General features: G+C 61.0%; 35 protein-coding genes (2 of these 35 only partly in view). 23 read left to right on the forward strand and 12 right to left on the reverse strand.

Annotated features, from left to right (window positions below):
• A protein-coding gene (locus SJI03_RS12415) for a TAXI family TRAP transporter solute-binding subunit (RefSeq protein WP_322427390.1) crosses the window boundary here: on the forward strand, window positions 1–613 show its final stretch. 740 nt of this gene lie to the left of the window's left edge; 613 of the gene's 1,353 nt are visible here — the last part of the coding sequence; its start codon lies beyond the left edge, outside the window; its stop codon occupies window positions 611–613.
• A gap of 4 nt (window positions 614–617) precedes the next feature.
• On the opposite strand, the gene SJI03_RS12420 is transcribed toward SJI03_RS12415, so the two are convergent.
• From SJI03_RS12420 to SJI03_RS12430, 3 genes are all read right to left on the reverse strand, one after another.
• Window positions 618–902 (reverse strand): Fis family transcriptional regulator, encoded by a 285-nt coding sequence (locus SJI03_RS12420; RefSeq protein WP_322427391.1) that lies wholly within the window; start codon window positions 900–902, stop codon window positions 618–620.
• Entirely contained in the window at window positions 899–1,009 is a 111-nt protein-coding gene (locus SJI03_RS12425) for a type II toxin-antitoxin system RelE/ParE family toxin (protein WP_322427392.1), read from the reverse strand. Before SJI03_RS12425 ends, SJI03_RS12420 begins: the two co-directional genes overlap by 4 nt.
• Window positions 1,010–1,218: 209 nt before the next feature.
• Entirely contained in the window at window positions 1,219–1,680 is a 462-nt protein-coding gene (locus SJI03_RS12430) for a rhodanese-like domain-containing protein (protein ID WP_099379382.1), read from the reverse strand.
• Between the two features lie 385 nt (window positions 1,681–2,065).
• On the opposite strand from SJI03_RS12430, the gene glnA reads away from it, so the two are divergent.
• The 7 genes from glnA to SJI03_RS12465 all read left to right on the forward strand — a co-directional run bounded on the left by glnA (window position 2,066) and on the right by SJI03_RS12465 (window position 12,624).
• The gene (gene glnA / locus SJI03_RS12435; protein WP_029496182.1) at window positions 2,066–3,481 is read left to right on the forward strand and encodes a type I glutamate--ammonia ligase; all 1,416 of its coding nucleotides are present in this window, start codon (window positions 2,066–2,068) and stop codon (window positions 3,479–3,481) included.
• Window positions 3,482–3,664: 183 nt separating this feature from the next.
• Complete coding sequence (locus tag SJI03_RS12440; protein WP_099379421.1) at window positions 3,665–4,147, forward strand: DUF4124 domain-containing protein; 483 nt, start codon at window positions 3,665–3,667, stop codon at window positions 4,145–4,147.
• Window positions 4,148–4,152: 5 nt separating this feature from the next.
• The gene (glnL, locus tag SJI03_RS12445; protein WP_035825143.1) at window positions 4,153–5,241 is read left to right on the forward strand and encodes a nitrogen regulation protein NR(II); all 1,089 of its coding nucleotides are present in this window, start codon (window positions 4,153–4,155) and stop codon (window positions 5,239–5,241) included.
• A 48-nt stretch (window positions 5,242–5,289) separates the two neighbouring features.
• Complete coding sequence (ntrC, locus tag SJI03_RS12450) at window positions 5,290–6,780, forward strand: nitrogen regulation protein NR(I) (protein ID WP_099379384.1); 1,491 nt, start codon at window positions 5,290–5,292, stop codon at window positions 6,778–6,780.
• A 142-nt stretch (window positions 6,781–6,922) separates the two neighbouring features.
• Entirely contained in the window at window positions 6,923–7,888 is a 966-nt protein-coding gene (gene corA, locus SJI03_RS12455) for a magnesium/cobalt transporter CorA (protein WP_034760218.1), read from the forward strand.
• A gap of 134 nt (window positions 7,889–8,022) precedes the next feature.
• Window positions 8,023–9,396 (forward strand): GAF domain-containing sensor histidine kinase, encoded by a 1,374-nt coding sequence (locus SJI03_RS12460; protein ID WP_322427394.1) that lies wholly within the window; start codon window positions 8,023–8,025, stop codon window positions 9,394–9,396.
• A gap of 375 nt (window positions 9,397–9,771) precedes the next feature.
• Window positions 9,772–12,624, forward strand: a complete 2,853-nt coding sequence (locus SJI03_RS12465; protein WP_322427395.1) for a TonB-dependent receptor — start codon at window positions 9,772–9,774, stop codon at window positions 12,622–12,624.
• A 113-nt stretch (window positions 12,625–12,737) separates the two neighbouring features.
• Here SJI03_RS12465 and SJI03_RS12470 read toward each other — a convergent pair whose 3' ends face one another.
• Window positions 12,738–14,369 carry an NAD(P)/FAD-dependent oxidoreductase gene (locus tag SJI03_RS12470; RefSeq protein ID WP_322427396.1) on the reverse strand — a complete coding sequence of 544 codons (1,632 nt, stop codon included), beginning with the start codon at window positions 14,367–14,369 and terminating at the stop codon, window positions 12,738–12,740.
• A 1,482-nt stretch (window positions 14,370–15,851) separates the two neighbouring features.
• Here SJI03_RS12470 and SJI03_RS12475 point away from each other — a divergent pair.
• The gene (locus SJI03_RS12475) at window positions 15,852–18,884 is read left to right on the forward strand and encodes a TonB-dependent receptor (protein WP_322427397.1); all 3,033 of its coding nucleotides are present in this window, start codon (window positions 15,852–15,854) and stop codon (window positions 18,882–18,884) included.
• 166 nt (window positions 18,885–19,050) lie between these two features.
• On the opposite strand, the gene SJI03_RS12480 is transcribed toward SJI03_RS12475, so the two are convergent.
• On the reverse strand, window positions 19,051–19,776 hold the full coding sequence (locus SJI03_RS12480; RefSeq protein WP_322427398.1) for a 16S rRNA (uracil(1498)-N(3))-methyltransferase: 726 nt from the start codon (window positions 19,774–19,776) through the stop codon (window positions 19,051–19,053).
• 188 nt (window positions 19,777–19,964) lie between these two features.
• Here SJI03_RS12480 and tkt point away from each other — a divergent pair, with 188 nt between their 5' ends.
• Together tkt and gap are read left to right on the forward strand one after the other, a co-directional pair.
• A complete protein-coding gene (gene tkt / locus SJI03_RS12485; RefSeq protein WP_322427399.1) occupies window positions 19,965–21,962 on the forward strand; it encodes a transketolase in 1,998 nt (665 codons plus the stop codon).
• 78 nt (window positions 21,963–22,040) lie between these two features.
• On the forward strand, window positions 22,041–23,051 hold the full coding sequence (gene gap, locus SJI03_RS12490; protein ID WP_010395244.1) for a type I glyceraldehyde-3-phosphate dehydrogenase: 1,011 nt from the start codon (window positions 22,041–22,043) through the stop codon (window positions 23,049–23,051).
• 65 nt (window positions 23,052–23,116) lie between these two features.
• Here the strand turns inward: gap and SJI03_RS12495 are convergent, their stop codons facing one another.
• From SJI03_RS12495 to glnE, 3 genes are all read right to left on the reverse strand, one after another.
• Window positions 23,117–23,311, reverse strand: a complete 195-nt coding sequence (locus tag SJI03_RS12495) for a hypothetical protein (protein WP_099379391.1) — start codon at window positions 23,309–23,311, stop codon at window positions 23,117–23,119.
• Between the two features lie 137 nt (window positions 23,312–23,448).
• On the reverse strand, window positions 23,449–24,225 hold the full coding sequence (locus tag SJI03_RS12500) for a YoaK family protein (protein ID WP_099379392.1): 777 nt from the start codon (window positions 24,223–24,225) through the stop codon (window positions 23,449–23,451).
• A gap of 13 nt (window positions 24,226–24,238) precedes the next feature.
• The gene (glnE, locus tag SJI03_RS12505; protein WP_322427400.1) at window positions 24,239–26,992 is read right to left on the reverse strand and encodes a bifunctional [glutamate--ammonia ligase]-adenylyl-L-tyrosine phosphorylase/[glutamate--ammonia-ligase] adenylyltransferase; all 2,754 of its coding nucleotides are present in this window, start codon (window positions 26,990–26,992) and stop codon (window positions 24,239–24,241) included.
• 259 nt (window positions 26,993–27,251) lie between these two features.
• Here glnE and SJI03_RS12510 point away from each other — a divergent pair, with 259 nt between their 5' ends.
• From SJI03_RS12510 to tldD, 3 genes are read left to right on the forward strand one after another with little or no spacing between them, the layout of a single operon-like run.
• Entirely contained in the window at window positions 27,252–31,412 is a 4,161-nt protein-coding gene (locus SJI03_RS12510; protein WP_322427401.1) for a YhdP family protein, read from the forward strand.
• Window positions 31,413–31,442: 30 nt separating this feature from the next.
• A complete protein-coding gene (locus SJI03_RS12515) occupies window positions 31,443–32,243 on the forward strand; it encodes a carbon-nitrogen hydrolase family protein (protein ID WP_099379394.1) in 801 nt (266 codons plus the stop codon).
• Window positions 32,244–32,264: 21 nt separating this feature from the next.
• Window positions 32,265–33,725 carry a metalloprotease TldD gene (gene tldD, locus SJI03_RS12520; protein WP_322427402.1) on the forward strand — a complete coding sequence of 487 codons (1,461 nt, stop codon included), beginning with the start codon at window positions 32,265–32,267 and terminating at the stop codon, window positions 33,723–33,725.
• A 70-nt stretch (window positions 33,726–33,795) separates the two neighbouring features.
• On the opposite strand, the gene SJI03_RS12525 is transcribed toward tldD, so the two are convergent.
• Complete coding sequence (locus SJI03_RS12525) at window positions 33,796–36,642, reverse strand: TonB-dependent receptor (RefSeq protein WP_322427403.1); 2,847 nt, start codon at window positions 36,640–36,642, stop codon at window positions 33,796–33,798.
• 506 nt (window positions 36,643–37,148) lie between these two features.
• Between SJI03_RS12525 and aroG the strand changes: the two genes are divergently transcribed.
• Window positions 37,149–38,213 carry a 3-deoxy-7-phosphoheptulonate synthase AroG gene (gene aroG, locus SJI03_RS12530; protein WP_086146852.1) on the forward strand — a complete coding sequence of 355 codons (1,065 nt, stop codon included), beginning with the start codon at window positions 37,149–37,151 and terminating at the stop codon, window positions 38,211–38,213.
• 74 nt (window positions 38,214–38,287) lie between these two features.
• Here the strand turns inward: aroG and SJI03_RS12535 are convergent, their stop codons facing one another.
• The 3 genes from SJI03_RS12535 to SJI03_RS12545 all read right to left on the reverse strand — a co-directional run bounded on the left by SJI03_RS12535 (window position 38,288) and on the right by SJI03_RS12545 (window position 47,127).
• Window positions 38,288–41,134, reverse strand: a complete 2,847-nt coding sequence (locus SJI03_RS12535; protein WP_322427404.1) for a TonB-dependent receptor — start codon at window positions 41,132–41,134, stop codon at window positions 38,288–38,290.
• A gap of 357 nt (window positions 41,135–41,491) precedes the next feature.
• A complete protein-coding gene (locus tag SJI03_RS12540) occupies window positions 41,492–44,167 on the reverse strand; it encodes a TonB-dependent receptor (protein WP_322427405.1) in 2,676 nt (891 codons plus the stop codon).
• Window positions 44,168–44,346: 179 nt separating this feature from the next.
• Window positions 44,347–47,127: a TonB-dependent receptor gene (locus SJI03_RS12545; protein WP_322427406.1), complete on the reverse strand. Its 2,781-nt coding sequence runs from the start codon at window positions 47,125–47,127 to the stop codon at window positions 44,347–44,349.
• Window positions 47,128–47,747: 620 nt separating this feature from the next.
• On the opposite strand from SJI03_RS12545, the gene SJI03_RS12550 reads away from it, so the two are divergent.
• From SJI03_RS12550 to rluB, 8 genes are all read left to right on the forward strand, one after another.
• On the forward strand, window positions 47,748–49,586 hold the full coding sequence (locus SJI03_RS12550; RefSeq protein ID WP_233516258.1) for an ABC transporter substrate-binding protein: 1,839 nt from the start codon (window positions 47,748–47,750) through the stop codon (window positions 49,584–49,586).
• A 28-nt stretch (window positions 49,587–49,614) separates the two neighbouring features.
• Entirely contained in the window at window positions 49,615–50,553 is a 939-nt protein-coding gene (locus tag SJI03_RS12555) for an ABC transporter permease (RefSeq protein ID WP_034782513.1), read from the forward strand.
• 9 nt (window positions 50,554–50,562) lie between these two features.
• Window positions 50,563–51,672, forward strand: coding sequence for an ABC transporter permease (locus SJI03_RS12560; protein ID WP_035825181.1), 1,110 nt, complete (start codon window positions 50,563–50,565; stop codon window positions 51,670–51,672).
• A gap of 9 nt (window positions 51,673–51,681) precedes the next feature.
• Window positions 51,682–53,373: an ABC transporter ATP-binding protein gene (locus SJI03_RS12565; RefSeq protein ID WP_099379400.1), complete on the forward strand. Its 1,692-nt coding sequence runs from the start codon at window positions 51,682–51,684 to the stop codon at window positions 53,371–53,373.
• 27 nt (window positions 53,374–53,400) lie between these two features.
• A complete protein-coding gene (locus tag SJI03_RS12570; protein ID WP_322427407.1) occupies window positions 53,401–54,363 on the forward strand; it encodes a VTT domain-containing protein in 963 nt (320 codons plus the stop codon).
• 384 nt (window positions 54,364–54,747) lie between these two features.
• Window positions 54,748–55,767: a glucokinase gene (locus SJI03_RS12575; protein WP_035825187.1), complete on the forward strand. Its 1,020-nt coding sequence runs from the start codon at window positions 54,748–54,750 to the stop codon at window positions 55,765–55,767.
• Between the two features lie 398 nt (window positions 55,768–56,165).
• Window positions 56,166–56,960: an SMC-Scp complex subunit ScpB gene (gene scpB, locus SJI03_RS12580; RefSeq protein WP_322427409.1), complete on the forward strand. Its 795-nt coding sequence runs from the start codon at window positions 56,166–56,168 to the stop codon at window positions 56,958–56,960.
• Window positions 56,953–57,671 carry the start of a 23S rRNA pseudouridine(2605) synthase RluB gene (gene rluB, locus SJI03_RS12585; RefSeq protein ID WP_322427410.1) on the forward strand. The gene runs 1,372 nt beyond the window's last position, so only the first 719 of its 2,091 coding nucleotides appear in the window; its start codon is at window positions 56,953–56,955; the stop codon falls past the right edge of the window. The genes scpB and rluB overlap by 8 nt, the downstream gene beginning before the upstream one ends.

A 57,671-nucleotide genomic window follows, 5' to 3' on the forward strand; every position in this document is an offset into this window, starting at 1 on the left:
GAACATTCCCGCGCAGGATTATCATTTGATCGCACCGACCGCTACCCTGGTGGCGCGCGAAGACTTGCATCCGGCCCTGATCGACCTGTTCGTGCAGGCGGCGGCCGGTATCCATGGCGGCACGGGCTGGTTCCAGCAGCAGGGGCAGTTCCCGTCCGCGCGCTACACGGAAATTCCCGTGGCGCCCGAAGCGCTGAAATTCTACAAGGATGGCGCACCCGTGCTGCAGCGCTACATGAGTTTCTGGCTGGCCAATTTCTTTGACCGCATGTGGGTGCTGGTGGTGGCCCTGGGCGCGCTGATTTTACCGCTGTCGCGCGTGGTGCCGCCCTTGTACGTGTGGCGCATCCGTTCACGCGTGTACCGCTGGTATGGCCAGTTGCGCACGGTGGAGCAGGCGCTGGAAGATGTGCCGCCAGAGCAGCGTGCGCAAGTGTATGCGGCGCAATTGAAACGGCTGGACCAGATCGAGGAGATGGTCAACCAGATCTCGATTCCCCTGTCGTTTGCCGATGGTTTGTATGGCTTGCGCAGCCACATCAATTTCGTGCGCAAGCGCATCCTGACCTTGATGGGCGAGCATCCTGCAGTCGAGGCGGGCGAGCCGGCCTGAGGACTTAAACGAGGGTGATTGACAGCTTGCGTCCGACCAGCGCGGCGGCCCGTTCCAGGGTCGAGAGCGTCACGTCGCTGCTGGGGTCGAGCAGGCGGTCGAGCTGCGAACGGCTCGTCTGCAGCAGGGCCGCCATGCGCGTCTTCGACATCGATTGTTCCTGCATCGCCTGCGTCAATTGCCAGGCGATCACTTCCTTGATGGCGCGGTTTTGCGTTTGCTCGAAGAGGCCTTCTTCCTTGAGGAAGTCGTCGAGACTGCTGCCGAGGTGCGGTGCGGTGGCGTTCATGTCAGTTCCTTGTAGCGTTTCCTTGCCAGCGCCAGGTCGTCATCGGGCGTGGCGCGGGTTTTCTTGATAAAGCCGTGCAGCGCCACCAGGGCCGCGCTGCCCGTCATGGCCGTTCGCATAGAACAGCAGGGTAATTTGCCGCAAGCCGGAAGCATCCATGACGCACCTCTACGTTGCACTATATAAGGTACATGTTCGCAAGGAGAATTTGCGCCGCTCTTGAAAAAATCGGGCGCGCATGGATGGTTGTAGCCGATGGCGGGCCGCAGGGTGGCCCGCCAGATCAAACACTGTTCAGATAGTCATGCGGCCAGCGTCAGGCGCCCAACCACGGCAGTCCGGCCTTGCACCAGCCGCCGATCTGCTTGCGATGGCCATCGGCATCCTTGTCGCCCTCGAAGCCTTCGAGGATGTCGAAGCAGTTGATATAGCCGTGCTCTGTCGCCAGCTTGGCGGCGTGGCGCGAACGCACGCCGGAGCGGCACAGGAACAGCAGTACCTCGTCCTTGCCGGCCTGGGCGGCCAGCTGGGCGAGAAAGTCGGGATTCGGCACGCCACCGGGGTAGATGGCCCACTGCACCGCACCATGCTGGGTATCGGCGATGTCGACCCGGCCCACCCAGTCGCGCTCGGCATTCGTGCGCACGTCGATGAGCTTGGCGGCGGCATCGCCCTGCAGCAGGTCGTACGCTTCCTGCGGCGTGACGGCGCCGGCATACGGCGTACCTTCGTTGGCCCGGCTGCGGGCGGTGGTCAGGATGTCGGCGGCGGTGGTCATGGCGTCCTCGATGAAAGTGGGCAGGTATGGTCGATTATAGTGCGCCGTTCGCGCCCCGCAAACGGGAAACGATGGTGCACAGTTGACGCACCACAACGAGGCATTTTTCAGGAATTCGCACAAAATGCACGATAATGGTGCGTTATTCGTTTTTTGCACTTGCTTAGTGCATTCTTGATTTGACGCAAACGCAGCAGGAAAATCGCGGGCATGAAAACTTTCACTGGGATGGCAGTAATTTTATTGCTGGCACCTGGGGGCTCCTGAAGCTGGCATGGAATCTGCTATGATCCCTATGAGTTTTGGTGGCACGCAATGTTTGCTTCGCTTCATCAGCCCAGACGCACTAAGGTCGGCTCACCCCACATTCATTTAGGAGATACGCATGGCAATGACAGCCGCAGAAGTCTTGAAGATGGTAGAAGAAAACGAAGTCAAATTCGTTGATTTCCGCTTTGCTGATACCCGTGGTAAAGAGCAGCACGTGACGGTTCCCGTGTCGCACTTCGACATGGACAAATTCGAGTCGGGCCACGCCTTTGACGGTTCTTCGATCGCTGGCTGGAAAGGCATTGAAGCGTCCGACATGATCTTGCTGCCGGATCCAAACACGGCCAATATCGACCCGTTCATGGAAGAAACGACCCTGTTCATGCAGTGCGACGTGATCGAACCGTCGGACGGCAAGGGCTACGACCGCGACCCGCGCTCGATCGCGAAACGCGCCGAAGCCTACCTGAAGTCGTCGGGCATGGGCGACACCGCCTACTTCGGCCCTGAGCCAGAATTCTTCATCTTTGACAGCGTGCGCTGGAAGATCGACATGTCGGGCTGCTTCGTCAAGATCGGTTCGGACGAAGGTTCGTGGTCGACCGGCAAGGACATCGAAGGCGGCAACAGCGGCCACCGTCCTACCGTCAAGGGCGGCTACTTCCCCGTGCCACCAGTGGACAGCTTCCAGGACATGCGTTCGGAAATGTGCCTGATTCTGGAATCGCTGGGCATCCCGGTTGAGGTACATCATCACGAAGTCGCCGGCGCCGGTCAGAATGAAATCGGCACCAAGTTCTCGACCCTGGTCGAGCGCGCCGACTGGACGCAAAACCTGAAATATGTGGTGTGGAACGTGGCGCACAGCTACGGCAAGACCGCTACCTTCATGCCGAAACCTATCGTTGGCGACAACGGTTCGGGCATGCACGTGCATCAATCCGTATGGAAAGATGGCAAAAACCTGTTCGCTGGCGACGGCTATGCCGGCCTGTCCGATTTCGCCCTGTACTACATCGGCGGCATCATCAAGCACGCCAAGGCACTGAACGCGATCACCAACCCGGGCACCAACTCGTACAAGCGTCTGGTACCAGGCTACGAAGCCCCAGTGAAACTGGCGTACTCGGCGAAAAACCGTTCCGCCTCGATCCGTATCCCGCACGTGGCCAATCCAAAAGGCCGCCGCGTCGAAGCGCGCTTCCCGGATCCACTGGCGAACCCGTACCTGTGCTTCGCCGCACTGCTGATGGCTGGCCTGGATGGCGTTGCCAACAAGATACATCCGGGCGAAGCCGCCTCGAAAGATCTGTACCATCTGCCGCCGGAAGAAGACGCACTGATCCCGACCGTGTGCGCTTCGCTGGAAGAAGCTCTGGACGCACTGGACAAGGACCGCGAGTTCCTGACCCGTGGCGGCGTGTTCAGCGATTCGATGATCGACGCTTACCTGGAACTGAAAATGCAGGACGTACAGCGCATGCGCATGACCACGCATCCTGCCGAGTTCGACATGTATTACTCGCTGTAATGGCGCCACGCCGGCAATGTGCCGGTAGTGAATAAAAAACGCGGGTGAGGCGATGGTCTTGCCCGCGTTTTTTTATGCTGTACGCCAAGGCGGTGACAGTACGGTGTTGTATAGTCGGCCAAGGATTGATACGGCATGTGCTGACAGGAGTGAAGATTGACCAAGCATTACAGAATGGCGCTGATGGCAGGATTGCTGGGCGCGGCGGCACAGGCGCACGGGCAGTTGTATGTGTGCGCCGATGCGCAAGGACACAAGACGTACACGGACAAGCGGGCTGGCGCACATTGCCAGTTGCTCGATTTGCCGGGCGCCATGACGGAGCCCCCACGCAAGACGGCGCCGCTGGCCGGTGCGCCGGCCCGGCCCGCCACACAGGCGGTGGCCACGGCGGCGCCTGCCGCTGGCGCGTTTCCCAAGGTCGATGGCGCCGAGCAGCGCGCGCGCGACCTGGACCGGCGCCAGATCCTGCAGGACGAATTGCGCAGCGAAGAGCAGAAACTGGCGGCGCAGCGCCTGGAATTCAATGGCGGCCAGCCCGAACGCCAGGGCAATGAGCGTAACTATGCGAAATACCAGGAACGGGTGGCGCAGTTGAAGGACAACATTGGCCGGACACAGCAGAACGTCGAGGCCCTGAAACGCGAGATCGCGAATATTCGGTAAAGCACATGACACTAGACAACCATTCCAGCCGTCCCGCCCACCTGGCCGGCCTTGATTTGCTGGCCTCGGCCGTGATCCTGCTCGATGGCGACGGCCGCATCAGCTATGCCAACGCGGCGGCGGAAAACTTGCTGGAAAGCTCATTGAAGGCCTTGTCGCGGCAAAAGCTGACGGCGCTGTTCCTCAATCCCGAGGAGCTGGCCGGCATTTGCGCGCAGGCGCTCGAACACAAGTTTTCCGACCTGCGCCAGGACCTGAGCCTGGAGCGCCTGGGACGCGAGCCGCTGCGCGTGCACAGCATCGTCAGCGCGCTCGACGCGCCGCGCGACGGCGTGTTGATCGAACTGCGCGAAAACGTGCAGCAATTAAAACTCGACCGCGAGGAGCGCATCCTCGACCAGAGCCAGGTCAACAAGGAGCTGATCCGCAATCTGGCGCATGAAATCAAGAACCCGCTGGGCGGCATCCGCGGCGCGGCCCAGCTGCTGGAGCTGGAATTGCCGGCCCTGCACTTGAGCGAGCTGCGCGAATACACGCAAGTCATCATCAAGGAAGCGGACCGCCTGCAAACCCTGGTCGACCGCCTGCTGGCGCCGCACCGCCGCCCGCATATCGTGGGCGACGTGAATATCCACGAAGTGTGCGAACGGGTCCGCAGCCTGATCCTGGCCGAATTCCCCAGCGGCCTGACCATTTCGCGCGATTACGACGCGTCGATTCCCGAGTTTCGCGGCGACAAGGAGCAATTGATACAAACCGTGCTCAATATCGCGCACAACGCGGCGCAAGCCCTGGCCGAGCGCATCGAGGCGGGCGACGCGGAGCTGATTTTCAAGACGCGCGTGGCGCGCCAGGTGACCCTGGCCAAGGTCCGTTACGGCCTGGCATTAGACTTGCATATCATTGACAATGGACCGGGCATCGCACCCCAGATCCGCGACCGGATTTTCTACCCGCTGGTGTCGGGAAGGGAAGGCGGCAGCGGACTGGGACTGACCTTGGCGCAAACCTTCGTGCAACAGCACCTGGGCGTGATCGAGTGCGAAAGCCGGCCTGGATACACCGATTTCAGGATCGTTCTACCCTTGCCATAAGCGAGGCGGTATCCCACCCATGAAATCCATTGCGGGACGCACACACTAATGAAGCCAATCTGGATAGTTGACGACGACGAATCAATCCGCTGGGTGCTGGAAAAAGCCCTGGCGCGGGAAAATCTCGCCACCAAGAGTTTTGCCAATGCGCGCGACGCCATCGCCGCACTGGAATTTGACACGCCGCAAGTGCTCGTGTCCGATATCCGCATGCCGGGCGCGTCCGGCCTGGAATTGCTGCAGACGGTCAAGTCGCGCTTTCCCGGCTTGCCGGTCATCATCATCACGGCCTTTTCCGACCTCGATTCGGCCGTCGCAGCCTTCCAGGGCGGCGCCTTCGAGTACCTGGCCAAACCGTTCGATATCGACAAGGCTGTCGAGCTGATCCGCCGCGCGCTGGAAGAGAGCCTGCGCGAGACGAGCGTGGAGTCAGGCCCGTCCGAAACGCCGGAAATCCTCGGCCAGGCGCCGGCCATGCAGGAAGTCTTCCGCGCCATCGGCCGGCTGTCGCAATCGAATGTCACCGTGCTCATCACGGGCGAATCCGGTTCCGGCAAGGAACTTGTGGCGCGCGCGCTGCACAAGCACAGCCCGCGCGCGGCGCAGCCTTTCATCGCCCTCAACACGGCGGCGATCCCCAAGGATTTGCTCGAGTCCGAACTGTTTGGCCACGAACGGGGGGCGTTTACGGGCGCCCAGACGACGCGCCGCGGCCGTTTCGAGCAAGCCGAGAACGGCACTTTGTTCCTCGATGAAATCGGCGACATGCCATTCGACTTGCAGACGCGCTTGCTGCGCGTATTGTCCGACGGCCATTTCTATCGTGTCGGCGGCCATCAGCCCATGAAGGCGAACGTGCGCGTCATTACGGCCACACACCAGAACCTCGAGCAACGCGTGCGCGACGGCCTGTTCCGCGAAGACTTGTATCACCGCCTGAACGTGATCCGGCTGCGCCTGCCCAGTTTGCGGGAGCGGCGCGAGGATATCCCCATTCTGGTGCGCCACTTCCTGGTGCAAAGCGCGCGTCAGCTGGGCGTGGAAGCCAAACGCATGAGCGAGCCGACGATGCAGTTCCTCAGCAGCCTCGATTTGCCCGGCAATGTGCGCCAGCTGGAAAACCTGTGCAACTGGATCACCGTCATGGCGCCGGGCCAGACGGTGGAAATCAAGGACTTGCCGCTGGAATTGACGCAGGGGCAGGGCGATGGCGCTGCCACGGTGGCGTCCGCTGACGTGGCGCCAGCAAATGTTGCTCATGCGCATGGTGGCCAGGTCTTCGAAGCGGCCGCGCCTGCCAATGGCGCGCCGCCGGGCTGGATCGGCTTGCTGGAATTGCAGGCAGCGGGCATGCTGGGCGCGGGGCAGCAGGAAGTCATGGCCGTGCTGGGACGGCAATTCGAGTCGGCCCTGATCAAGACGGCGCTCAAGCATACGCACGGACGCAAGAACGACGCCGCCGTGCGTCTGGGTATCGGCCGCAACACCATCACCCGCAAGATCTCCGAACTGGGCATCGACGGCGCCAAGGACGATTGATCTGTCTTCCGGACGGAGCGTCCGCTCCGTCCGCTTTTCCGCACGGCGTCCCTTGCACGCCACAACACACACTGCAGGCGATAAGGTAAGCTGGCGCCTGCCGGACTGTTTCGTCCGGTCTTAACTTTCATTGTGGAACTGTATGCTGATTAACTGCGTGGCCTACCAGGATGGCAAAAAACTGGCCGACTTGCCGATCGACGACATCAGCGATTACGTCGAACGCCCCGATTGTTTCGTCTGGGTCGCCCTGCTCGACGCCACGCCGGACGAACTGAAACAGATGCAGCACGAGTTTTGCCTGCATGAACTGGCGGTGGAAGACGCGCAGCGGGGCCACCAGCGGCCGAAGATCGAGGAATATGGCGATTCCCTGTTTGCCGTCGTGAAAACCGTGGAAATGGTCGAGAACGAACTGGTGCTGGGCGAAGTCGACATTTTTGTCGGCGCCAATTACGTGCTCTCGTCGCGCAGCAACAGCTCGCAAGGTTTCCTCGGTGTCCGCGCGCGTGCCGAGCGCGAACCGCACTTGCTGCGCCAGGGCTCGGCCTTCGTGCTGTACGCGCTGATGGACGCCGTCGTCGACCGGTATTTTCCCGTGCTCGACGCGCTGGAATCGGAGCTGGAACTGATCGAGGACCGCATCTTCGACCGTGGCACCGAGCGCGACAATATCGAACGGCTGTACCAGTTGAAACGCAAGGTCATGGTCTTGCGCCACGTGGTGGCGCCCCTGATGGAAGCAGTGGGCAAGCTGCACGGCGGGAGGGTGCCGCCGCTGTGCCACGATACCCAGGAGTATTTCCGCGACGTGCACGACCATCTGGCGCGCATCAACGGCACGCTCGACACCATCCGCGACACGATCAGCACGGCCATCCAGGTGAATCTGTCGATGGTGGCCATCGACGAGAGCGAAGTGAACAAGCAGTTGGCGGCCTGGGCCGCTATTTTCGCCGTATTTACGGCGTTTGCGGGCATCTGGGGCATGAATTTCAAGTTCATGCCGGAGCTGGACTGGCATTACGGTTATCCGGCCGCCGTGGCAGTGATGAGCTGTGTCTGCGGTTATATGTATTACTTGTTCAAGCGTTCCGGCTGGCTGTAAAAAATTCCTGTGTATCTGTATTATTAAGCAATAGCCAGGGGTACAATCGCGGCAGGTCCGCTGGGGCGGGCCATGGCTGAGAGTCGCCGCGCCGGCAGGTGTGCCTGCGCTTCCGGTGCCGTGCAGGAGCATTCATGAGTATTCCGTTGTTTGATGTGAATTCGCAAGAACCCCTGTTCGATGCCGAGCAGCGGCGCACCCTGGCGGAAGCGGCCCTGCGCTCGATTACCGCCTCGACGGCGCACGCCCGGGGCGACGACTTCCTGCGCATCCTCGTCAAGGACCTGGCCGAAGCGCTCGACGTGCACTATGTGATCGCCGGGCGCCTGGTGCGCCTGGAAGATGGCAGCGAAGGCATCCGCACCCTGGCCCTGTGGGGCGGCGATGGCTACCAGCCGAATATCGAATACAGCCTGCAGCACACGCCTTGCCAGGACGTGACCTGCCAGAGCATGTGTTTTCATGGCAGCGACATCCAGCGTCGCTTTCCATTCGATACCCTCCTCGTCGACATGCGGGCGGAAAGCTATGTCGGCATGCCGCTGATCGATACCGACGGCAAGACCCTGGGCATCCTGTCGGCCATCGACACGCGTCCCATCGATGAAAACAAGCGCTTGCTGGCGCTGTTGCTGCTGTCGATCTTTTCGGCGCGCGGCGCGGCCGAGCTGCAGCATCAGGAACGCACCCAGCAGCTGGAAGAAATCGTGCGCGTGCGCACCGAATCGCTGCTGGCGGCGCAAGCCAACCTGATCGAGCAGGAGCAGATGGCGGCCCTCGGTTCGCTGGTGGCCGGGGTCTCGCATGAGGTCAACACGCCCATCGGCGTGGCGCTGACGGCGGCGTCGAGCATGGGCAGCTATGCCGACCAGCTGGTGCAGCTGCTGGGTGGTGCCAAGGTCAGCCGCGCCGAACTGATCGACATTGCCGAATCCTTGAAAGGTGCGGCCGCCTTGATCGAGCGCAACCTGGCGCGCGCTGCCGACCTGATCGGCAATTTCAAGCAGCTGGCCGTGGACCAGGTCAGCGAATACGTGGCCGACCTGGCGCTGCACGACTATGTGCACGGCCTGGTGTCGGCGCACAGCCCGGAACTGCGCAAGGCGGCGCTGGGTGTGGAACTCGATATCGCGCCCGATTGCCAGGTGCGCCTGGCGGCCGGCAAGCTGTCGCAAATCCTGTCGAACCTGCTGATGAACAGCGCCCGCCATGGCTATCCGCAGGGCGGGCCAGGGCGCATCACGATACGCGCGCGCATCGAGGCGGATGACACGGACGCGGCCTTGCGCTGGCTGCTGCTGGAATTTTCCGACGACGGCATCGGCCTGGCGCCGGCCGTGCGCGAACACATGTTTGAACCGTTTTTCACCACCAAGCGTGGCCAGGGCGGCTCCGGCCTGGGCATGCACATCGTCTACACCATCGTGCAGCAGCTGGGCGGCCAGGTGTGCGCCATCGACAGCACGCCCGGCTGTCATATACAGATCAGGCTGCCGCTGGCCAGCTGACCGCGCCTGCGTCGTCTGGTCCGCCATCCTTCCCTTCTCTTAAATTTATTATCAAAAGGCATTGTTCGTCAAAGATGCGCAGGCATGTTTGTGAAAACGGTCGCGAGTGTTGTTTCTATGTATGAATTGGAAATTCAAATATTGACACTGAATTTACGTCATGTTTTGATGAAATTTCTCAGCTTGTAACAAAGTATTAGTAAATTTGTAGCGGGGTTGGCAGGATGTCGCAGGCCACGCCCGAGCTGTTTTGGTGCCTGTCGCCGGGTATGCAGTTTTGAAGGCTGAGCTAGACGGATAGTTGGATTTGCAATGTATTAACCTCATCCAAACGATGACGGTTTTCTTAAATTTGCTTTATTCAAGGATACAACAATGCTTAACGAAACCGTATTATCTCGCTCTGTGCGCCTGATGTTTTCAGGGATTGCCATTGGCGTGCTGGCTCAGCCAGCACTTGCACAAGAGACCGCACCTGCCTCTCCTACCGTACAACGGGTGGAGATCACCGGGTCGAATATTCGTCGTGCGCAGGCGGAAGGTGTCTCTCCTGTTCAAACCCTGAGCCGGGCAGATATCGAAAAATCGGGCAAATCGACAGTAGCGGAATTGCTCCAGACGCTGGCAGTCGATAACCAAGGGTCGGTTCCTACCAGCTTCGGCAATGGCTTTGCTGCCGGCGCATCGGGTATTTCCCTGCGCGGCCTGGGTACCGCTTCCACGCTGGTTTTGCTCAATGGTCGCCGTATCGCGCCATACGGGCTGGCCGACGATGGCCAAAAGGTCTTTTCTGATCTGAATATCATTCCCGCCGATGCTGTCGAACGCGTCGAGATTCTGAAGGACGGGGCTTCGGCTATTTACGGTTCCGATGCCATCGCTGGCGTGGTGAATATCATTCTGCGCAGTGATTTTCAGGGAACGACCCTGAAAGCCAGCTATGGACAGACTGGTTATAGCGATGGTGCCGATGTGCGCCTGGCCGTGACGCATGGCTTTGGTGATATCGTCACTGACAGGTACAACGTGGTCATGAGTGCTGAGTATGGCAAGAAAAATGCCGTCTGGAACCGTGACCGCTCCGGCCGTGGCTATATTGGCGCTTCGGATTTACGCAATTACGGATTTGATGCGCAACAGGCGCTCGGCGGTACGGGAGCCATTACGGGCAACAATGCTGCGGGCAGTGCCATCAACGGCAACGTGCGCAATCCGACAACGCTTGATTACTACAACCGCGGTGCCTTGAATGGCGTCGGCTTTACGCGGACCTTTCCCGGTGCTGCGTGCTCCAACTTCACCAACCATCCACAAGGCGATCCAGGTGGCGGTTGCCTGATCGATGCGGCGCAACTGTACAGCCAGATGCAGCCGAGCCAGGAAACTGGCAATGTCTTCTTGCGCGGGACCTTCCAGCTCAATCAGGGCGTGCAGGCGTATGCCGAAGCGAACTATTTCACCAGCAAATCGTCTTCGTCCACGACGCCGTCCGGCATCAGCGGCAGCGTCGGCTACCCGGGCGGTCCGGTCAGCAATGCGGCCGTGGCCTTGGGCGCCAGCCATCCTGACAATCCGTATTTTGGGACAGCCGCGCGCTTTCGCTACCTGGCGGCCGATGTCGGTCCTCGCGTCAGCAATATCGATTCGACGTTCACCCGCTTTGTCACGGGCCTGAAAGGCAGCGTCGCCGGATGGGATTTCGATACGGCCTTGCTGTACTCGCAAAACAAGGTGTCCAATGACCGCTCCGGCTATCTGCAGCGTGACGTGATGTTTGCGCTGCTGAACCCGACGGCCGCGAATGTGGCTGCCGCAGGGAGCAACCCGGCCTACGCAGCTTTGCCAGCAGGCAGCTACTGGCGCATCGGCGAAAATGCGGGTTTGAATTCGGCTGCCTTGTACGCTGCGCTGGCACCGACGATCTCCAACGATGCGACGACCAAAATGTCGCAGATCGACTTCAAGGCATCGCGCGAGCTGATGGCGCTGCCAGGCGGCGCTCTCGGTATCGCCGTCGGTGCGGAGTATCGTCACGAATCGACAGAACTGGCGCCAACAGCGGGCACCGACAAGGGCAATATTGTCGGCCTGGGGTATTCGGCTTACGAAGGCAGCCGCAGTGTGACGGCCGCCTACACGGAGCTGGTGGCGCCGGTATGGAAGGGCGTCGAGCTGTCGGGCGCCATTCGCGCCGACCATTTTTCCGATGTCGGCAATGCCTATACGCCGAAGGTAGGGTTGAAATGGAATCCGGTCAAGGAATTCGCCGTGCGCGGTTCGTTCGCCAAGGGCTTCCGTGCACCGAGCGCGGCGGAAAACGGCAAGGGTGGCCTGGCGGCATTTTCGTCGGCCAGCGATCCGTTGCGTTGCGCCCTCGGCGTCACCACCGCTTGCTCGGCCGCTTCCATTGCCATCATTACCTCGCCGAACCCCGCTTTGTCGCCGGAAAAATCGAAAAGCTCGAATATCGGCTTCGTGTGGGATCCATTGCCTAAGACAAATCTGACGGTGGACTTCTGGCAGATCAAGCGTACCAACGAGATCAACCAAGAACAGACGGACGCGGCGATTGCCGCCGGCCATGTGGCGCGCGATCCCTCGACCGCGCAGGCCGGTATTGCTGGCGACCCGGGCGCCATCACAGCAGTGCTGGCAAACTACGTGAACTCGGCCCAGACCAAGGTACGGGGCGTCGACCTGGACTTCCGTCAAGGCTTCGACCTGGGCGCAGGTTATGGCAAGCTGACTTTCGATGCGAAGTGGACACACCTGTTCACTTTCACGCGCACGGAAAAGGACGGCAGCTCGCGTGACTTTGCTGGTACCCACGGCAATTGCGATGTGAGCAACTGCATGGGAACGCCGGACAACCGCGTCAACCTGGGCTTGACCTGGGAGCTCAGCAAGCTGCGTGTCTCGGCCACGGCCAACTACCGCGGCGCCTTGAAAAACACTAACTTCAAGAACGATCCCGATGGTTGCGCTTTCCATTACGCCAATGGCGACGATGCGCCGGCAGGTTGCGAGCTCGCTTCGTTCACCAGCGTCGACCTGAATGCCCGCTACAAGATCAACGAGAAGTTGGAGCTGTTCGGCACGGTGCAGAACTTGTTCGACAAACGTGCTCCGCTCGATCCGCTGACCTATGGTGCGGTTTCCTACAATCCGCTGGACTTTGCTGGCGCCGTGGGTCGTTACTTCTCGGGAGGCTTGAAATACACCTTCTAAGCGCACGATGGCGCCCCTTGGGGCGCCATCGACTACGCTGGAAACCGGCCGGGCCCGTCACGGGGCCCGGCATTTTTTTAGGGCTTGCCCCGCGTGCGCATGGGCGCGACTACCTAGCCGCGCGTCGCCATCGACAGCGCCACCGCTTCGGCCACCTTGATGCCGTCGACGGCTGCCGACAGGATACCGCCCGCATAGCCGGCGCCTTCGCCGGCGGGGAACAGTCCCCGCGTATTCAGGCTTTGCAGGTCGTCGTCGCGGCGCTTGATGCGGATCGGCGAGGACGTGCGTGTTTCCACGCCCGTCAGCACGGCGTCGGCCTTGTAGTAGCCCTTGATCTGCTTGTTGAACGCCGGAAACGCTTCACGCAGGGCCGTGATCGCGTATTCGGGCAAGGACGGCGCCAGGTCCGTCAAGTGCACGGCCGGCTTGTAGGACGGTACCACGCTGCCAAATTCCGTCGAGGCGCGGCCAGCGACGAAGTCGCCGACCAATTGCCCTGGGGCATCGTAGTTGCCGCCGCCCAGGGCAAACGCGCGCTCTTCCAGTTCGCGCTGCAGGGCGATGCCGGCCAGCGGGTCGCCCGGATAGTCGGCTGGCGTGATGCCGACGACGATGGCGCTGTTGGCGTTGCGCTCGTTGCGCGAATACTGGCTCATGCCGTTCGTCACCAGGCGGCCCGGTTCCGAGGCGGCCGCCACCACGGTGCCGCCCGGGCACATGCAGAAGCTGTAGACGGAACGGCCATTGCTGGCGTGGTGCACCAGCTTGTAGTCGGCTGCGCCCAGGATCGGGTGGCCGGCGCTGGGGCCGAAGCGGCAGCTGTCGATCAGCGATTGCGGGTGTTCCACGCGGAAGCCGATCGAGAACGGTTTCGCTTCGATGTACACGCCGCGCTTGTGCAGCATCTCGAAGGTGTCACGCGCGCTGTGGCCGATGGCCAGCACGACGTGGTTGCTGGCGATGGTTTCGCCATTGTCCAGCACCACGCCGCGCACCTGGCCACCGTCGGCACCGGGGACGATGTCGAGGTCGACCACCTTGCTGCTGAAACGGTATTCGCCGCCCAGCTGCTCGATGTTCGCGCGCATTTCTTCCACCATCTTGACCAGGCGGAAGGTGCCGATGTGCGGCTTGCTCACATACATGATTTCCTCGGGCGCGCCGGCCTTGACGAATTCCGTCAGCACCTTGCGGCCGTAATGCTTGGGATCCTTGATCTGGCTGTACAACTTGCCGTCCGAGAAGGTGCCGGCACCGCCTTCGCCGAACTGCACGTTAGATTCGGGATTGAGCTCGCGCTTGCGCCAGAAGCCGAAGGTGTCGACCGTGCGTTCGCGCACTTGCTTGCCCCGTTCCAGGATGAGGGGGCGCAAGCCCATCTGCGCCAGGATCAGCGCCACGAACAGGCCGCAGGGGCCCGTGCCGATGACGATGGGACGCGGTTCAGTGCTGTGGCCGGCCAGCTGTTCGCCGCCGGCGACGAACTTGTAGTCGGTGTCGGGCGCGGGCATCAGGTGTACATCGTGCTGCAGGCGCGCCAGCACGGCCGCTTCATTCCTGACGTCCACATGCAGCGAGTAAATCAACACCACGGCGCTGCGCTTGCGCGCGTCATAGCTGCGTTTGAAGACGGTTAAGCCGAGCAAATCGGCGGCGGCTATGCCCAGGCGCGCCAGGATGGCGGCGGGCAGGGCCGCTTCGTCGTGTTCGAGGGGGAGTTTTACTTCGTTGAGTCGCAACATGGTGTCTATCCGAAAAGTGCAGGGCTCCGTATCTAGCGGAGAGTGGGCAGCCGCATGGCGCGGCGCAAGGCGGCATTTTACTCCTTCTTGCACGCATTGCATCGCGGCCTGGGCGGATGTCGGGCCATTTTTTTGTTCCCTGGATGTTGTCGGCGGCCGGATTCGGCGCACGAAGTGGCGCCTCCCCTGACGCCCCGTTAGCACCGCTACATGACTTGCTGACACGGCATGGCGGTGAGCTCCCGCAGCGCACCATTTGGGTGCGCCAGCCTGTCGTTTCGCCGCCACAGCTGGCATTTTCAATGCGAAAGGTTGACTCTGTCTGAACGATTGATGGCCGGGTTTCTTGCCTGTTTTTAAATATTGCTCATTTTGCGCATGGGGTGATTTTTGAAAGATCAAATTACATACGTCTGTGCTCTAGCTGATCGGAAGATTGTTGAAGCAGCCAGAAGAAACTGAATATAAATGTATAGGCAAATTCTGGCTTTTCTTGCCAAGTTGAATGGACAAGGAGCGCTGCAGCCATGCGGGGAGGGGGGATTTTCCGCAGCTTCGGGAGGGATGCCATCGTGGCGTGGCGGGGCAACGTGTTGCCGGCACTGCCACATTTTACCTTGGTGCACGGGCAGGAGCCTGCGAACTGGCAGCCTTCATCAAAGCCTGATTTTTATTTCAAATTATTGCGTGTAATAACTGTAGATGTTATTTGATGCGATTCTCATCGATTGATGAGGTCATTGCATTTTTGAGTTATTTTTTTGATTGTTCAGATATGGTTTTTTTGATGGTGCTGACTTTTTTATTTCGTGGAAATTGAATGCGGACTGTGTTTCTATTTATTCTTTATTTTGGCATTAAATATAAAAACTTTTCTTCAAGAGTTTAGTAGTAATTGATGTATGTAATAACTTATATTCAAACGTGAAGATACTCTTGAAATGTGAGCATACAATGTAATTGAAAACTTCAAATTTGAATAGTTCAATTCCATGTGGTGTTGTCAATCTGCAACAGGCCTGCGACCATCCCGCATGCTCGAAACAGGCCATTTCAAGGGCTACAGCTGCGCCATCGCAGGGATTTAAGGTGTCGGGCATGCGCGCGAGGGACACACAACAGCTTGTGTTTTTAAACAATGATTTTTCGCATATTAATATGCATTTTTTTGCAGCGCATCAAATTGGTGCATTGCCGCACAATCTTGGACGCCTTTGCCATTTTTCGGCTCTATTCATTTTGTTGTATCTTTGCATCATATTTTTCTACTATGTTGACAGTGAACAATCGCATATGGTTTTATGTATCGCTTAGGCAAGTAGGTTTTTCCTGTTTTGTCTGAAGCCTGTCCTATCAGTGGCGGGGGAGTGTCAAGTCATCAAAAACTAAAACCGGAAATAAAAACGTATTAAACATGATTTAGTGCTTAAATTTACCAAGCAACTCTACCAGAGACGCTTAATCTAATAATTAGGAAACCACATGTTGAGAAAAACTGTTTTAGTACGTGCCCTGGCGCTGGCCTTCAGTGCCGGCGCCATGTCCACGATGGTCGTAGCGCCTGTCATGGCACAGTCGAATGCATCCGGTACGATTTACGGTACGGTTGATGCGCCTGCTGGTGCCAGCGTAGCGCTGCACAACCTGGATACGGGTTTGAAGCGTACGGCTAGTGTTGAAGCCAATGGCCGCTACACGGCTACCGCATTGCCTATCGGTCACTACAAGATCGACCTGGTACGTGACGGTAAGGTTGTCGAATCGAAAGAAGTCGATATCGTGATTGGCCAAGGTGTGGACGCCTCGTTCAATTCCAAAGTTCAGGCCGTGCAAGTGACCGGTCGTCGCAGCCGGATTGACGTCTCGAATACAAATAACGGTGCGGTGTTTACCGCCAAGGAACTGGCCGCCCTGCCGATCGCACAAAACGTCGGCGCCATCATTCAACTGGCTCCGAACACGACCCGTGCCGATTCCCGCTATGCGGGCGGCGCCAGCTTCGGTGGCGGTGGTGCATCTGAAAATGCTTACTACATCAACGGCATGGTGGTAACCAATGCGTTGACGCAGCTCGGTTCATCGGAACTGCCATTTGGCGCGATTGCGCAAGCGCAAGTGCTGACTGGTGGCTATGGCGCTGAATTCGGCCGTTCGGTTGGTGGTGTGGTCAATATCACCACCAAGAGCGGCACGAATAACTGGGAAGTTGGCGGTCAGATGAGCATCACGCCAAATGGCGCACGTGCCAAGGCGCGCAATGGCTACTATCCAATCACGGGCGATTCTGTCAATGCTGGAACCGACGGCAAGATTTTGTTCAACCGTGAATACAACAAAACCGACAGCAAGCAGTTTTCGGGCTATGTCGGCGGTCCGATCATCAAGGACAAGCTGTTCATGTTCATTGCTGCGGAAACAACGCGCACTGACCGTGACTACATCAACCTGGCGTCCTCGAACACCGCTGCGCCTACCACTGGCTGGGGCGAATCGAAGGCCAAGGTTGACCGCTATCTGGGCAAGTTTGACTGGAACATCAGCGACAACCACCGCCTGGAACTGACGTTGATCGGCGATACGCCAAAAACCGATGTGCAATTGTCCGGTTTCGATTACAAGGATAATTCGCGTAACGGCGTCGTCGCGTCCAGAGAGCACTATTCGAACATTGCCGCGATTGACGGCGGTAATGGCGGCGAAGCGCAAGTGCTGAAGTACACGGGTAATATTACCGATGACTTTACCGTTTCCGCATTGTATGGCATCAACACCTCCAAGCACTCGAACACCTACGACGGCTACGACATCAATACGAAGCTGTTCCAGGTTCAAGCTCCGTTGGCTGCCCGCGCTCCTGGCGTGACGTATAACTCGAAGCAGCCACTGATCAACTTCATCGGGCCACCAGGCGCGAAAGACAAGACCAAGTCCTTGCGTCTGGATCTGGAATACAAACTGGGCAGCCACACCTTGCGTGCCGGCCTGGATCAAAACAAGCTTGAGTCGATCAATGCGGGTGAGTTCCGTGCCGGTGGCGGTCTGTATATCTATCGCTTTACCAAGACGCCAAATACGCCGATCAACCTGGGTGACCAGAAAAAAGCGGTGTCCAGCGGTGGCGGCCTCGGTACACAGGGCTACTACGGTAGCGAGCACATTCTGAACACGGTGACGAATGCGTATTCCGATCAGAATGCCCAGTACATCGAAGATCTGTGGCAAGTTAATAAAGATGTATTGGTGACGATCGGCTTGCGTAACGAAGGCTTCACCAACAAGAACGGCGAAAACGTCAAGTTCATGGAGATGAAGAACCAGATCGCTCCGCGTCTGTCCGCTTCGTGGGACGTGAACGGCGATGCCACCTTGAAAATATTTGGTAGCGCAGGCCGTTATCACCTGCAAATTCCGACCCACCTTGCCGTGCGTGGCGCCAGCCGTTCGCTCAATACCACCCAGTACTTCACGTATACGGGTGTTGATGCCAACGGTGCGCCTATTGGCCGTGTCAATCTGACCGATCCGTACTCGTCGAATAATGAGTACTTCCAGCCTAAGGATGCGAAAACGCTGTCGGCAACCAACTTGCGCCCTACGTACCAGGACGAGTTGACCATCGGCTTTGAAAAGGCGTTTTCGCCTTCGCTGAACTTCGGTGCCAAGGCAACCTACCGTACTCTGGGCGCCACCATCGACGATTTCTGCGATGGCCGTCCGGTTGCAGCATGGGCTGCGCGTAACAAGATTGATACCTCGAACTACGGTGGTTTCGGTTGCGCCAACTTCAACCCAGGCGAAGCGAACACCTTCCTGGTGGACTTTGCTGGCAATGGCAAATACACCTCGGTTAACCTGAGCAAGGAAGATCTGGGCTTCGACAAGGCCAAGCGTACCTACGCCGCAGTTGACCTGTTTGCTGAACATCCATTCCGTAATGGCTGGTATGGCAAGGTCAACTACACATGGTCGCGCAGCAAAGGTAATACCGAAGGTCAGACGCTGTCCGATCTGGCACAAACCGACGTGGCAGCGACGCAGACCTGGGACTTCCCTGAGCTGATGGTTGGCGCGTATGGCTTGCTGCCAAATGATCGTACGCACCAGATCAAGGCTTATGGCTTCTACGAGTTGACGCCACAATGGAGCTTGGGTGGTAACTTCCTGGCGGCGACCGGTCGTCCGAAGAACTGCCTGGGTAACAACGAAGAAGTCGATGGCGATTTCGGTTATCAATCGGCTTACCACATGTGCAATGGCGTGCCATCGCCACGCGGTGCCCTGGGTAAATTGCCAGCAGATATCCGTCTGGATGCGAACGTTGCATTCAAGCCTGCACAAGTCAAAGGCCTGGTCTTCAAAGTTGACGTGTTTAACGTGTTCAATCGTCAAGCTGTGCAAACCATTGACGAAACGTATAACAGCGGCACCAACGTGTCGCCTACCTACAACCGTGCCATCAGCTACACGGCACCACGTAGCATGCGTCTGACTGCTGAATACAACCACAAGTTCTGATAGTTCGTGGTTTAAGCCGCACCGTTTTCCGGTGCGGCTGGCAGGAAAGATAAAAAAACCCTGCAAGCGTCATGCTTGCAGGGTTTTTTCACATCTGAACGTTGATATTTGTCGTATTGCACTGGCGAGCACGGAAAAGTGTCGCGCGCCGGGAGGGAGCCCGTTTCTACATCCCGCCCCACAAGGCACTCAGCGTGGCCAGCGCCGTCAGGCCCGCCGTTTCCGTGCGCAGGATGCGCGGGCCCATAGCCAGGCCGATGGCGCCAGCGGCCAGGGCCGCCTTTTCTTCTGCTTCCGAAAACCCGCCTTCCGGGCCCACCATCACGGTGATCGCCTGCGGCGGCTGGTGGCGGGCCCAGTCGGCCAGCGATTGCTCTGCGCGCGGCGTCAAAATGATGCGTTTATGCAAATCTTGCTGGCGGCTCCAGTTATTAAAATCTTGCAATGGCGCCAACTGCGCCAGGCGGTTGCGCCCGCTTTGTTCCGACGCGGAAACGATAATGCCTTGCCAATGCGCGAGTTTTTTCTCGGCCCGTTCGGCGGACAGGCGCACGACGCAGCGCTGCGCCGACAGCGGCACGATGCCCGCCGCGCCCAGTTCGATGGCTTTTTCGATGATCCAGTCCATTTTGGACGCTTCCGGCAAGGCCTGCGCCAGGGTCACGGCGTAGGGCAGCTCCGCTTCGCGCGCCACGTGCGTCTGGATTTCCGCTGTCACGCTGCGCTTGGCAACCGTCACCAGGCTCGCCTGCACTTCGCCCCCTTCGCCATTGAACAGGGTGATGAGGTCGCCCGGCGCCAGGCGCACGACCTGGATATGGTGGGCGACAGCCTCCGGCAGGGCGATGGTGGTGCCGGCAACGAGCGGCTGGGGGCAGAAAAAACGCGGCATGCAAATCCTCAACGGGGGTATAAGTGGGGTGGAAAGACGTCAAAGTATAGCCATTTGGCGGGCCAGTACGCCGCAATTCTAATTTGCAGCCCCCCAGTCTGGTAAAATACTTGACCACAGAAAGCAGCCGGCTTCCCTGTCCGTGCTGTTGCAAACGAATCCCAAACTCGCGACTGACCCACACCACCATGACAACTACGCTCCCGACTACCAAAATGGCCAATGCGATCCGCGCACTGGCAATGGACGCTGTACAAAAGGCCAACTCCGGCCATCCAGGCATGCCGATGGGCATGGCCGAGATCGCAGTTGCCCTGTGGAGCGGTCACTATCGCCACAATCCCGCGAATCCTAAATGGCAGAACCGCGACCGTTTCCTGTTGTCGAACGGCCACGGCTCGATGCTGCACTACGCGCTGCTGCACCTGACCGGCTACGAGCTGTCGATGGATGACATCAAGGCGTTCCGCCAGATGCATTCGAAAACCCCGGGCCACCCGGAAGTAGATATCACGCCAGGCATCGAGACGACTACCGGTCCGCTGGGCCAGGGCATCGCCAACGCCGTCGGCATGGCTCTGTCGGAGCAATTGCTGGCTGCTGAATTCAACAAGCCTGGCTACGACATCGTCAACCACTACACTTATGCTTTCGTTGGCGACGGTTGCCTGATGGAAGGTATTTCGCACGAAGTGTGCGCGCTGGCCGGCACCCTGGGCTTGAACAAACTGATCGCCCTGTACGATGACAACGGCATTTCCATCGACGGCAAAGTCGAAGGCTGGTTCACGGACGACACCCCGGCCCGCTTCGAAGCGTACGGCTGGAACGTCATCCGCGCCGTCGACGGCCACGATGTTGCCGCCGTGGCTGCCGCCATCGCCGCCGCCAAGACCGCATCGAAGCCAACTCTGATCTGCTGCAAGACCATCATCGGCAAGGGTTCGCCGAACCTGCAAGGCGGCGACAAGGTCCACGGCGCCGCGCTGGGCGACAAGGAAATCGCTGCCGTGCGCGAATACATCGGCTGGGATGCCGCCCCGTTCGAGATGCCGGCCGACGTGTACGCTGCCTGGGATGCCAAGAAGCAAGGCGCCCTGCTGGAAGCGGACTGGAACGAGCGCTTTGCCGCCTACGGCCGTGAATTCCCGCAGCAAGCCGCGGAACTGAACCGCCGCATGCAGGGCGAGCTGCCTGCTGCATTTGAAGCGGCGCTGTCGGCCGCGATCGCTTCCTGCGTCGAAAAGAAAGAAAACATCGCCACCCGCAAGGCCAGCCAGAACGCCATCCAGGCGCTGGCTTCGTCCCTGCCGGAATTCCTCGGCGGCTCGGCCGACCTGACCGGTTCGAACCTGACCAACTGGAAAGAATGCGTGGCCGTGCGTTCGGGCCAGCCTGGCAACCACATCAACTACGGCGTGCGTGAATTCGGCATGAGCGCCATCATGAACGGCATCACCCTGCACGGCGGCTACATCCCGTTCGGCGCCACGTTCCTGACGTTCTCCGACTACAGCCGCAATGCCCTGCGCATGGCCGCCCTGATGAAACTGCGTTCGATCTTCGTGTTTACCCACGACTCGATCGGCCTGGGCGAAGACGGCCCGACGCACCAATCGGTCGAGCATGTCTCGTCGATGCGTTTGATCCCGAACCTGGACAACTGGCGTCCATGCGACACCGTCGAGTCGGCTGCTGCCTGGGGCGCCGCCGTGCGCCGCAAGGATGGCCCGTCGACCCTGATCTTCTCGCGCCAGAACCTGCCGTACCAGGAGCGTAGCGCCGAACAGATCGAGAACATCTACCGCGGCGGCTATGTGCTGAACGACGTGGCAGACGCCAAGGCGATCCTGATCGCCACCGGTTCCGAAGTGGAACTGGCCGTTGCCGCCGCCAGCGCGCTGGCTGCCGAAGGCATCAACGTGCGCGTAGTGTCGATGCCGTCGACCGACGTATATGACCGCCAGGACGCCGCCTACAAGGCCAGCGTGCTGACCCGCGGCGTGCCGCGCGTGGCCATCGAAGCGGGTGTGACCAGCTTCTGGTACAAATACGTGGGCCTGGAAGGCGCCGTGGTCGGTATCGACACGTTTGGCGAATCGGCGCCTGCCGGCGTGCTGTTCAAGCACTTCGGCTTCACGGTCGAGAACGTCGTAGCCAAGGTGAAAGCCGTTATCGCTGGCTAATATTGATTTTGAGCAGACCCTGGCCATGGGCTGGCCGGGGGGCTGTGCTGATACCTTTTTTTTAATCAGGAGCAGAGTATGACGATCAAAGTTGCAATCAATGGCTACGGCCGCATCGGCCGTAATGTATTGCGCGCTTTCTACGAAGGCGGCAAGAAACAGGATATCCAGATCGTTGCCATCAACGACCTGGGCGATGCCAAATCGAACGCCCACCTGACCCGCTACGACACCGCGCACGGCAAGTTCCCGGGCACGGTCACCGTCGAAGGCGACAACATGATCGTCAATGGCGATCCGATCCGCGTATTCGCACAGCGCAATCCTGCTGAAATTCCATGGGGCGAGCTGGGCGTGGACGTCGTGCTGGAGTGCACGGGTTTCTTCACCACCAAAGAGAAAGCTTCGGCTCACTTGAAGGGCGGCGCGAAAAAAGTCATCATTTCGGCACCAGGCGGCAAGGACGTCGACGCGACCGTCGTGTTCGGCGTGAACCACTCCGTGCTGAAATCGACCGATACCGTCATTTCGAACGCTTCGTGCACCACCAACTGCCTGGCACCGCTGGTCAAGCCACTCAACGACGCCATCGGCATCGAAACGGGCCTGATGACCACCGTGCACGCCTACACCAACGACCAGGTGCTGTCCGACGTGATGCATGAAGACCTGCGTCGCGCCCGTTCGGCCACCATGAGCATGATCCCGACCAAGACGGGCGCCGCTGCCGCCGTGGGCCTGGTCCTGCCTGAGCTGAATGGCAAGCTGGACGGTTTCGCCATCCGCGTACCGACCATCAACGTGTCGCTGGTCGACCTGTCCTTCATCGCCAAGCGCGACACCACCGTGGAAGAAGTCAACGCCCTGATGAAGGCCGCTTCGGAAGGCGCCCTGGAAGGCATCCTGACGTACCAGACCGAACCGCTGGTGTCGATCGACTTCAACCACAACCCGGCTTCGTCGAACTTCGATTCGACCCTGACCAAAGTGTCGGGCCGCCTGGTGAAAGTATCGTCGTGGTACGACAACGAGTGGGGTTTCTCGAACCGCATGCTTGACACTACCGTTGCACTGATGTCGGCCAAGTAATTTTTTGACCGCATAAGAAAAAACGCCCTTCGGGGCGTTTTTTTTCGTCTGTTGCTTTCGTCCGCTTACTCAGGATCGACGTTGGCGCACTGTGCGTACCAGAGTTCGCAGTCATTGTTATTGCCCTGATAGCAGCTGTTCAAGAGATAGTTGCACGTATCCGGCGGTCTGCGTGCATGTTCGGTCGCGTTGCTGGCAAACGAGGCGGCGATGCCGACGGCAGCGGCAAAGACAAACAGAGCTTTTTTGATGGAAATCATTTTTCTCGCTTTCACAATTGGACAACGGTAGGGTGTCAAATCAAAAGGCCGCACGGCAGGCAGTATGTGTCAACCAAGCGCAAGAAAATATTAGCATTAAAGCCAGATTTATATTGCTTTTAAGAAAAATATTTTTATTAACGCTGCCTGTACAGGCGGCGCCGGTAGAAGCGCCACAGCAGGCGCAAGTCGCGCAGCACGGGCACGCCAGACAGCAGGGTCAGTACGCCGGCAAGCAGGATGGTGGCGGCGGGAAAGCCGATGTGCTTGAAGGCCAGGGCGCCGCTGACGCCGCCGATGAAGAAGCAGGCGATCAGCAGGCTGTGGGTTCTCAGCTTGCCGCGGTTGACCTTCACCATGCGGTCCGGCAGGTGGCGCCGGTTGTAATACGCCATCTTGCCCAGCTCGATGCCGATGTCGGTCGACAGGCCCGTCACGTGGGTGGTGCGGATGACGGCGCCTGAAATCTTGGTGATGATGGCGTTTTGCAAACCCATGACAAAGCACAGCAGCAAGATGGTGACGGGACCCAGCACGTCGGGCATGGTGGCCAGGTAATTGCCCGTCAAGCCGAACAGCAGTAACAAGGCCGCTTCCAGCAGCAGGCTGGCGGCAAACTGGCTGTGCAGCCGGCGCCGCTTGCCCCAGTTCACCATGATGGCCGTCACGGCCGCGCCGCTGACAAAGGCCAGCCACGCGCCCAGCGCAGCCAGCGCCAGCGTGATATTGCCCAGTGCCAGGTCGTCCGCCATGCCCGAGACGATGCCCGTCATGTGCGAGGTATAGCCGCCGATGGCGAGAAAGCCGCCCGCATTCACGGCGCCGGCCACCAGCGCCAGCACACAGCCCAGCTGCAGATTGGCTTGCGTATCGCGTGCCGATCCGCTCAGGCGCGACAGGTAATGGAGCGGCATCTTCGGGCCGGCCTCAGGCGGTGGCACCAAAGATGGCTTGCCACAGGCGCATGACGTTATCCGCATGCGCGCGCACGCGCTCCGGTTCCACGCGGGCCAGGTCTTGCCCCTGCAGTCGCAGCTGGTGCTGCAGTTTGCGCAGCGCGCGGTAGGCGTCGGCGACCAGGGCGGCCAGCTGGGCATCGATCAACCCCAGCTCGCCGCACAGGCGCAGCAGGGCGATATTGCCCGAGTTGGCCGTCAGCTGCGGATACTGCGCCGCATGCTGCAGCACCAGATATTGCACCATGAACTCGATGTCGATCATGCCGCCTGGATCCTGTTTCAGATCAAAGCTGCCGGGGCGGGGCGGGTGGGCGTCCAGCATTTTCTTGCGCATGGCCACCACTTCGCCCTGGAGCGGACCGTTTTCCGGCCGTTCCTTGCGCAGGATCGTGTCGCGGATGCGCTCGAAATGCTTGCCGATGCTGACGTCGCCGGCGCAGAAGCGCGCGCGCGTGAGCGCCTGGTGTTCCCACACCCAGGCCGCGCTGCCCTGGTAGCGCTCGAAGGCCTGCACGCTGGAGACCAGCATGCCCGAGGCGCCGTCGGGGCGCAGGGCGATGTCGATGTCGAACAGGATGCCGGCCGAGGTGTGCGAAGTCATCCAGGTAATGAAGCGCTGCGCCAGCTTGGCGTACAGGCCGGGCGCTTCCTGGTCGTCGTCGTCGAAGAGAAAGATGACGTCGAGGTCCGAGACATAACCCAGTTCCTTGCCGCCCAGCTTGCCATACGCGATGACGGCGAATTTCGGCACCTCGCGGTGGCGCGTCGGTAACGTTTGCCAGACGGCTTGCACGGTGGCGGCGACGATGATGTCGGCCAGCTGCGACAGGTAGTCGGCCAGCTTTTCCACGCTCAGGTCACCCGCCAGGTCTTGCGCCAGGCACTGGAACAGCTGCGCATGGTGTGTTTCGCGCAGGATATCCATCTGCCGCTCCGTGTCGCCGGGCGCGTCGTCCAGCTGGCGCTGCAGGTCGAGCGCCAGCGCGGCCGGGTCCGGCACCGAGTTGCGGATGCGTTCGTCCAGCAGTTCATCGAGCAAAATCGGATGTTGCGTGAGGAAGGTGGCGGCCCAGCCGCTGGCGCACACCATGCGCACGACGCGCTCGAGCGTATGTGGATACTCTGTCAACAATGACAGATAGGCCGAGCGGCGCGCAATCGCTTCCAGGAAATCGAGCAGCCGGCCCAGAGTGGCCAGCTGGCTGGCATTACCATTGGACACGGAGCAATCGGTGATCAGGGGCAGGGCGGAATTGACGAGGGCGACGAGGCGCGTGCGGCTCGCCTCGGGCAACGATTGCAAACGGGGCGCCTGCCACGTGGCCAGCAGGCGGCGCGCGCAGGCGGCCGGTTCATGGAAACCCAGGGCGGCAAAGCGCGCCTCGATGGCTTCCTGCTGGTCCGAGGCGGCGCAGTCGTTCGACGTCTGCGGGTCGATGCCCGTGTCGGCCGGCGGCGTGCCGCTGCTCTTGTCGCTGAACATTTCGTCAAATTGGCCGGCGACAAACACGCGGTGCGCTTCCAGCTGGGCCAGCAAGGTGGGCGTGTCGGGCAAGCCCATCATCTGCGCCACGGTGAGGCGGTCGGCGTCGTTGGCGGGCAGGGTGTGGGTTTGCGCATCGTCAAGATACTGCAGCCGATGTTCGAGGTTGCGCAGGAAAGTGTAGGAGCCGAGCAGTTGTTCCACGATGGCCGGTTCCAGCAAACCCTTGTCTGCTACCGTGCGCAGGGTGGCGCGCGTGGAACGTTCGCGCAGTTCGGCGTCGCGCCCGCCCCGTATCAACTGAAACACTTGCGCGAGGAATTCGATTTCGCGGATGCCGCCGCGGCCCAGCTTGACGTTGTTGCTGCGATCCGGGTGCAAGCGCTCCTGGCGGTTGACCTCGGCGCGGATCTGCCCATGCATGGTGCGGATGGCGTCGATGACGCCGAAATCGAGGTAGCGGCGGAAGACGAACGGGCGCACGATGGCGTCGAGCGAAGCGATGTCCTCGGCCTTCCCCGTCACGGCGCGCGCCTTGACCCAGGCATAGCGCTCCCATTCGCGGCCCTGCACGATCAGGTATTGCTCCACCATGCTGAGGCTGGCGGCCAACGGACCCGAGTTGCCGTTCGGACGCAAGGCCATGTCCACGCGGAAAGTAAAACCGTCTTGCGTGATCTCGGCCAGGGCGGCGATCAGTTTCTTGCCCATGCGAATGAAAAACTCGTGGTTGGACAGGCTGCGCTGGCCCGGCAAGGTGACTTGCGTGTCGCCATCTTCCGGATACACAAAGATCAGGTCGATATCCGACGAAACGTTGAGCTCGCCGCCGCCTTGCTTGCCCATCGCCAACACCATCAAGGCCTGTTCCTCGCCCGATTCCTCGCCGACCGGCATGCCGTGCAGGGCCACCATCTCGGCCATGATGGCGTCCACATGCGTGCGGATGGCGAAATCGGCAAAGTCTGTCATGGCCGTGACGACTTCGTTCAAGTCGGCCTGGCCGTCAAGATCGCGCGCGATCAGGCCGCAGACGAGCAGGTTGCGCAGGCGGCGCATGGCCCGCTCGGGCGGCAGCGGCGGCGTGGCGGCGTTCGCCTGGGCGGCCAACTCGGCGGCAAAGTCGAGCTTGTCCAGCGGCGCGCGCACCAGTTGCGCTACCTGCGCGGCGCGCTCGGGGGCGGCGTCCAGCCAGCGCTGGTAGAAACGGGAGGCGGAGATCAAAGGCTGTGTACTCATGGTATCGGTAACTGTCTCGTGGATGCTGCGTGCATGTTCTTGTTTAACTTGGCTGCGAATGGCGGGGGATGCGGTAAAATTGTGCCGCTGGCCGAATGCCGCCGGCAGTACGTGCTCTTCCGGACGATGGTAAGGGAGGCTTTGCTCAGACGCAAGCGCGAGGATGCAGGCGCGCACCACGAATGCAGACGATTTTTGCCATTATTTGACGCCGGGCCAGTTTATTAGCTTATTGATGCAAAAACCGCCAGAAGCAAGCGTGACAGAACATGTGCCATTGGCCCTGCGCTGGCAGCGGCTGCGTGCCGCCTATCGCATGGCCAACCTGGCCACCCACCATGTATTGGGTTTTACCATCAAACTGGTGCTGCTGGCGTATTTTGCCTTCGCCGTGCTGTTTTTATTCCTGCGCTACGCCATCTTGCCGAATATCGATTATTACAAAGGCGATATCGAGCGGGCGGCCAGCCGCGCGCTGGGCAATCCTGTCAGTATCGCGCGCATTTATGCTTCCTGGCATGGCGTGCGGCCGAATCTCTTCCTCGGCGACGTGACCCTGCGCGACCAGGCGGGGCGCCAGGCGTTGAGCCTGCCGAGCATTTCGGCCACCGTGTCGTGGTGGAGCGTGCTCGGTTCCGTGCGTTTTACTACCCTGGAAATTACGCGGCCCGATCTGGACGTGCGGCGCAGCATGGATGGCAAGCTGTATGTGGCCGGCGTGTTGATCGACAGCACGCAAGGCAGCGATGGCAAGGGCGCCGACTGGCTGCTGTCGCAGCATGACATCATCATTCGCGACGGCAAGGTGCGCTGGACGGACGAAGCGCGCGGCACGCCCGAGCTGGCTTTAACCCAGGTCAACTTGCTGCTGCGTAACCGCTGGCGCAGCCACCGGCTGGGCTTGCAAGCCATGCCGCCCGCCAGCCTGGCCGCACCCATCGATGTGCGCGCCCACTTCACACATCCGCCTTTCAGCACGCGCATCTCGGATGTGTCGATGTGGAAAGGCGAGTTGTATGCCGACCTGAAAAACGCCGACCTGGCCGCCTGGCGTCGCTACCTCGACTATCCGTTCGAGCTGAGTCAGGGCAAGGGCGCCCTGCGCGCCTGGTTGAGCCTGGATCACGCGCGCCTGGCCGGCTTCACGGCCGACGTGGGCTTGACGGATGTGCAGGCGCAGCTGGGCGAGCATATCGCACCGCTCGATCTGCTGTCGGTCAGCGGGCGCATTTCGGCCAAAGAAGAGCTGTCGGCGCAGGTGCCGGACGGCAAGCCGACGTTTGGCGCGAATGGGCACCAGGTCGAGCTGACGAATTTCGCGGTGGAAACACGCGATGGCCTCAACCTGCCGCCGACGACCTTGTCCGAGCGTTTCATTGCCGCCACGAAGCGCAAGCCGGCGCGCACGGAAATCACGGCCAAGTCGCTTGATTTGCAAACCCTGGCCGCGCTGGCCGACAAGCTGCCGCTGGGCGAGCAGCAGCGCCAGCGCCTCGACGCCCTGGCGCCGCGTGGGCGCTTGCAGGATTTTTCGGCGCAGTGGGAAGGCGAGATGGCGACACCGGCCAGCTACCGATTGCGCGGCAAGCTCATCGACCTGGGCCTCAATGCCCAGCCGGCGCGCCTGGCCGTGGCGAAGACGGCGGGCAGCCCCGCGCAGGCGGCCGCACCGGCCATTCCCGGCTTCGATAAACTCAGCGGCAGCATCGACGCCAACGACAAGGGCGGCAGCATCAATATCGATGCGCAAGACCTGGTGCTGCAGTTTCCATCGTACCTGAGTGAACCGGCCATGCCGTTCGAACAGTTCGCCATGCAGGCGCGCTGGACGTTTGAAGCGGCCAATATGCTGCAAGTCGAGCTGGACAAGCTCGATTTCAACCAGCAAGGCTTGCGCGTTGCCTTGCAAGGCACGCACCGCCTGCCGCTCGACGGCAAGAACCTGGGCCAGGTCGACCTCACGGGCACGATCGACAATTTCCAGATCAACACCATCGGCCGCTACCTGCCGCTGCAAACGCCCGAGCATCTGCGCCACTGGTTGACGGGGGCGCTGGAAGGCGGCGTGGCGCGCGATGTCAGCCTGCGCCTGCGCGGCGAACTCGAGCATTTCCCCTTCAAGGCCGACACCCCCGTCCAGCGCAATCGCGGCGACTTCCGCGTGGCCGGCAAGCTCGAGAATGGGACCCTGAACTACGCGCCCGGCGAATTCGCGGAAAGCGGCCCGCTGGCCGGCAAGGCGCCCCTGTGGCCGCAGGCGGACAAGATCAAGGGCAGTTTCGTGTTCGAACGGGCGCGCATGGAAATCCGCGGCGACACGGCCACCACGGGCGGCGTGGCCTTGACGAATGTCAAAGCCGTGATCCCGGATTTGACCGTGTTCGACACCCTGCTCGACATTGAAGGTAACGCGGCCGGCCCGATGCAGGAATTCCTCAAGTACGTAACGGCCAGCCCCGTGTTGGGCTGGATCGAGCATTTCACGGATGAAACGACGGCGACGGGCAACGCCAAACTGGCCCTCAAGTTGCACTTGCCAATAGAACGCATGCTTGAGTCGACCGTGCAGGGCAGCTTGCAGCTGGCGGGCAACGACGTGGTGCTGTTCCACGACATGCCACCCGTGCTGGGCACGCAGGGCAAGATCGAATTCAATGAAAAGGGCGTCAACCTGAATGGCTTGAGCGGCAGCCTGCTGGGCGGTCCGCTGGCCATCTCGGGCGGTACGCAGGCGGATAATTCCATCCAGGTCAAGATTGCAGGCAACATGACCATCGACGGCTTGCGCAAGACGTATCCGGCGCCCGTGCTGCAGCGCCTGGCGAAACATTTGAATGGCGGTGCGCGCTATAGCGGCTTGATCACGGCGCGCGACCACCAGGTGGTGGTCAATGTCGAGTCGCCGCTGACGGGCCTGGGCCTGGATTTCCCCGCCCCCCTGAAAAAGCCGGCCGGCGACAGCCTGCCCGTGAAATTCACCTTGACGGGCAATGCGGCCAACGGCGCGGGCTTGCGCACGGACGATATCCGCATCGCGCTGGGCTCCGGCATCGCTGCGCGCTACCAGCGTCAGAAGCAGGGCAAGGATGCCTGGCGACTGGTGCGCGGCGGCATCGGCGTGAACGTGCCGGCGCCGGAACCGGACAGCGGCATGATGTTCAACGTCAACATGAAAACCCTGGACGTGGACAGCTGGATTGCCGCCGGCAGCGAGATCGCCGGCAGCGGCGCGGCCCCTGCCGACAGCGGCGCCGCCGACGATGCGCCCGATATTGCCCAATACGTGGTGCCGGACATGATGGCGGCCCGCGCCAGCGAACTGATGCTGGGCGAGCGCAAGCTGGAAAACGTGGTGGTTGGCGCCACACACCAGAAGGATGTGTGGCAAGCCAATATTGATGCGAAACAAGTGTCCGGCTATGTGACGTGGCTGGAAACGCCGTCCGGCCTGGGCAAGATGACGGCGCGCCTGTCGTCCCTGATCATTCCGGAGTCGGCTGCCAACGACGTGAAAAATTTACTGGAGGGAAAGAGTGGCGCCCAGTCGATCCCCTCGCTCGATATCGTTGCCGAGCAATTCGAGCTGTTCAACAAGAAGATTGGCCGCTTGGAGTTGCAAGCATATAACACCATGGCGGCGGGCGGGCGCGAGTGGCGCGTGGGCAAGCTGCAACTGTCGAATCCAGATGGCGCCCTGAGCGGCAATGGCAAATGGGTCATCAAGGATGGGCAAAGCACGACCAGCCTGCGTTTCGGCCTCGATATCGTCGATGCGGGCAAGCTGCTCGACCGTTTCGGCTTTGCCGACACGGTGCGCCGCGGCAAGGGCCGCCTGAGCGGCGATATCGCCTGGAACGGCTTGCCGTACTCGCTCGACATTCCCACCCTGTCGGGGCAGATCGAGATGAACGTGGAATCGGGCCAGTTCCTCAAGCAGGATCCGGGCGCGGCCAAGCTGTTGGGCGTGCTCAGCCTGCAAGCCTTGCCCCGCTTGCTGAAACTCGATTTCCACGACGTATTTTCCGAAGGCCTGGCCTTCGACGGCATCACGGCCAACGCCAGCATCAAGCGCGGCGTGGTGAGCACCGATAACCTCAAGATGCACGGCGTGGCGGCAACCGTGCTGATGGATGGCACGGCCGATATCGCCAATGAAACGACGAATCTGCACGTGGTGGTGATCCCGGAATTTAACCTGGGTACGGGGCCGCTCGTCTACGCGCTGGCCGTCAACCCCGTCATCGGCCTGGGTAGTTTCCTGGCGCAATTGTTCCTGCGCGCCCCCGTGATGAAGGCGCTCACCTATCACATGCAGATCGCCGGCCCGTGGAAAGCGCCCGTCGTGACCAAGCTCGATGGTGGTAAATTGGACCCTGTCGCCGTGCCTGCCGCCGCAGCGGTGGAGGCCGTGGCGAAATAGGCGAGGCGTTCGAATGGAGAAAAGGTGGCAATGATGCATACAGTCGCAGCAGTACAAATGATTTCCTCGCCTTCCGTGGAAGACAACCTGGCCACGGCGCGGCGCCTGGTGGCGCAGGCCGCCGCCGCTGGCGCGCAACTGGTGGTGCTGCCCGAATACTGGGCCATCATGGGCAAGCAGGAAACGGACAAGCTGGCCCATGCGGAACAGCCCGGCAGCGGCCCCATCCAGGATGGCATGGCGCAGATGGCGCGCCAGCATGGCATCTGGCTGATCGGCGGCACCTTGCCCCTGATTTCCGGCGAAGAGGGCAAGGTCCTCAATACCACGCTGGTGTACGACCCGCAAGGCGAACCGGCGGGCCGCTACGACAAGATTCATTTGTTCGGTTTTACGCGCGGCGCCGAGTCGTACAATGAATCGCGCACCATCGTGCCGGGCGCGCAGGTGCGCTCGATCGAGACGCCGTTCGGCCGGGTCGGCCTGTCCATCTGCTATGACCTGCGTTTTCCCGAACTGTACCGCGCCATGGGCGATTGCGCACTGATCGTCGTGCCGGCCGCGTTTACCCACACGACGGGCAGCGCCCACTGGGAAGTGCTGCTGCGTGCGCGTGCCATCGAAAACCAGTGCTATGTGCTGGCCTCGGCGCAGGGCGGGCTGCATCCGAACGGCCGCCGCACCTGGGGCCACAGTATGCTGATCGACCCGTGGGGCGAAGTGAAAGCCGTGTTGCCCGAAGGCGAGGGCGTGGTCAGCGGCGAGATCGACCTGCTGTTTTTGGCCGGCGTGCGCGAGTCGCTGCCGGCTCTGGCGCATCGGACGATGTGAATTGAATTGTGAGAAAGAGCCATGATCCCATTTGAACCCAATCTGTCCAGCCTTGCCGTGGCGCGCGATATCCTGCTCACGCCGTTTGGCCTGGACGAAGACAAGCTGCTCAAAGCACTGGGCACGATGTTTACGCACAAGGTCGACTATGCCGACCTGTACTTCCAGTCGACCAGGAGCGAAGGCTGGAGCCTGGAAGAGGGCATCGTCAAGACGGGCAGTTTTTCCATCGACCAGGGCGTGGGCGTGCGCGCCGTGTCTGGCGACAAGACGGCGTTTGCGTACTCCGACGACATTTCCGAGCGGGCCCTGCTGGAAGCGGCGGCGGCCACGCGCACGATTGCGCGCGCCGGCGCCGGCAAAATCAAGATTGCGGGCCAGATGCAGCCGCAGGGTGGACGTTCCTTGTACCTGCCCAACGATCCGCTCGCCTCGCTGGACGCCACGGCCAAGGTGCAATTGCTTGAACGCGTGGAAAAGATGGCGCGGGCGAAAGATCCCCGGGTGGTGCAAGTGATGGCGGGCCTGGCCGGTGAATACGATGTAGTGCTGGTGCTGCGCAGCGACGGCGTGCTGGCGGCCGACATCCGTCCGCTGGTGCGCGTCTCGCTGACCGTGATCGCGGAACAGAATGGCCGCCGCGAAACGGGCTCGGCCGGTGGCGGCGGGCGTTTCAGCTATGACTATTTCAGCGATGCCGTGCTGGAACAATACGCGACGGACGCCGTCAATTCGGCCCTGGTGAACCTGGAAGCGCGCCCGGCGCCCGCCGGCCCCATGACCATCGTGCTGGGACCGGGCTGGCCCGGCATCCTGCTGCACGAAGCGATCGGCCACGGCCTGGAGGGCGATTTCAACCGCAAGGGTTCGTCCGCGTTTTCGGGCCGCATCGGCGAGCGCGTGGCCGCCAAGGGCGTCACCGTGGTCGATGACGGCACGCTGGCGGGCCGGCGCGGCTCGCTGAATATCGATGACGAGGGCAACCCGACGCAATGCACGACCCTGATCGAGGACGGCATCCTGAAGGGTTACATCCAGGACACCATGAATGCGCGCTTGATGAAGATGCCCGTGACGGGCAATGCGCGCCGCGAATCGTTCGCCCACCTGCCCATGCCGCGCATGACGAACACGTATATGCTGGGCGGCGACAAGGATCCGGGCGAGATCCTCGCATCCGTCAAGAACGGCTTGTATGCCGTCAACTTCGGCGGCGGCCAGGTCGACATCACGAATGGCAAGTTCGTCTTTTCGGCCAGCGAAGCGTACATGATCGAAAATGGCAAGCTCAGCTGCCCTGTGAAGGGCGCCACCCTGATCGGCAACGGCCCTGACGTGCTCAACCGCGTTTCCATGATCGGCAACGACATGCGCCTGGACTCGGGCGTCGGCGTGTGCGGCAAGGAAGGGCAAAGCGTGCCCGTGGGCGTGGGGCAGCCGACCCTGCGCCTGGACGGTATTACCGTCGGCGGTACGGCGTAAGTGCTGAAGCAGGCATTTCAGGAGCCTGCAGTTCCTGAAATGCCCGGCACGTCCGGTACTTTGACGCATATCAGAACTTGTATTTCACCCCTGCACTGATAAACCGTCCAGCCGCGCCCGCGTAGTCGAGCGGGTTGTAGCCCGTGGCGCCATAGGTCAGCGGGTCGAGCGGGGCGATCTTGTCGAACAGGTTTTGCACCGTCGCAAACACTTCCAGCTTGGGCGTGGCCAGCCAGCGGGCCGTCAGGTCCACCGTGGTGAACGAGGCGATGCGGCAACCGCGCGGCGCGTCCGTGCCATCGGCGAAATGTGTGGCGCAGCCGTCCGGGTCATTCTTGAACAGCACGTTATCGAGCGGCGCGCGGTAGTTGATGTTGGCCGTGACGCGCCAGTTCTGGCGTTCCCAGGTGGCGCCCAGGTTGATGCGGTCGTCCGGCGTGCCCATGCAGTTGGACACGTCGCAATTGCCATGCGTGCCCGCAAAATCGCGCTGCGTGCCGTCCTGCTCCGTGCGCAGCCATTTGTATAGATGCGTCCATTTCAGGTCGAACACCAGGCTGCCATAGTCGCTGCCCAGGCTGAAGCGCTGGCGCGCGTCGATATCGATGCCGCGCACCGTCGTTTGCGCCGAATTCACATAGTTGGCCAGCACGGCCGTGATGGCGCCCGGATCGCCGGCGATGCCGGTAGCCGTCGACGGGTCGCGCGCCACATGGCCTTCGGCGATGGCCGTGTCCGTTTGCTCCTGGTTGATTTCATTCTTGCGGCGGATTTGCCACAGGTCGACGGAAATGCTGGTGCGCGGTAGTGGATCCCACACGGCGCCCACGGAATAGCTGCGCGAACGCTCGGGCGACAGATTCGGATTGGGCGAGGTGATGACGGCGATGGAGGCCGGATCGCAAGCGACTTCCACGCCCAGCGCGCAGCGCAGCGGGTCGCTGGCGGTGGAGAACGCGGCCAGGCCGCCGACGCCGTTTTCTGCCGCGCTGGGTGCGCGGAAACCCTTGGCGAAGGTGCCGCGCAGGGCCAGTTCGCGCACGGGCGTCCATTTCACGCCCACTTTCGGCGTATAGGAATTGCCCACGTCGGTGAAATGGTCGGCGCGCAGGGCGCCCGACAGTTCCACGGTCTTCAGCACAGGCGCCAGCACCTCGGCATAGATGGCCGAGGCATTGCGGCTGCCCTTGTAGGCGGAATAGCCGAGGCCAATGATATTGCCCCGTTCCGTGCCCGTGGTGGGCTTGAGTTCCGTCGATTCGTGGCGGAATTCCGCGCCCACGGCCACGCCCAGGCCGCCGCCGTCGAGCTTGGCCACTTCGCGGCTGGCCTTGAAGTCGATTTGCGCGATATGCGTCTTGGCATCGTTCGAGATGCGCGGCGACAGGGCCGCGTACAGTTCGGCGGAATTGAGACCCGCGTTTTCGGCGATGCGCCACAGGCTGCCGGCCGGCAGGGCCGCATACGCGGGGTTCAGGCTGGCCGCCGCCACATTGCCGGCAGTGGGATTGAGCAAGGCGAAGGCGACGTCGCGCTGCAGGTAGCCGTCCAGGTCGTTCGACACCTTGTTTTGCGAGTACAGCAAGGCGCTGTCGATATCCCAGCCCGCCAGTGTGCCCTTGATGCCGGCGACAAAGCGCGTGAAGGTGGAGGTCACTTCCGACAGGCGCGGCCCCACATCGGCCGCCAGGTAGCGCAGCCGTGCCGCCGTGCCGAAATACGGATTGTCGGGGTGGGCGGCGCCCAGCGATACGCCTGCATTGCTGACGGGGCCGCCCGGGTAGCCGACCGAGCCGCTGACCGTCGAGGGCGTGGTGGCCGAGTGCGACTCGCTGTGATACACGTTCAGTTCGGCATATGTCTGCAGGGCCGGTGTCAGTTGCCAGGTGGCGCGGCCGAAGAAATTGATGTTCTTCTGCTTTGGCTGGATCTGGCCGTATTGCTGGGCAGCATCGGTGAGGCAGCCGCCGCCCGGATCGCCCTGCGGATGCGTGGTGAAGTTGCCGCAGGCGGCGCCGGGGAAGGTGCGCGTAAAGCCCGCACCGGCGAGGTTGCCGCGGTTGTAGTAGTCGAGCGTGTCGGGATTGCGCACATTGCCGTTGACGGCGCTGCCGGCCGCATTGTTGGTGGTGATGGCGCCCGCGCCGCTGAGCGACTCCTGCGCGCTGAAGCCCAGGTCGCGCAAGTCGCTGCGGCCGACGGCGCCCCGGCCGGCCCGGTCGCGGTTCCAGATGGCGGCCTTTTCGCTGTAATCGAGGTTCAGCAGCACGTTGTAGCGGTCGCTGTCGATGTCGCCGAAGCCGTGCGTGATGGCGGCGCGCGCATCGCGCCCGTCCCACTCCTTCGTCTTGCCGTAATTGCCCTTGATGGCCGTGCCCTGGTAGTCGCGCCGCAGGATCACGTTGACGACGCCGGCGATGGCGTCCGAACCGTAGATGGCCGAGGCGCCATCCTTGAGGATTTCCACCCGTTCCACCGCTTCCAGTGGAATGATGTTCAGGTCGGCAAACACTTTCTGGCCATCATCGGCCAGGCCATACGGCGCGACGCGGCGGCCATTCAGCAGCACCAGGGTCGAGGCCGTGCCCAGGCCCCGCAGCGACACGCCGGAGGCGCCGGCGGCAAAGCCGTTGCCGAAGGTGGTGGGCACGGAGCCCTGGTTGTCGACAGCCAGGGTTTGCAGCAGCTCGGCCACGCTGGACTTGCCCGATTTTTCAATGTCGGCCGCGCTCAGGGTTTGCACGGCCGACGCCGTTTCCGCCTGAGCGCGGCGGATGTTCGAGCCGGTGATTTCCACGCGGGCAATGGGCGCGGCGTCCTGCGCCAGGACGGGTAAGCTCAGCAGTGCACTGGCCAGCGCCAGGCCCAGTCCGGGTGGTGAAAAGGCGGCGGATTGCAAGGATGGTGTAGGGATCATGCGGTTCTCCGGAAAGGTCAGGCAGTCAAAGGTCGTCGATACGTCCTTGAGTTTTGTCCGTGCGGCGATGCCGGGAGTAGATCTAGATCAAGGAGTGTCCTGCTTGTCGTCGATAGAATGGCTGGCGTGGCGTGGTTGCCACGACGAGCACAGCGGTGGCGCCCGGTGCAGCGTCACAGCGAGATTCACGGCGCGCAACTTTTTATGCTTTTTTGCGGCTTATGCAGTGTAAAACGGCGGCAGTATGCGGCTTTGCCGACAAATATGCTTGCCAACCCTTGCAATTTAGGTTTATAGTCGTTCATCACTTACGGATGACTCGCATGTTCGCTCGCCACTTTTTTACCGCTTATTTTTACTTTAGCAATTCCAACCCAAAGGCGGTGGAGTAGCGGTCGGTTCACGTAGCAGCAAAACGAGATCCCAGCAAATTCTAAAAAACCGCCACTGATGGCGGTTTTTTTTTACCCAGATGTTTTACCCTTCCTTAAATTTTGGAGAAAATGATGCCCCGCACCGATGATTTGCGTATTCGCGAAATGAAGGAACTGACCCCGCCGTCCCACCTGATCCGCGAATTCGCCTGCTCGGAGCAAGCCGAACAGACCGCCGCCAGCGCCCGCATTGCCCTGCACCGTATCCTGCATGGCCAGGACGACCGCCTGATGGTGGTGATCGGCCCTTGCTCCATCCACGACACCAAGGCGGCGATGGAATATGCGCGCCTGCTGGTCAAGGAGCGCGCGCGTTTCGCGGGTGAACTGGAAATCGTCATGCGCGTCTACTTCGAGAAGCCGCGCACCACGGTGGGCTGGAAGGGCCTGATCAACGACCCATACATGGACAACAGCTTCCGCATCAACGACGGCTTGCGCATGGCGCGCGAACTATTGCGCGATATCAATGAGCTGGGCTTGCCGGCCGGCACCGAGTTCCTCGACGTCATCAGCCCGCAATACATCGCCGACCTGATCAGCTGGGGCGCCATCGGCGCGCGCACGACGGAGTCGCAGGTGCACCGCGAGCTGGCGTCGGGATTGTCCTGTCCCGTCGGCTTCAAGAATGGCACGGACGGCAATGTGAAGATCGCCGTGGAAGCCATCAAGGCCGCCTCGCAGCCGCACCATTTTCTTTCCGTCACGAAGGGCGGCCACTCGGCCATCGTCTCGACCAATGGCAACGAGGATTGCCACATCATCTTGCGCGGCGGAAAAACCCCGAACTATGACGCGGCCAGCGTGGACGAGGCGTGCAAGGCCATCGCCGCACAAGGCCTGGCGGCGCGCCTGATGATCGACGCCTCGCATGCGAACAGCTCGAAAAAACCGGAAAACCAGATCCCCGTGTGCGCCGACATCGCCAGCCAGGTGGCAGGCGGCGATGGCCGCATCGTCGGCGTGATGGTGGAATCGCATCTGGTGGCGGGGCGCCAGGATTTGATTCCAGGCAAGGAATTGATCTATGGCCAGTCCGTCACGGACGGCTGCATCGACTGGAGCGCCAGCGTGGCCGTGCTGGAAAACCTGGCGGCGGCCGTCAAGCAGCGCCGCTTGCAGGGCGACGCGGAATAAAGTGCCGCGCAGCATGAAAAAAAGCCCGGAAAGCTACGCTTTCCGGGCTTTTCAGTTTTCAGCTCAAGGTGAGCTTAGAACTTGTAGGAACCGCTCAGGTAGAACTGGCGGCCCAGGGCGCTCGAGTACGATGGGTTGTAGCCCACTTGATGCGAACCCGTGTTACGCAGGGTGAACGGCGGATCGCGGTCGAACAGGTTCAGGATGCCAGCCGTGACTTCCACGTTCTTCAGCGGACGGTAAGCCGTCTGGAAGTCGAAGGTGGTGTAGCTCGGCACTTCCAACTGGATGCCATAGCATTCGCCTGGGCTGCCGGCGACGATCACGGCGCAGCCTTTTTCAGTCTGTTCCTTGTCGGTGTAGCCATTGCGATAGCTGGCGCTCAGCGTATGCGTGAACTTGGCCGTCTCAAACGTGGTGGTGGCGCGGATGATGTTGCGGAAGCTGACCTTGTCGTTCGAACCGTAACGATTCAGGCTGGTTTCCCATTGATCATTCGTGCCTGGCGTCGTGTAGCGCGAGCGCAGCAGGTAGGTACCCATCAGGCGGCTCGTCAGGCGGCCGTCCAGCAGCTTCATCTTGTGGGTGAAGTCGTAGTCGATACCGCGGTTTTCTACTTTACCAATGTTGATTGGCAGCAGCTTGACGGCCAGCACGTCCTTGCCCGTCGAGGTGATGTGCTTGACGGTGAACAGGTCGGCGTACTTGGCTGGATTGTTGAAGATCAAGCCTTCGGAGACCGAGGTCACCTGATCGTTGATCTGCACGTTCCACAGGTCGAACGACATCGACAGGCTGTCGATCGGCTCGAACACGGTACCGATGCTCCACTGCTTCGACGTTTCCGGTTTCAATTCCGGATTGCCGCCCTGGAAGGCTTCGAACTGTTGGCGTACCACGCCTTCGCAATAGTTGGCCAGCGGGTGACCGCCCATGCCGTTCGCTGCGGTCAGCGGGCATTGATAGTTACCACCGGTTACACCCCAGTCTTCCAGCGGACCGGCGATTTCCTGCATGCTGGCGGCGCGGAAGCCGGTACCGGCAGCGGCGCGGAACATCAGGCTCTTGGTCGCGGAATACTTGCCGCTGATTTTCCAGGTGGTGGCGTTTTCCTTCTTGCCTACCGTCTTGCCCGTCAGTTTGTTGTCGATGGCGCCGATCTGGTCATAACGCAGCGAGCCGGTCATTTCCAGCTTTTTCGAAATCGGCAGCATCAGTTCGGCATAGGCGCCCGCATTGTCGCGTGCGTATTCGCTGTCGACTTGCGCATTGTCAAACAGGATCTGCGCCTGCTTGGCCACGTCCGCCTGTTGCACCTTGTACGAGGTGTTGCGGTAGTCGGCGCCCACGCCCAGCATGGCCGTGCCGCCTGGCAGTGAGAACACAGGACGCGAAGCGCGGCCATCGATGCCCTTCATTTCCACGGTTTGCGTGTTGTAGGTACCGCTGAAGCCCGTGCCCATCAGTGCCTGGCGCATGGCGTCCGGCATGGAGCCTACAGGATAGGCGAACGGGTCGATGTTGCCATCAGCCAATTGCGCATCGAATTTGTCCGACAGGGGGAAACCGCTGACGTATTGTTGCGTCTGCTTGTTTTTCGAGTAGGTCACGGCGGAATTGATGTCCCAGCCGAATGCATTGCCATCGACGCCGGCAACGATATGGGTGGCTTTGGTGCCGTAGTTGTAGACGCGGTTGCCCATTTCCGACAGGCGATATTTGGCGACGGCGCCCGTGGCGTTGGCCAATTGCGCTGGCGTCAGGTTTGGTGCCAGGTATTTGTTGAACAGCGGCGAGCCGACGTCGACGGAGAAATCGGCCGGGTACGGCGCAATGCTGGCGATGACGCGCGCTTCGGTGTAAGCGAGGTCATAGAAACCCTGGAAGCCGGTTTTGCCCAGTTTGACGGTACCCGAGCTGAAGATGGCGTCGCGCTTCGATTCAGGATTGATTTCGATGGTCGATGGCGAATCGAAATAGCAGTTGCCGTCGCCATAGAAATCCATGTTGCTGGCGGCGCATTTGCCGCCATGGGCCAATGCGTACGGGTTCAGGTTGACGCTATCGACGAATGGCGTGCCGGTCTTCGGATTGATGACCACGGCGCCAGTCAGCGGATCGGTGCGGTTGTAATCGACAGTAGCGTTGCCAGGGGCCGAACGCGAGGAACCGTTGATGAATTGCAGCGCCTTGCCGGTCTTCGGATCGTTGAAATTGATGATGCCGCTTTTCGCGAAGCTGCGTTGCGATGCTTTCAGCGATTTTTGTTCGTCATGGCTGGCCGACACGAAGATGCTGTAGCCATCGTCGTCGATGTCGCCGAAGCCCTTGCTGATCGAAATCGAGTTGCTGGCGCCGCCCGATTCTTCAGGACGCGAGTACTTGGCATTGATTTCCAGCGGCGAAGCGCCTTTTTTCAGGATGAAGTTGACCACGCCGGCGATGGCGTCGGCGCCATACAGTGCCGAGGCGCCGTCCGTCAGCACTTCCACGCGCTCGATGGCCGACAGCGGGATCGAGTTCAGGTCGATGGTGGTGCCGGAATTGGATGGCGCCACGCGGCGGCCGTTCAGCAGCACCAGCGTGTAGGCTGCGCCGATATCGTGAATCGAGGCCGTGGTGACGCCGCCGCCGCCGCCGCCAACCGAATCGGCGGCCACGGAGAAGCCCTGCATCGCAGGAATTTGCTGAATGAAATCGGTCACCGTGGTGACGCCGGTTTTCTTGATGTCTTTCTGGTTGAACGACTGCACCGGCAGCGACGCTTCGGAAGCGATGCGCTTGATGCTCGAACCCGTGACTTCCACGCGTTGCATGGTGCCATCTGTTGTTTCTTGCGCATACGCGGCGTGCATGCTCAGGGCCATGCCGCCTGCAAACATCAGGCGCAGCGACCGCGATATTACATTTTCTATCATCATCTGAAATTCCTTGTTATTGTGATAAAGGCGGCAATTATTTTGAAATAACTTGTTGCTCGCCAACAATTTATTTGCCTTTTTACAAATCCACCAATGAAAATTCTGTAAATTTTCAGGGCCCTCATCAAAACATTCACGATTCAGATTGTCAATTTCGCGCGGACTTTTTGGATGAAATGCAACATTTTCCTGTTTTTTTTATAATCCTTCAGCAATAAAGTATCGTGAACCCTTGTCAGACTTGCTCAGATGCGTAAAATAAAACGGCGCACATCATCGCTGATGGCGCCGCTTTTCTGTCGCTGGCACGCTGTTGCCAGCGCTGCCTGTTTTATCTTTCGACCTGAACTTTTCCCATTAAAACGTATAGCTGCCGCGCAGGTAATACGCGCGCCCGATCGGATCCGTGTAGCGCGGGTCATAGCCTTTCTGGAACAGGGTGCCCTGGTTCGAGAACGGTGGCTCCCTGTCCAGCAGGTTCTTCACACCGGCCGTCAGGAGCAAGCCCTTCCACGCATAACTGCCCGACAGTCCCAGCAGGCTGTACGACGGCACATCGTGGCGGTACTGCGGATCCACCTGGTTCTGATCCGTGTAGCCGGACTTGAACGATTGCGACAGGGTGGCGCCCCAGTTGCCCTTGCGCCAGTTCAGCGCGGCCGTATGCTTCCAGCGAAATACGGGATTGTTGTCGGCATAGCGGCCCACGTTGGCGATGAAGGCGCCGTTGCGTTCGTTCTGGTAGTCGTACTTGCGGATCCACGTGCCATCGACCGAGACGCTGACATCGCCATACGCGCCGCGTCCCAGGCGCGCATTCAGGCTGACGTCGACGCCATCAGTCTTCACTTCACCAAGGTTGTCGTTCAGGTCGAGAATGGCGTACGGTGAACCGTCGGGATTGCGCAGGAACAAGGCCTTGTATTTCTCGTAGTTGCCGAAGATCGATTGCTCGGGCAAGGAGGCAATCTTGTCCTTCAAATGGATGTTCCAGTAATCGATGGCGACGGTCACTTCCTTCACCGGTTCGAGCACCAGGCCGAAGGCGAAGGTGGTGGATTTTTCCGGTTTCAGGTTTGCATTGCCGCCTTGCAGCTTGAACTGCTGCAAGTCGCAATCGCGCAAGGGGTTGGCGCCCGGTTGCGGCACGCCGCCGGGGCACAGAATCGGGTCGTCATAGCTATCGTTGGTATCGTTCTTCGACGGTGGCGCATTCTTTTCAAACAGGGTGGGGGCGCGGAAACCCGTGCTGGCCGCGCCGCGCAGCACCAGCGCGCTGCTGGCCTGGTAGCGCAGGGCCAGCTTGGGATTGGTGGTGCTGCCCACGTCGCTGTAATGGTCGAAACGGGCAGCCAGCTGCACTTCCAGGTCCTTGATCAGCGGTAAGTTGATTTCGCCGAAGACGGCCTGGATGGTGCGCGCGCCCCGTTTGGACAGCGAGCCGGACAAGCCGGAGCTGGCGGCCTGGCCGGCGATGTCGCGGTTGACGTTGAAGTTGGCCTTTTCGCGCCGCACTTCGCCGCCCAAAGCGATGGCCAGCGGGCCGCCGGCCAGCTGCATCAGGTCGCGGCTGCCCTTGAGGTCGAAGCCCGTGGTGGTGACCCTGGCGTTCTGCACTTCGCCGCGCAGGGCCGTGCTGTCGAGGTAAGCCTTGCCGGGGGCATCCTGCACGCCAAACGGGTTCAGGATGCCGTTCAGCACGCCAGCGGCAAAGCTCGCATCCTGCACATAGCCGTTGGTAAATTTCTCCGACGACTTGCTGATCGCATGGCTCAGTCCCGTCTTGTAATCCCAGCCCGCCAGTTCCCCTTCCAGCGCCAGCACCAGGCGGTCGGCTTTGCCGGTGGAATCGATCTGCCGCTGGCCCGCTTCCACGGGGCGCCAGTTGACGCTCAGGGGCTGGCCCGACAAGCCCGGCTGGGCCGGCACACCGCCCGCATTGCCCGGATAGTATCGGCTGGAGTTGGGCAGGATCAAGCCTGTTTGCGGCGGCGGCGCCGTGCGTGCCTTCACCTTGTTTTCCGAATGCAGGTATTCCACCGTGGCCAGGTGGCCGCCGCCGAGCTTGAAGGCGCCCTTGCCGAAGAAGGCCAGCTGTTCCTGCGCCGGCAGGTCGTCGATCTGGCGCGTGTAATCCTGGCGGCAAGTGCCGTTCGCCGGCACGGCCGGCACCGACAGCGGCGGCAGGCAGCCGCTGGCCGCGTAGGGATTGCCGGCCAGGCCCTTGCCGCCGTTGGCCGCCGCATCGAAGTAATTACCGGGGAAAGTCGTGCCGCTGGTAATGGACAGGCCGCGCGAGGGGATGATGCCGGTGGCCGAGAAGGCGCGGTCTTGCGAGGTCAGCACTTCTTGCTTGTGATAGTCGAGCACGCCAAAAATATTGTAGCCATCCATGTCGAGCTCGCCAAAGCCCGTCGACAGGTTGAGGCGGTGCTCGTCGCCGCCCTTGTGCTGAGGGGCGATGATTTCGGCGGTGATGTTCGTGACGTTGACGGAGCGCTTCGTGATGAAGTTGATGACGCCGCCGATGGCGTCCGTGCCGTAGATGGCCGAGGCGCCGTCGCGCAGCACTTCGACTCTTTCCAGGGCGGCGATGGGTATGATGTTCAGGTCGACGCTGGCGCCGTCATACGGATGGTTGGCGATGCGCCGGCCATTGAGCAGCACCAGGGTCTTGTCGCCGCCCAGTCCGCGCAAGTCGGCGCTGGCCTGGCCGCCCGTGGGCAAGCCGCTGGTATTGCCGCCGACGGCATTGCCGCTGCCCATGCTCGACGCGTTCGAGGGAATTTTACTGAGCACTTCCTGGGCTGTCGTCAAGCCCTGTCTGGCGAAATCCTCGGCCTTGAAGATGGACAAGGGCGTCGCCGTTTCCGCGACGAGGCGCTTGATGGAGGAGCCGGTGACTTCGACGCGCTGCATGGCGGGCGTGCCGGCTGTGTCGGTGTCCTGCGCCATGGCCGCATGGCCATACGCGCCGAGCAAGGCTGCGCACAGCAGGCGCAAGGTAGGGGAGGGACTGCGGGTTGGCATCATCTGACACTCCTGTGGCGTGGGTTTGGCCAAGTGGCCTGCAAGGGAGTTTTACAGGCGCGCAGGAGGTAAGGTTTGCGCTGGCGCAATAGGCATGTGGATGAGGGAACTGGCGCCACAGTCGCAGACGAAAAAAAAGGCGGTGATTACTCACCGCCTTGCGTCAGGATACGTGTGTCAGCTTAGAAAAACTTGTAGCTGGCGCCCAGTTTGAAGTAGCGGCCGATGGCGCCGCTGGCATCCATCGGGTTGTAGCTCATGCCGCCGTAGGTCAGCGGGTCGAGCGGCGCGATCTTGTCGGTCACGTTGTTGATCGAGGCAAACAGTTGCAGCTGTTTGCTGACATTCCAACGGCTTGACAGGTCGAGCGTGGTGAACGAGGCGATCTTGCAACCGTTTGGCGCGGACGTGCCATCGGCCAGTTTGGAGGCGCAAGGCTTGCCTTCAAACAGGATGTTCTTCATGTCCGAACGGTAGTTCAGCACGCCGCTGACGTTCCAGTTGCCCAGGTCCCACGAGCCGGTGAGATTGATCTTGTCCTTCGGCGTGCCGGCGCAGTTGGAGGTATCGCAATTGCCATGCGTGCCAGCGAACTGGTAGCGCACGGTGGATGACTCGGCGCGTACCCACGAGGCGATGTGGGTCCAGGTCAGGCCAAACGTGGCGCGGCCATAGTCGCCCAGACGCACGCGCTGCTTGATGTCCAGGTCGATACCCTTGATCTCCGTAAAGCTGGAGTTGCGGTACGGTGCCTTGGTGATCAGCAAGGTGCCCGTATTCGGCGTGACAACGCCGTTGATGGTCAGGTTGTTGTCGGCGCGGATGGCGGTCGGCAGGGCGGCCGCTTCGTTGTACGGCAGCGGATTGATCTCGTTTTCACGCTTGATCTTCCAGCCGTCCAGCGACAGGCTGGTATCGTTGAACGGATCCCATACCAAGCCCAGGGTGTAGCCCTTGGATTTTTCCGGCTTCAGGCTAGGGTCGCCAATCTTGACGGCCGCCACTTGCAGTTCACAATCGCTGGCATTGGCGCCCGGCAAGCGGGTGCCGCCCGGGCAGCGCACGGGATCGCTCACGGTCGAAGTGCCGGTCGATTGCGAATCGGCATTGCTTTCGGCCGGGCCCGGAGCGCGGAAGCCTTCCGAATACGTGCCGCGCACGGCGAAGGTTTTCAGCGGCGTCCACTTGGCGCCCAGTTTCGGCGTGGTCGACGAGAAACGGTCGTATTTGTCGTAGCGCAAGGCGCCCGACAGTTCCACCGTCTTGAAGACGGGTGCCAGCACTTCCAGGAATACGGCCGAGACCTTGCTGTCGCCCTTGGCGGCAACATAGCTGGAGTTGATGGAGCCGTTTTCCGTGCCCGACAACGATGGATTGTCGAGCTTGTCGCGGCGGTGTTCCGCACCGACGGCCAGGCCCATGGCGCCACCGGGCAGCTGCATCAGCTCGCGCGATGCCTTGAAGTCGATGATGTCGAGCTTGGTCGTGGAGTCGGAGGTAGCGTTGGTCACCATGGCCGCGTACAGCGAGGCGGGATTCTTGCTTGCCTGCGCGCCGATATAGTACGGGAAATATTTGCTGTTCGGGTTGCCCAGGGCGTCCTTGACGACGGCCATGTTCAGCATGTTGCTGTAATCGAGGTGCAGCTTCGATTCCGAATGTGTATAGCCGGCATCGTAGTCCCAGCCCATGGCATTGCCCTTGACGCCGAGCACGATGCGGTTGAACTCATTGTTGGCCTGGCGCGTGCTGGCGCCCACGTCGAAAGCCTGGTAGCGCACGCGCACCGGCACGCCGTACGGATTTTGCGGGTGATTGGCGGCCAGCACGATGGTGGTGCCGGCGCCGGAGCCGTAGTTGATGACGCCAGTCGGGCTGCCGGCGTTCGGCGGGAAGGCGATGGTGGGCGTGATCGACGGTGGTATCAGGGTAAAGGCCGTGTCGCGCTTCGAATAGCCCGCTTCCGCATACACCTGGGTGTCGGCATTGACTTGCCACGTACCGCGCGTGTACAGGTTGATCGATTCGATCTTCGGCTGCATCGAACGGAACTGGTCGTGATGCCACAGGCAGCCACCCTTCGGATCTTGCGGCGAAGATACGGACAAGGTGGAGCAACCGGGCAGCGAAACATAGTTGTTGGTGACGGGGTCGCGGATCAGGCCCGCCGGCGAGGCATTCGCATCGTTGTTGCCATTAATGTAACCGCCGGCGAACTGGGTGTTGATCGCATAGCCATACGGACGCAGGTCGGCTTTGCCTATCCATTTTCGCCCGGCCCGCTCGTTGTTCATCAGCATGTCCGATTTGGTGTATTCGGCGTTGACGACGAAGTTGAATTTATCCGTGTCGAGGTTGCCCTTGCCGAAGGTCAGCGAGGCGCGGTGCTGTTTGGCGTCGCTGTCGCCGGAGATGCCCGTGTCGCCCTTCAGGGTCAGGCCTTCGAAGTCCTTGCGCAGGATGATGTTGACGACGCCGGCGATGGCGTCCGCGCCATACGTGGAAGAGGCGCCATCCTTGAGGATTTCGATGCGCTCGACGATCTGCATCGGCACGGTGGACAGGTCGGTGAAGCTTTTCTGGCCGTCATCGGCCCGCGCGAATGGCGCCATGCGGCGGCCATTGAGCAAGACCAGGGTAGAGGTGGCGCCCAGGCCGCGCAGCGAGATGGCCGTGGAACCGGCGGCAAAGCCGTTGCCGAAGCCCGTCGGCAGGGAGCCGGCGCCATCGGCGGTCAGGGTTTGCAGGTATTCGGCGACGGTGGCCTTGCCCGATTTCATCAAGTCGTCGCGGGTGATGACCTGTACCGGTGACGCGGTCTCGGCCGTGGCTCGTTTGATGCTCGAGCCGGTAATTTCCACACGTTGGACATTGGCGTCTTGCGCCATTGCCGGCGCAGCCATCATGCCAAGGCTGATCGCTGCTACGCTACCCGAAAAAATCAGGCGTACGGAGCGGGACATAACTGTTTCCATCATCATTCTCGAAACTCCGAAAAAAGCTAGGTTGGCTGTTTTTAGGCACAACGTCGCTAGTCTAAAAAAGATTGCTGCGTCGGCAATCGCTGTGGGATGAACGGCATACTGTGCGTTGCCGTGCTTGATAAGACCACTTGCCGAGAATCCTTGTCAACGCGCAAATGTGACATTTCGGGATGGAAACAACAGTGTTTTTTATAATGTTTGAATGTTTCAGTATTGGCAATTATCTTAATGTTGCGCTGCGCTATGCGTATTCCGCCCCCCGATAGAAAGTGCGCTCATTCACGGACGTAAGGGTTTCTACCAATGCGCTTTTGCGCGGCATCATCCAGGGAATGTTGCGGTGCGGAAGATTTCCCCGGTGGCGCGGGTGGTTGTTGCCATGCACGCCAGAAGTACCGCAGCTTTTTGCCCGGCATGCAAAATATGCGTTATCGTTACGCGTTTTCCAGCTCGTCAACCCACCGACGCGGCTGGCTGCGAACAAGGCATAGATCTTGCGAGGATGGACTGGTTTTGGCGGTGGAATCCTGTATCCCAGGGGGAAGCCAGTACAAGCGCACCAATGCGGTGCGACAGATAATCGAGATGAAGGGTATTACATGAAGTCACCATGGATGCGGCGCGTGGCGCTGCTCGCCTGCCTGGCCACTCTGCCGCTGGCGGCCGTTGCCGCCGATGCCGCCCCTGCTGCCGCGGCCGCGCCGGTCAAAACCTTGCGCTATATCCTGCCGGCCGCCGAGACGGGCTTCGATCCGGCCACCGCGCGCGACCTGTATTCGAACCACATCACGCAGGCCGTCTTCGACACCCTGTACACCTATGATTACCTGGCGCGCCCCGTGAAGGTGGTGCCCGGCGCGGCCGCCGCCATGCCGGAAGTGTCCGCCGACGGCAAGACCTACACCATCCGCCTGAAAAAAGGCATCCTGTTCACGCCCGACGCCGCGTTTGGCGGCAAGCGCCGCGAACTGACGATGGCCGATTACGTGTATTCGTGGAAGCGGCTGTTCGACCCGCGCCTGGCTTCGCCGCACAGCTGGCTGTTCGAAGGCAAGGTAGTGGGGCTCGATGATCTGGCCAAGGAAGCGGCCAAGTCGAACAAGCTCGATTTCAACAAGAAGGTGGCCGGCCTGGAAATCCTCGACCCGTACACCTTGCGCATCACGCTGACCAAGACCGATTTCAATTTTCCCATGATCCTCGCCTATGTGCCGACGGCCGCCGTGGCGCGCGAAGTGGTGGACAAGTACGGCGACGTGAAGGGCGAGGTAGGCTCGAATCCCGTCGGCACAGGCTATTACACCCTCGGTGAGTGGACGCGCGGCAACCGCATCGTCCTGAACCGCAATCCGCAGCACTTGCCGGAAACGTGGAATTTCATGGCCGGCGACGACCCGGACGACCAGCGCATCGTGCGCCAGATGCAGGGTAAACGCATTCCTGCCATCGACCGCATCGAAATTTCCGTGATGATCGAAGACCAGTCGCGCTGGCTGTCCTTCCAGAGCGGCGGCACGGACGTGTTCTGGCTCGATGGCCCGCTGGCGCCGAAAGCATTGCTGAACGGCAAGCTGCGTCCCGAACTGGCCGAGAAGGGCGTGCAACTGTCGCGCCTGCTTGATCCGGAAATCAGCTATTACTACTGGAATATGGAAGACCCGACACTCGGCGGCTTCAGCAAGGAAAAGATCGCCCTGCGCCGCGCCATCGCGATGGCGCACAATATCGACGAGGAAATCCGCATCATCTGGAATGGCCAGGCCAAGCGCCTCGACTATCCGATACCGCCCGGCGTCGTCGGCTACGATCCCCACTACAAATCCCTGCTGCAATACGATCCCGTGCTGGCGAACAAATTGCTGGATAAATTCGGTTACAAGAAGGGCGCCGACGGCTGGCGCACTCTTCCAGACGGCAAGCCGCTGCTGATCCGCTACGCTTCGCGCAACGAAGCCAATGGCGTGCTGCAGGCGGAAATGTGGCGCAAGACGTACAACTCGCTGGGCATCCGCATGGAAAACGACCGCATGATCTTTTCCGACATTTTAAAGACGGAAAAGCAGTGCAAGATGCAGACGCGCACGGCGCCCTGGCTGGCCGACTATCCGGACGGCGACAACTTCATGCAGCTGTTCTACGGCCCGAACACGCACCAGAACAACAATGGCTGCTACCAGGATCCCGAGTACGATAAATGGTACGCGGCCAGCCAGGCCATGCCGGCCAGTCCCGAGCGCGACGAGCTGTTCCACAAGATGGCGCGCCGCCTGGAAGTCAATGCGGGCGCCCTGATCGGCTATGCACGCTACCGCAACATGCTGGCGCAAAAGTCGGTGCAGGGCTACAAGAAGCACCCGATCCTGTTCCAGGAATGGGCGTACATGGATATCGACAGCACGGGTGCGCCGGTAGCTACTCCGGCCCCTGCTGCTAAATAAGCGCAGCTTATAACGACAAGGAATCATTATGTTTGCTTATATCCTGCGCCGCCTGTGGCAGATGCTGCCCACCATGCTGGGCGTGGTCCTGCTGGTGTTTATCCTGTTCAACTGGGTGGGCGGCGACCCCGCCTACATCCTGGCCGGCAAGATGTCTAGTGCGGAAAGCATCGCCAACATCCGCCGCCAGCTTGGTGTCGACCAGCCGTATTACGTGCAGCTGTGGATCTTCATCAAGCAGATCGTCACGTTCGACTTCGGCCAGAGCTGGGCCACGGGGGAATCCGTGTCGCACATCATCACGTCGCGCCTGGGGCCGTCGATGATGGTCTTGATCCCGCTGACCGTGCTGGAAACGTTTTTTGGCGTGGCGCTGGCGCTGGCCATCGCCTTCGTGCGCGGCTCGCTGACGGACCGCGCCGTCATGATCGCCTGCACGGTGGGCATGTCGATTTCCATCCTCGTCTACATCATCGTCTTCCAGTACGGCTTCGCCTATAAACTGGGCCTGTTCCCCGTGCAGGGCTGGGGCGACAGCTTCTGGGAAAACCTGCTGCGCTATTCCACCTTGCCGATCCTGATCGGCCTGGCCGTCTCCATCGCACCGACCCTGCGCCTGTTCCGCACCTTCGTGCTGGACGAGGCGAACCAGGATTACGTGCGCACGGCGCGCGCCAAGGGCCTCAAGGAAGGCCGCATCATGTGGGTGCACGTGCTGCGCAATGCCGGCATTCCCATCATTACCTATGTGATGTCGAACTTGCCGGCCCTGCTGATCGGCGCTTTCCTGCTCGAGCGCTTTTTCGGCATTCCCGGCATCGGGCGTGAAGTGATCCTGGCTGTCGAGCGCAGCGACTTTCCGGTGATCAAGGCGATCACCGTGTACGTTGCCGCCGCCACCATGCTCTTCAACCTGCTCACCGACCTGCTGTACCAGGCGGTCGATCCTCGCGTACAACTGAAGTAGAAAGAGACGATGTCGAAACCTCATACATCGCCCGGCCTGTGGGCCCTGGCGTGGCGCCGTTTGCGCGGCGACAAGATTGCAATGGTATCGCTGGCCGTGGTCGGCGCCTTTTTCCTGCTGGTGCTGGCGTCCGCCAGCGGCCTGGTGGCCTCGAACTGGGAAGACGAAGTGGCCGTCAGCTACGCGCCGCCGACCTTCGTTGGCGCCGACAAGGACGTCGCCGCCGACGGCGCGATGCCCGTGACGGACGAGCGCAGCGCACCGACGCCCGTCAACGTGCTCGATCCGCTGGCCGACGACATCGCCGAACTGCGCGCCCAGATGGGCAGCAATCCATCGGCTGGCGTGGAAATGTACGGCGTCACCGACCCGCTGGCCGACGACTTGACGGCCCTGCGCGCCGGCATGGGCAAGGCCAAGAAACTCGTCACGCACAAGGCGGCAACCCTGCCGTTCGGCGCCGACAAGTGGGGCCACGACATCCTGCAGAAAACCATCAAGGGCGGCGAAACGTCGATCGTCGTGGGCCTGGTGGCAGCCTTGCTGGCCGTGGTGCTGGGCACGATTTTTGGCGCCGTGTCCGGCTACTTCGGCGGCGTCGTCGATGACTTTTTCAATTGGTTCTACAGCATTTTTACCTCGATCCCGTCGATCCTGATGATCTTGACGGTGGCGGCGGTGCTGCAGCAAAAGGGCGTGCTGACCATCGTGCTGATCCTGGGCTTGACGGGCTGGACAGGGCCGTACCGTTTGATACGCGCCGAATACATCAAGCACAAGGCGCGCGAATACGTGATGGCGGCCGACGCCATCGGCGCCTCGCACTGGCGCAAGATGTTTTCCCACATCTTCCCGAACGTCAGTCACGTTGCCTTGGTGCAAATGTCGATTCTGGTGGTGGGCTTCATCAAGGCGGAAGTGATCCTGAGCTTCCTCGGCTTTGGCGTGCCGGTGGGTACCGTCTCGTGGGGCAGCATGCTCAACGAGGCACAAAATGAACTGATCCTGGGCAAATGGTGGCAGCTGACCGCCGCCGCCACGGCGATGGCCGTGCTGGTGACGGCGTTCTCGCTGTTTACCGATGCCTTGCGCGATGCGCTCGACCCCAAAGTGAAATAGGAGTTGCTCATGGACCAGAATAACCTGTTGGAAGTGCGCGACCTGCGCGTCACCTTCCGCCTGGACAAGAAGACCACGTTCGAAGCCGTCAAGGGCATCTCGTTCAACGTGCCGCGCAACAGCACCGTCGCGCTGGTGGGCGAATCGGGCAGCGGCAAGTCCGTCAGCTCCTTGGCCGTGATGGGCTTGCTGCCGCCGGATAACACCATCATAGCTCCCGCCTCGAGCATCCACTTCGGCGGGCGCGACCTGCTCAAATTGTCGATCGCCGAGCGGCGCACCATGTGCGGCAAGGATATCTCGATGATCTTCCAGGAGCCGATGTCGTCGCTGAACCCCGTGTTTACAGTCGGATTCCAGATCGCCGAAGTGTTGCGCCAGCACATGGGCATGAACCGCAAGCAGGCGCGGGTGCGCACCTTGGAGTTGCTCGAGGAAGTGGGCATCCCCGATCCGGCCACCAAGATTGACGCCTACCCGAGCCAGATGTCGGGCGGCCAGCAGCAGCGCGTGATGATCGCCATGGCGATCGCCTGCGAACCGAAACTGCTGATCGCGGACGAGCCGACGACGGCGCTGGACGTGACGATCCAGAAGCAGATCATGGACTTGATCGCGGCGCTGCAAAAGAAGCACCAGATGTCCGTGCTCTTCATTACCCACGACCTGGGTCTGGTGGGGGAAATCGCCGACCAGGTGATCGTCATGCGCCATGGCGAAGTGCGCGAGACGGGCGAGGTGCGCCAGGTATTTGAAGCGCCGCAAGACAGTTATACCAAGGCCCTGCTGCATTGCCGCCCTTCGCTGGACGAGCGCCCGTGGCGCCTGCCAGTGATTGCCGACTATATGGAGGGCAAGGCCGGCCCCGGCGTGGAAGTCAAACAGCGCACGCGCGGCTATACGCCGGGCGACGAGCCGGTGCTGGTGGTGAATAACTTGAGCAAAAGTTTTTATACGCGTGTAGGCTTGTTCGGCAAGCGCGAATTCCAGGCCGTCAAGGATGTGTCGTTCACCTTGCCACGCGGAAAAACGCTGGGCGTGGTGGGCGAGTCCGGTTCCGGCAAGACGACGGTGGGCTTGACCTTGCTGCGCCTGCACCAGGCAACTAGTGGCACGGCCATGTTCCACGGCAAGGATTTGATTGCGATGCCGAACAGGGAGTATTTGCCGTATAAACGCCGCATCCAGATCATCTTCCAGAATCCATACGCGTCCTTGAACCCGCGCTTCACGGTGGGGCAGATTTTGCTGGAACCGATGCGCATCCACAAGATCGGCGCGACCGACCAGGAACGCATCGCCAAGGCCTACTGGCTGCTCGATAAGGTCGGCTTGCCGGAACAGGCTTTCCACCGCTATCCGCACGAGTTTTCTGGTGGACAACGCCAGCGCATCGCGATTGCCCGCTGCCTGACCATGCAGCCGGAAATTTTAGTCTGCGACGAATCCGTGTCGGCGCTGGACGTGTCGGTGCAGGCGCAGGTGCTTAACCTGTTGCAGGATTTGCAGGATGAATTTGGATTGTCGTACATCTTCATCTCGCACGATTTATCCGTCGTCAAATACATCGCCGACCAGGTCATGGTGATGCACAAGGGACAAGTGGTGGAACTGGCCGATTCGGACGAGCTGTACCGCAATCCCGTGCATCCGTACACGCGCACGCTGTTAAGCGCCATACCCAAGGGCGTGCAAATATAAATACGCTTTTACGGTAAGATAGCGGCCATGCCCAACCTCATTTATCTGCTCGAACATTACGGTGTCCTGATTGTCTTTGGCATCGTGCTGGTGGAGCAGCTCGGCCTGCCGATTCCCGCCTTTCCCATCCTCGTGGTGGCGGGGGCGCTGGCCGTCGATGGCGACATGAATGGGGGACTGGTGCTGGCCGCCGCGCTGGGTGCTTGCCTGATCAGCGACTTCACGTGGTTCCGCGCGGGCCGCCATTTCGGCAAGCGCATCCTGCGGCTGCTGTGCCGCATCTCGCTGTCGCCCGATTACTGCGTCAGCCAGACGGAAGATAAATTCAAGCGCTGGGGCCCGAAAGCCCTGATCGTTTCCAAATTCGTGCCGGGTTTCAATACCGTGGCCGCGCCCATGTCGGGCGCGCTGGGCACGCCGCCGGGCCTGTTCTTCCTGTACGCGGGCCTGGGCGCCTTGCTGTGGAGCGGCACGGGCATCGTCGTCGGCGTGATTTTCCATGCCAGCGTGCAGCAAGTGCTCGACTTGCTCAGCACCATGGGCAGCACGGCCTTGCTGATGCTGGCCACCTTGCTGGGCTTGTTCCTGCTGTATAAATTCCTCGAACGCCGGCGCTTCCGCCAGGCCTTGCAGATCGAGCGCATCGGCATCGATGAATTGCTCGAACTCATAGAGCAGGGTGAGGAACCGCTGATGGTCGACGCGCGCAGCGCCACGGCGCAGGCGCTGGAGCCGGCCGTGCCGGGCGCCTTGTTCTTCAACGGCAAGGAACCCGTGCCGGCCATGATCGCCATGGACAAGGACCGCCACATCATCGTGTATTGCAGCTGTCCCAACGACGTGACGGCCGCGCAAGTGGCCACGCTGCTGCACCAGCACGGCTTTCACCGGGCCAAGCCTCTGCATGGCGGCCTGGACGCCTGGAATGCCGCCTACCGCTCGGACGAGCCGGCGCCCGCCAGCCTGCTGGGCGAAGGCTTGCCGTCCTGATTCTCCTGATTGCTGGCCGATAGCAGTTGCTTGGTAGCATGCAAGTCGGTAGTAATAATACGAAAACACCGTCGCGGCGCCGCCAGGACGGTAGCGCCGCACCTGCGCCGTTCCATACAAAGCGGCTTTGCGCAAACTCCGGCATACTGTGCTTTCAAGGCGATTCCTGCTGCTGTGCAGCATGCTTTTCGTGCGCCCGCCGAGTGCGAGTACTTACTATAAATCATTGTTTTTAAGCAATTTTGGCGCTGCTTGTTGCATTTGGAGTGGAACTACCAATAAAGGCTTGTTTTGATGTACTTAAACTACAAACTTTGCTTGCCTCCGGGCGCATTCATCCTTTAAGCTTGGCGTCCCATGCGTCCCACTTCATCATTTAAAATCATGAGCGCTTCGTCTTCTCCCGTACTGCCGACTTCCGCCTTCGCCGATGGACCGCGCCTGCTGGCCGACGTGGGCGGCACCAATGCCCGTTTCGCCCTGGAAGTGGCCGCCGGCCACATCACCCTGGTGGAAGTGTTGCCCTGTGCCGATTACCCGAGCCTGTCCGCCGCCCTGCAAGCCTACCTGGCCCTGCCGCACATCGCGGCCGCCGGTGGGCAAGCCGTGCGCCATGCCGTGATCGCCATCGCCAACCCGGTCGACGGCGATTTCCTCAGCATGACGAACCACCACTGGTCGTTCTCGATCCGCGCCATGCGCGAAGAGTGCGGTTTCACGACCCTGGACGTGGTCAACGATTTCACGGCCCTGGCGCGCGCCTTGCCGCAGTTGTCGAACGAGCAAAAGCACCAGGTGGGCGCGGGTACGGCCCGTCCGAACACGGCCATCGGCCTGATCGGCGCCGGCACGGGCCTGGGCGTATCGGGCCTGATTCCTTCGCATGGCGGCTGGATCGCCCTGCAAAGCGAGGGCGGCCACGTCAGCTTTGCGCCATTCAATGAAGTGGAAGTGAGCATTCTGCAATTCGCCTGGCGTGAATACGAGCATGTCTCGGCCGAGCGCCTGATTTCCGGCGATGGCCTGGAATTGATCTACCGCGCCCTGGCCGACCGCGCGGGCGTGCCGGCGGAAGACTTGCCGGCGGCGGAAATCACGCGCCGCGCGCTGGCAGGCGAATCCCAGCTGTGCGACGACGTCATCGAAGCGTTCTGCTGCATGCTCGGCACCGTGGCAGGCAACGTTGCCGTCACCCTGGGCGCGCTGGGCGGCATTTATATCGGCGGCGGCATCGTGCCACGCCTGGGCGCGCGTTTCGACCGCTCCGGCTTCCGCGCCCGCTTCGAGCGCAAGGGCCGCTTCGCCAATTATGTCTCACAAGTGCCGACCTTCGTCATCACGGCGCAGTACCCAGCTTTCCTGGGCGCATCGGCCATTCTCTCGGAGAAACTCGCCTCCCTGTGATGCGGGCAGCGGGCGATATGTCGCGCCAGAACCGGGTAAAACGCGTGTTTTGCCCGGTTTTGCGCTTTTCCGCTTTTTATCAGGTACAATTGGCATCGTTGGATGAAATGACGACTGTCGCTCTCCTGTCTGGCTGCTTCGTCGCCACGGGAAAAGCAGCTGCTCCGGAGTTCGTTTCATTGCTGGTTATTTAAGGCCAGCACCATGGATGGCAGGACTTTCACTGCATCCGCTTTAGTCCCGCTTTGCGCGCATCGGCCAAGGCGTCGGAAAAACAGCCTCAACTAGTAACCCAGCACGGCGTCATCATCGATGTCTGCCCTCTGTTACGTTGAAATGAACGTTTTTGATTTCTTTCTCTGCATACGAATTGCAACACACATCCGCACAGAATTGCTATGAATACAATTGAGGCTAAAAAAGTCCTCGAAACCGCGTTGCTGTGCGCTCGTGAATCGCTGACGATCCACAGCTTGAAGAAGCTGTTCGTCGATGCGGACGAGAATGGTCGCGTGCGCGGCGTCGGCGTTGGCGCCGACACGATCAAGCAATTGCTGGAAGAGTTGCGCGGTGAGTGGGAAGGGCGCGGCATCGAGATCGTCAGTCTGGCGTCGGGCTGGCGCTTTCAAAGCCGCCCGGAAATGAAGATGTATCTCGATCGCATGACGCCCGAGCGGCCGCCCAAGTATTCGCGGGCGACCCTGGAAACCCTCGCCATCATCGCCTACCGTCAGCCGGTGACGCGCGGCGATATCGAGGAGATTCGCGGCGTTGCCGTCAATTCGCAGACGATCAAGATGCTGGAAGACCGTGGCTGGGTCGATGCCATCGGTTACCGCGACGTGGTGGGACGGCCGGCCTTGCTGGCCACCACCAAGCAGTTTTTGGATGACCTGGGTTTGCATTCGCTGTCCCAGCTGCCGCCTTTGCAGCAAATCAGTGAAATGCAGGGCAATGGGCTCGAAGCCCTGGAAGCGGCCCTGCAAGAAAATTTTGACAAGGCAAGCAATGAGCTTGTCCCCCAGCTTGGTGCAGGTAGCAATACGGCTGTGACAGATGTAGATGTGACAGCAAGCCTTGATGCCGGCCCCGATGCTTCGCCCACGGACGAAGCCTACACTCACGACCCTGCGCCAGAACTAACGGTTGACGCTGCGCCAGGTCAGCACAGCCAAGAAACGAAGAATGAATAATCCGAACACACCCGAGACAGTAACTGCCAGCGACGAAGCCATCGTTGCCAAGCCCAAGCGCCGTACCAAGGCCCAGATCGAAGCCGACGCGGTTGCTGCAACCGCTGCTGCTGCCGCTGGCGACAGCGCCGTTGCCAAGCCGAAGCGCCGCACGAAAGCCGACGTGGCCGCCGCTGCGCCCGTCGCTGAAGCTGAAGCCGCGCCAGCCGCCAAGAAAACCCGCGCCAAGCCAGCCTTGAAGGCCGTGGCCGACGCCGCCGAAGCGGCTGCCGAGGCGGTTGCCGCACCTGCGCCGCGTCCGCCGCGCGCCCGCGCCGCCGCCAAGGCCGCTGCCGCCGTCGCTGAAACGGCGCCGGAAGCCGTCGCTGACAAGCCGGCCGAAGCACGCCCGACCCGCGGTCCGCGCCAGATGCGTGGCGTGCAGGCGGAACGCGCGCTGCGCCAGCCGCCGCGCGCGGAAGCGCCGCAGGTGGCCGACGCCGTTGCAGCCGCGCCTGCCGCAGAGCAAGCCGCTGCGCCTGTCGCCGACGTGTTTGATGCCGAAGGCAACCTCGTGTCCGGCCCGCGCCTGCCGCGCGGTCCGCGCAACGACGTGCCGGGCGCTGGCAAGAATGCCGGCAAGAGCCGTAAAAAGGGCAAGGGCCGCCAGGCTGCGCCAGGCAAGCTCAGCGACGCTGATGCGGTCTTCTCGTTTGTCACTTCCGACGCTTT

Source organism: Janthinobacterium sp. GMG1, from assembly GCF_034427795.1.
GTDB lineage: Bacteria > Pseudomonadota > Gammaproteobacteria > Burkholderiales > Burkholderiaceae_D > Janthinobacterium.

Bases quoted from the DNA above. Each gene is read 5' to 3' on its own strand.
- SJI03_RS12420 (WP_322427391.1), bottom strand. From the start codon at position 902: ATGAACGCCACCGCACCGCACCTCGGCAGCAGTCTCGACGACTTCCTC.
- SJI03_RS12425 (WP_322427392.1), bottom strand. From the start codon at position 1,009: ATGACGGGCAGCGCGGCCCTGGTGGCGCTGCACGGCTTTATCAAGAAA.
- SJI03_RS12430 (WP_099379382.1), bottom strand. From the start codon at position 1,680: ATGACCACCGCCGCCGACATCCTGACCACCGCCCGCAGCCGGGCCAAC.
- glnA (WP_029496182.1), top strand. From the start codon at position 2,066: ATGGCAATGACAGCCGCAGAAGTCTTGAAGATGGTAGAAGAAAACGAA.
- SJI03_RS12440 (WP_099379421.1), top strand. From the start codon at position 3,665: ATGGCAGGATTGCTGGGCGCGGCGGCACAGGCGCACGGGCAGTTGTAT.
- glnL (WP_035825143.1), top strand. From the start codon at position 4,153: ATGACACTAGACAACCATTCCAGCCGTCCCGCCCACCTGGCCGGCCTT.
- ntrC (WP_099379384.1), top strand. From the start codon at position 5,290: ATGAAGCCAATCTGGATAGTTGACGACGACGAATCAATCCGCTGGGTG.
- corA (WP_034760218.1), top strand. From the start codon at position 6,923: ATGCTGATTAACTGCGTGGCCTACCAGGATGGCAAAAAACTGGCCGAC.
- SJI03_RS12460 (WP_322427394.1), top strand. From the start codon at position 8,023: ATGAGTATTCCGTTGTTTGATGTGAATTCGCAAGAACCCCTGTTCGAT.
- SJI03_RS12465 (WP_322427395.1), top strand. From the start codon at position 9,772: ATGCTTAACGAAACCGTATTATCTCGCTCTGTGCGCCTGATGTTTTCA.
- SJI03_RS12470 (WP_322427396.1), bottom strand. From the start codon at position 14,369: ATGTTGCGACTCAACGAAGTAAAACTCCCCCTCGAACACGACGAAGCG.
- SJI03_RS12475 (WP_322427397.1), top strand. From the start codon at position 15,852: ATGTTGAGAAAAACTGTTTTAGTACGTGCCCTGGCGCTGGCCTTCAGT.
- SJI03_RS12480 (WP_322427398.1), bottom strand. From the start codon at position 19,776: ATGCCGCGTTTTTTCTGCCCCCAGCCGCTCGTTGCCGGCACCACCATC.
- tkt (WP_322427399.1), top strand. From the start codon at position 19,965: ATGACAACTACGCTCCCGACTACCAAAATGGCCAATGCGATCCGCGCA.
- gap (WP_010395244.1), top strand. From the start codon at position 22,041: ATGACGATCAAAGTTGCAATCAATGGCTACGGCCGCATCGGCCGTAAT.
- SJI03_RS12495 (WP_099379391.1), bottom strand. From the start codon at position 23,311: ATGATTTCCATCAAAAAAGCTCTGTTTGTCTTTGCCGCTGCCGTCGGC.
- SJI03_RS12500 (WP_099379392.1), bottom strand. From the start codon at position 24,225: ATGCCGCTCCATTACCTGTCGCGCCTGAGCGGATCGGCACGCGATACG.
- glnE (WP_322427400.1), bottom strand. From the start codon at position 26,992: ATGAGTACACAGCCTTTGATCTCCGCCTCCCGTTTCTACCAGCGCTGG.
- SJI03_RS12515 (WP_099379394.1), top strand. From the start codon at position 31,443: ATGATGCATACAGTCGCAGCAGTACAAATGATTTCCTCGCCTTCCGTG.
- tldD (WP_322427402.1), top strand. From the start codon at position 32,265: ATGATCCCATTTGAACCCAATCTGTCCAGCCTTGCCGTGGCGCGCGAT.
- SJI03_RS12525 (WP_322427403.1), bottom strand. From the start codon at position 36,642: ATGATCCCTACACCATCCTTGCAATCCGCCGCCTTTTCACCACCCGGA.
- aroG (WP_086146852.1), top strand. From the start codon at position 37,149: ATGCCCCGCACCGATGATTTGCGTATTCGCGAAATGAAGGAACTGACC.
- SJI03_RS12535 (WP_322427404.1), bottom strand. From the start codon at position 41,134: ATGATGATAGAAAATGTAATATCGCGGTCGCTGCGCCTGATGTTTGCA.
- SJI03_RS12540 (WP_322427405.1), bottom strand. From the start codon at position 44,167: ATGATGCCAACCCGCAGTCCCTCCCCTACCTTGCGCCTGCTGTGCGCA.
- SJI03_RS12545 (WP_322427406.1), bottom strand. From the start codon at position 47,127: ATGTCCCGCTCCGTACGCCTGATTTTTTCGGGTAGCGTAGCAGCGATC.
- SJI03_RS12550 (WP_233516258.1), top strand. From the start codon at position 47,748: ATGAAGTCACCATGGATGCGGCGCGTGGCGCTGCTCGCCTGCCTGGCC.
- SJI03_RS12555 (WP_034782513.1), top strand. From the start codon at position 49,615: ATGTTTGCTTATATCCTGCGCCGCCTGTGGCAGATGCTGCCCACCATG.
- SJI03_RS12560 (WP_035825181.1), top strand. From the start codon at position 50,563: ATGTCGAAACCTCATACATCGCCCGGCCTGTGGGCCCTGGCGTGGCGC.
- SJI03_RS12565 (WP_099379400.1), top strand. From the start codon at position 51,682: ATGGACCAGAATAACCTGTTGGAAGTGCGCGACCTGCGCGTCACCTTC.
- SJI03_RS12570 (WP_322427407.1), top strand. From the start codon at position 53,401: ATGCCCAACCTCATTTATCTGCTCGAACATTACGGTGTCCTGATTGTC.
- SJI03_RS12575 (WP_035825187.1), top strand. From the start codon at position 54,748: ATGAGCGCTTCGTCTTCTCCCGTACTGCCGACTTCCGCCTTCGCCGAT.
- scpB (WP_322427409.1), top strand. From the start codon at position 56,166: ATGAATACAATTGAGGCTAAAAAAGTCCTCGAAACCGCGTTGCTGTGC.